The organism is Acinetobacter wuhouensis, assembly GCF_001696605.3.
Lineage (GTDB): Bacteria > Pseudomonadota > Gammaproteobacteria > Pseudomonadales > Moraxellaceae > Acinetobacter > Acinetobacter wuhouensis.
In genome coordinates, this window is sequence record NZ_CP031716.1 from 865,072 (window position 1) to 922,742 (window position 57,671).

The following is a 57,671-nucleotide window of genomic DNA, read 5'->3' on the forward strand; positions in this document are numbered from 1 at the left end:
AAATCTTGGGCAATAGATACTTTCCATTTGGTCAAAGCTATTTGTTATGGAGTCAAAATAGGTTGGACGATATTCTTTTATAAAATTTATATGGGCTTTAGATTTAGAAAAATACGGCTCTAATTTTTTGCTCATGTTTACCCACTCACTAAATAGTATCTATTTACAACATGCTATAAATTCCATATAGTTTTTACAGCACGTTGAAGAAGCATACTACACAAAGTACATTGAGTATGGGCGGTCATGGTGCTTTGACTTTGGCTTGGAAATATCCCAATTTATTTAAATCTGTTTCAGCATTTGCCCCGATTTGTGCGCCAAGTGATTGTCCATGGGGAGAAAAAGCGTTCTCAAATTACCTTGGAAATGATCAGTCTGAATGGGCACAACATGATGCAACACAATTGCTTTTATCCAAAGGACAGTTGTTTGATGAGGTATTGATTGATCAAGGGATTCAAGATCAATTTTATAGCCAATTGCATCCTGAAAAGTATCAACAAGCTTGTGATCAAGTGGGGCAAAAATTAACCTTGCGATTCCATGAAGGTTATGATCATGGTTACTATTTTATTCAGAGCTTTATTGATGACCATTTGCAATTTCATGCTTTGCAACTCACCAAATAATTGATTCATTTTTAGAAAATAAATAAATGAGCAAAAAACAAATTCAGTTTGCTTTTTGCTCTATTTCTTTCAATATAAAAAAACGATAAACTGACTGAGTTAATTTTTAATATATCACTTTAATTTGAATCAAATAATTGAATAAAGAGAATAAAATGCAAGATCAGATTCCACCACCTTTTCCAGATCAGCCGAATACTACGCCGATTACACCGCCAGAAAGTCCAATAGCATCATTACACCAACCAATTGTTCGTCGTTTTAGATTTCATGGCGATGCGATGGAATATTTTGGCATTTGGATTGTCAATATCCTGCTGACGATTATTACCTTAAGTCTTTATGCCCCATGGGCAAAAGTACGTCGCTTACGTTATTTTTATGGTAATACAGAATTTTCTCGTAGACGCTTCGATTTTACAGGAATACCCACTAAGATTTTGGTTGGGCGCCTGATTGCACTTGGGATTTATGCTGCTTTCTCTGTGTCATCACAGTATTCAATGGTCGCAACGGTTGTTGGTTTTATCGTTTTATATGCGGCTGTGCCGTGGTTGATCCGTGCAACTTTACGTTTTACCGCAAGAAATAGTAAGTTTGGTAATAGTCGTTTTTATTTTGGCGGAACAACCAAAGAGTCTTATAAGATTTTTATTTTAAGTATTCTGCTCTATATTTTTACCTTGGGTATATTTACACCTGTCGCGATTTGGATGTATAAAAAATACTATCTCAATCATCTCTATGCGGGACAATTAGAATTTAAATTACATGCAGATTGGTCTGCGTATATGGCAGCTGTATATGTCCCTATTTTTATGGCGATTGGAATTCTCATTGCCTTTTCAATTGTATTTTTTGGCATCATCGGTTCGATCGTTGGGTTTTCGCCAAACTTCTTTATGTTCGGTTTCTTTGGTGCGTACATAATCATTGGATTGTTTGTCTATCCTTTAATCTCTGCACGTATTTTTATTACCACTTGGAACAATACCACTGTTGGTAATAGCCAATTTAAAACAGACTGTAATCAATGGCGCTATGCTTGGATTGTGGCTACAAATTGGATTGCTAAAATATTTACCATTGGCTTAATGTCGGCATGGGCGGCGGTTCGTATTCATCGTTATCAAATTGAATCAATGAGCTTAACGTTGTATGACGATCCAGATCAAATGATGAATTTAGCGCAACAAGAGCAAAGTGCACTTGCCGAAGAAATTAGTGACATTTTCGATATTGATGTGTCTTTATAAAAGAATGAGTTAAATCATGATGTCGCGATCAATTGATGTAATTTTTTATGATGGTGTGGTGTCAAAACCACATCATGCGCAACTTTCAGCACAATCTGAAACAGAGGTTGTGCTGCGTTATGGTGAGCGTTTAGAGCTCCAGAAGCGCTATGCATATAACGATATGACCTTGATCGGCGCTTTGGGGAAGCTCAATCCCATTATCGAACTGAATGATGATGCCCGTATCGAGTTTCAAGGTGAGTTACCTGAATGGTTTAATTTAGGTGCGAAGAATGTTCACCATTCCATTTGGAAATTAGAACGCTCTCCCTCGTTAATTATATTCAGTGTTATTTTTGTCATCGCTTTTGTCATTGGATTGGTTAAGTGGGGTGTTCCTACCGCATCGCATTATGTGGCATTTCAATTGCCTGAAAATAGCATGAAGAAGTTAGGTGATGAGGCGGAAGAATATGTCCTCAACAATTGGACAGCACCAAGTACTTTAGCAAAAGGTCAAAAGGATCTAATTACTCAGCAGTATCTAACGACCATAGCCGAGGGTAAGCCTGCAAAACTGGTTTTTCGTGAAGGTAGCCATTTAGGTGCAAATGCTGTTGCATTGCCAAACAATACCATTATTGTGACAGATGAATTGATTGCAATGGCACATAGTGATCAAGAAATTCTCGGTGTTTTGGCACATGAGCAAGGGCATTTGATTCAACGACACAGCCTACAACAGGGCTTAACCAGCTTAGGATTGAGTGTGTTGTATATCGCGATGACAGGGGATAGTTCAGATTTATTCACCTCTTTACCGATGGCAATGGTCGGTGCTAACTATTCACGCAAGTTTGAGTCAGAAGCAGATATGTATGCTTTAAAATTAATGGATCGTAAGGGGATCGAAGTTTCTCATTTCGCTAATTTTTTACAGCGCTTAAGTGATGAAACTGAAGCGGCTGAGAAATCGGATGGAAAAGATAAAGCGAATAAAGCCGATCAAAAATCTGCTACAAGTACACCATCTGCGCAGAATGAAACTGATGAAAAACATTCTTCTTTAGAGATTTTTGAAGCTTTATCGTCACATCCTGCGACTGCTGAACGGATTCAGATGGTACGTGATTTTGAAAAACAGCAAAAAAAGTAACCTGATTTTAAAGGTTATTTTTGATTCCAAAGGATAACATCAAGCGAAGTCTTAAGCTTGATGTTGCCACTCCACCGTGAATTCTTGCTGTGCCATTCGATTTAAATGTTCAATAATCACATGCTGTAAATGAGCATCATCTTCTTGTGAGGTCTCTAATTCGACAATAAGACGATCTATGTGTGGACGTAAAATCACAGTCGCATCGGGCATGAAAATACTGAATTTTTCATCTGTTTCAGCCACTTCAAATTTGTGTTTCCAATGATTCAATAAACGTTTGGCAACGCGTTTTGCATCATCAGTTTGAATAGTAGTATTGCTTTTCATTCTCATTTACTCCTGAGCCCACTTAAAACTAGCAAAAAAACATGGCTCAGGCTGTTATTTAAATAGAACGCTTCGTTGCATTATTGCAATGCCAATCATGGCTTGGACGATTTATCGCAGGCTTTCAGCAAAGTTCAGCCAGAAATTTGCTATAATTGAGAAAACCCATATTTCAAGCCAGGTTGATCCATGTCCAAGCCATTTTTAATTGCACCCTCTATTTTATCTGCTGATTTTGCTCGTTTGGGTGAAGAAGTTGACAATGTATTAGCTTCAGGCGCAGATGTTGTGCATTTTGATGTGATGGATAATCACTATGTACCGAACTTAACTTTTGGTGCTGGTATATGTAAAGCTTTGAAAAAATATGGCATTCAAGCGCCAATTGATGTGCATCTTATGGTTTCACCTGTAGATCGTATGATCGGTGACTTCCTAGAAGCAGGTGCGGATATTATTACTTTCCATCCTGAAGCAACACATCATATCGATCGTTCTTTGCAATTGATCAAAGATGGTGGTGCGAAAGCAGGTTTAGTATTTAACCCTGCAACACCTTTGCATTACCTAGACTATGTTTTAGATAAAGTTGATCAAGTACTGTTGATGAGTGTGAACCCTGGTTTTGGTGGGCAAAAATTCATTCCTGGTACTTTGGATAAATTACGTCAGGCACGTAAAATCATTGATACCTCAGGTCGTGATATTCGTTTGGAAGTCGATGGTGGCGTAACACCGGCCAATATCCGTGAAATTGCAGAAGCGGGTGCAGATATGTTTGTGGCAGGTTCAGCGATTTTTGGTAAGCCTGATTATAAAGCGGTGATTGATGAGATGCGTGCTGAATTGGCATTGGCAGGTTCACAGAAGGCTTAGACTTTTACACAATAATATGGATAAAATTGTGGATAAGTTTGATGATAACTATATGGATAACTGTGTAGATAAGCTTGCTGATAAACTGTTTATAGTTTAAGCAAAATAAGATCAATTGCTTATGACTTATACAAAATAAGTTTAAAAAGAGTCCAAACGGGCTCTTTTTTGATTTAAATACCAAGAAAATTTCTGTTTTATTTTTAATCTGTATTTTACAAACATGCTGTTTGATTATTAGGCACTAAATACAGATAGGAAAAGGGCTTGATGATTTTTCATTGGCATAATTTACTTTATACATGATTTCGTATTGATACGGTTTTAGACTTCAAATATGTATTGAATGTCATTGCGCGATTTGCCACTCCTCAAATTATTGGGTATGCTAAAACGAGTTAATTCTCACTTGATTGATGGATAATGTTCACACAACTCTGCAAACAGGCTTGGTTTGTTTGTCTTATGGTTTTTGCCATAGGGTGGAGTGGTGTGTCTGTAGCTTCTGTAAAAACCATGCAGATCAGTATGCAGATGCAACATGAGCAGATACAGAATCAAACTGGTGTTGATCATGCAACCATGATGCAGCACATGTCAGTACAGGATATGAAACAGCATTGTACAGATCTGGAAGCACAGAATCAGCAGAACGATGGCTCTGCACTGAGTCTAACAGATTGTCATAATCAACTGATTCAATCCAAACACATGCAGCATGCGGATTGTCAAAACTGTGCTTTATTTTCCTGTCAGTCTTCAATTGTCTGGTTCAATACCGATATTCCAAAATTGACTGTTCCTCAAGACAATTCTGAACAGAACTCCCCAAAAATTCATTACCAGGCTCAGCATCTCGCAGGGCATTGGCAGGAAATTCTACGACCTCCTAAAGCTTAATCTGATTTTCCGAAGCATTATTTTTTTAAATAAATTCAGAAATTAAGGTTGAGTTATGTCTATTCAATTTTCAAAAAGCATCGTCGTCGCTGTTGCTTTATTCTCGTCTACCTGGGGCTTTGCAGCAGTCAAGGAATATCATCTGACCATTGATGAAGGAATGGTCAATGTCACAGGTAAATCTCTAAAACGTATCACCGTAAATGGTCAGTTCCCTGCGCCTTTGCTCGAATTTGAGGAAGGTGATGATGCGGTGATTCATGTACATAATAATTTAAAAAATCAGGATTCTTCGATTCATTGGCACGGCTTGTTATTGCCAGGTTTGATGGATGGTGTACCAGGCTTTAACGGTTTTAATGGCATTAAACCAAAAGGCGATTTTGTCTATAAATTCAAAGTGCGTCAAAGCGGAACTTACTGGTATCACGCGCATTCCAAAGGTCAGGAACAGGACGGTTTATACGGTGCTTTGGTGATTTATCCAAAGGACAAGAAACCACTTGCTGAGCATGAAAAAACTGAGCGTGACTATGTGGTGATGCTTTCGGATTTCCATGAAAAAACCAGCGACCAGATTCAAAAAGACCTGAAAATTTCCGCTGAATATTATCAGGATCAGCGCGAAACTTTGGGTGATGTATGGAAACAGGTGAAACGTGATGGCTTAAAAGCCACGTGGTCTGATCGCAAAATGTGGAATCAGATGCGTATGTTAAAAACTGACATGTCTGATGTTACGGGTTATACCTACTTGATCAATGGTAAAACGCCTGAGCAGAACTGGACTGGCATGTTTAAGCCGAATGAAAAAGTGCGTCTGCGTTTTATCAATGCCTCTGCGATGTCGTTCTTTGATGTGCGCATTCCGAACCTGAAAATGACAGTGGTCGGTGCAGATGGTCAACCTGTGAAACCTGTACCTGTGGATGAGTTCCGTATTGGTACAGCAGAAACCTACGATGTCGTGGTTGAGCCAAAGACAGGACATTATCAGATCGAAGCAGAGTCGATTGACCGTTCAGGTTTTGCGATTGGCACATTGCACAATGAATTGACACCGCAATCGCATGGTATTCACATGCCACAAGCACGCCCTCGTGCCATTTTAACCATGGATGATATGGGGCATGGTGGTGAGCATGCAGGTATGGATCATTCAAAGATGAATCATGGTGCGATGCAAGGCATGGATCACTCAAAGATGAATCATGGTGCAATGCAAACTATGGATCATTCGACTATGCATCAAGAAGCAGGCAATCATGCGAATACGCAAACTGCTGATTACGCCACAATGGATCATTCACAACATCAAATGCCTGCAGCAAAAACAGCACAAAAATCTGATGCAGTTGTAGAGGGTTGGGCAAATGCTGCAACGCCACAAGGTGATAAAGCCCTGCAATACAGTGATTTAAAATCGTTAACGCCACAACCTGATACCCGTGAAGCGACAAGTGAATTGGTTGTTCGTTTGGGCGGTACGATGGAGCGCTATATCTGGACAATTAATGGTAAAAAATTCAGCGATGCAGAGCCATTAAAAGTGAAATATGGCGAGCGCATCCGAATTAAATTTATCAATGACAGTATGATGGCGCATCCGATGCATTTACATGGCATGTTTATGCAACTGGAAAATGGTCAGCCTGCGGTGGATATGCCGAACAAACACACCATCGTTGTACCACCTGCAAAAACAGTGACGGCATTACTCACTGCGGATGAATTGGGTGAATGGGCGATTCACTGTCATCTACTGTATCACATGAGCGCAGGCATGATGAATAAATTGATCGTTGCCAATGTTTCAGAGGGTGAAACGACCACGACACCAATTCAAAAAAATGCTTCAAATAGCCAAACAAGCAATGTAAATAAAAACAGCAATGCAGCACAGCAAGGAGATCAACATGCACATCACTAAGTTATTTTCAAAAGCTGTATTGCTAAGTTCGTTATTTTTAATCAGTGCTTGGACGATAGCGCATGAAGGACATGCACATGGTATGCAACAGCAACATGCTGAACATCATCAAATGCCACAAGGTCATGTGATGAGTCATGCAACCATGTCAGACGCAGAATGTACACAACATCGTCAGGGTGAGCATGCGCATATGAGCAATGCTGAATATGCAACACATTGCAAAACAGCTCAACCTAAAAATCAAGCGGATCAAAAAGGCTCAACTGATACGAAAAGCCAAGACTTAAAAGGAGATAATCATGCACATCATTAAGTTATTTCCAAAAACAGTATTGGCAAGTTCGTTATTTTTAGTCAGTGCTTGGGCTGTGGCACATGAAGGGCATCATTCAGATACATCGACTGAAACCCAAACGACAGCGATGCCTGCAATGGATCATTCTAAAATGAACCATTCACAGATGAATCATGAAAATATGAATCACGCATCTATGAATCATGGCGCAATGGATCATTCACAACATCAGCAAAAAGCAGTTTCTGCTCCCGAGGATCACACTGCCCATCAAGGGCATGATCACCGCAAAGAACATGGCGCGCAGATCTATGCGATAACCACCGTGGACAATAAATGGTTGCTGAATGAAGATGGTGAGGGTGCTTTAAAATCTGAAATTGAAACCCGCATCGGGACAGATGAAAACAAGATTTTCCTGAAAGCACATATTGATAAGCATGAATCACACGATGCTGAATATGACTTTAAAATGCTCTACAGTCGCATGATCTCTGATTTTTGGGATGCACAGATTGGTGCACGCTATCGTGTGGAAAAAGTTGAACGTGATCAGAGAGGTACTGATACAGAAGAAAAACTGGATGGTGTGATTGGCTTGCATGGTATGGCACCGTATTTTTTTGAAACCGATGCTTATCTCTATGTAGGTGAGGACAATTATTCAGGCTTTAGTCTGGAAACTGAACGTGATTTATTGCTGACGCAGAAGTTGATTTTTCAACCGTATTTGAATGTCGATGTGGTATTTTCAGATGATTCTAAATATGCCAAAAAATCAGGTCTGAGTGGTGTGATAGCAGGTATTGAAACCCGTTATGAGATCAGTAAAAAAGTCATGCCGTATATTGATATTGCTTATGAATATTCAAAAGGTAATGATGCAACGCCGTGGCAAGTGGAAAGCGATTCTGAAAAGGGTTGGCTTTATGGTGCAGGGGTCAGGTTTAAGTTTTAAACCTGAACTTTGATGTTTTAAATAATTGATGTTACGAACTTTAAAAACAATTCACCTTTCAAACTGTTTTAGAGCACACTTAGCGGAGTCATACATCTAAAGTTTTAATTTCAGGATTAGCCTTCAGCTGGACCTACTTTTTTTTCGGAAAAAGTAGGCAAAACCATTGTCATCCGCAAAACTCGTCAACTACCATCTTTTGATTGATATATCGCAGAAACATTAGCTTATAAATGTAGTCCTGCCTCAAACACGTTGCGGATGACGTTATCGCGTATCCAATTTTATTGAGAAAAAATGTTTTGATGTTACTGTGTATTATTGGTTGAATAGTGAATTGTTTTAGGGCTTTTATAATTAAAGCCCTAATTTTTATAGGTGTATTTTGGGTCAAGTTTTGTAAATCATGCCCAAATATGTCGCAAAATAAGTTAGTATTTAATCATTCAGCGGAGGAACGACCTCCCTTAGTGCTTTATTTCTAAAAACTGCACCAAGAAAAATCGTCAGGACGACCTGACTCTAATTAAAATTTGGAGGTCGTCATGGCTTGGATCGTTCTTATTTTTGCAGGTGTCTTTGAAATCGTTTGGGCATATACCATGAAAATGTCCGAGGGTTTCACTAAGCTCACACCGAGCGTTGTCACAATATTTTTCATGATCTTAAGCTTTGGTCTTTTGGCGTATGCGATGAAAACATTGCCGTTGGGGACTGCCTATACCATCTGGACAGGAATCGGTGCGATTGGTTCATTTCTGGTCGGAATCTTTGTTTTAGGTGAGCCAACCTCTGCCATGCGTATGCTTGCTGCGGTTCTGATCATTTCAGGTTTGGTATTGATGAAACTCTCATCTTCATAAGTTTCTAAATTTAAATCAATTTTCGAACAGTAAGGTTGAATTATTCACCTTACTGTTTTTCTGATGTGAGGAATAAATTATGGCTTGGGCATTATTGATTGTTGCAGGTTTGTTGGAAGTGGTTTGGGCATACTGTATGAAAGTGTCTGACGGTTTCAGCAAACTGACACCAAGTATTTTGACCATTGTTTTTATGATCGCAAGTTTTGCATTATTGTCCTATGCCATGAAAACATTGCCACTCGGCACAGCATATACCGTATGGACAGGCATTGGTGCGATTGGGTCATTTGCAGTCGGGATATTTTTCTTAGGTGAGCCTGCATCGGCTATGCGTATGTTGGCTGCGGTTTTAATCATTTCTGGGTTAATATTGATGAAACTCTCATCATCTTAATGTGAATTTATTTAAGGAGAAGTTGATGAAACTGTCTTTTATGGAAATGGCTTCTCCTGTTGGTCAGCTTAAACTTGTGGCGACTGAAACTGCTTTAGTCGCTGTGCTTTGGGAAAATGAAAACCCCAATCGTGTTCGTTTGGCGGAATTGATTGAAAATACACAACATCCGATTTTGCTCGAAACGCAAAAGCAGTTGAATGAATACTTTGCAGGGCAACGTCAGGTTTTTGATTTGCCTTTAGATTTTGAGGGCACTGAGTTTCAACAGAAAGTCTGGCAGGCTTTGTTGACCATTCCTTTTGGTGAAACCCGTAGTTATAAACAGATTGCAGAACAGATTGGCAATGTTAAAGCTGTTCGTGCTGTGGGCGCTGCTAATGGTAAAAATCCAATTTCGATTATTGCGCCGTGTCATCGAGTCGTTGGAGCAAATGGGAAACTGGTGGGTTTTGCAGGTGGGTTGGAGAATAAGGGTATTCTTTTAAAAATTGAGAAATTACAATAAACTAGACTTAATTATTGATAATATTAAAATTTTAAATGAATACATCACAAATGTTAGCACCACTTTTTTCGCAACTGTGGTGGATGATTCCATTATTCCTGATTGTTGGGGCAATCAAAGCATTTAAGCCTTTTTTAAAAGGGAAAATAGGAGAATTTGCTGTCAGTGCGCATGTAAAATTGTATCTGGATAAAGAGAAATACACGTTGCTGAATGATTGTACTTTACCTGATGAACAGAACCAAACCACACAAATAGATCATATTTTATTGAGTCCGTATGGCATTTTTGTGGTTGAAACCAAGAATTACAAAGGGTGGATTTTTGGAGGAGAACTTCAGAAAACATGGACACAGAAGATTTATAAAAACTCTTATAAATTTCAAAATCCATTGCATCAAAACTATAAACACCAAAAGGTTTTAGAAAACATTTTGGCTGATATTGTTGATCCTGCGTTGATTCATTCAGTCGTAGTTTTTATGCCTGATTGTGAGTTTAAAACACAAATGCCGAGTAATGTTTTTCGTGGTGCAGCTTGGACAGATTATGTCAAAGGCTTTCAAGAAGAAGTGATTCCATCGACAAAACTCAAACGTATTCAGCTCAGAATTGAAAAAGAAGTGCTGGAAAAGTCATGGAAAACCAATCGTCAGCATGTACAGAATTTGAAAGACAGTCATGCAGACAAAACCGTTTGATTAAAACTAGCTTAGTGACTAAGTAAGATACTTATCTCAATCAAGTAAATATCTTACTTTATCCAAAGAGGTTGTCTTTTGTTTTTTCAACTCTTTATCTGCAAACTCATAAATACTTTTTTCATGATTCAGCACATATTCAAAAAACATCTGAGTATCCTGATCTGCATGTTTGCATAAGCGTTCAAAGGCTTGCATAAAAGGTTGTGAAAAACATCGCCAATTTCCACGGCATTTTAGCCAATGCAAAACCTGTGGCATTACCTTGTGCTTTGATATGCAAACGAGATGTGGCTTTTAAGTTATTCTGTTTTAAAAATGCCTGAAAGCGCTCAAGGGTTTGAGTTTCTAAAGCTGCCAAAGCCAACCATTTTTGTTTATGTTCTTCTGATTTAGCGTGTTTAGCAGCAGTAAGAAAAACAGCTTCACCAAAGATTTCAGACTCTAATAGTTTATTCAGATCATCTTGATATTGTGGGTAATTCATCAGTCATTCCTTTTCAATTATTTTGTTCTTAACCTTATATTTACAACTGTTTATTCGCTGTGATCAGCTTTGAATCGTGGATAAAAATATTTTAGAGCAATTACTCTAATTTTAAAAGTATTATGAGATAAAAAGCGAAAGATGAGGGGGCTTTGATTTTTGTATTTGTATAAGTGATTGAAAAATTAATAACTGATGTTACGCACATTCAAATGTAAAGCATCATATTAAACTGTTTTGAAGTTTACTTGACGGAGTCTTGCATCAAAAGTTTTGATTTAGGGATTAGCCTTCGGCTCGACCTACTTTTTTTTCGGAAAAAGTAGGCAAAACCATTGTCATCCGCAAAACTCGTCGGTGACCATCTTTTGATTGATATATCGCAGAAACGTTAACTTACAGATGTAGTCCTGCCTCAAACACGTTGCGGATGACGTTATCGCGTATCTACTTTTATCGAGGTGTAATTTTCAATTTTGATATTACTACGTAACATCAGTTAATAATGAAAGCTCCTTCTCCCTTTGGGAGAAGGTTGGGATGAGGGATTAAAAGCAATTCAACTCAAAACCGCTTTGGAATTTTCTGACCACCTTCAACAGGTGTTTCCGCATTTTTCAATACGCCAAATAACCATGCTTCTGCATGATTTACAGCAACTGGTAATGAATCGCCCAAAGCTAATCGACCTGCAATAAAACTTGCAAGCGAACAGCCTGAACCGTGATATTCACCGTCTAAACGCGGGCATTTGGTTTCGGAAACCATTTCACCATTCACATAAAGCGCATTGCGGATATAGTCAGGGGTATCTTCATGTCCGCCTTTAACTAAAACTGCTTTTGCACCCATTTCAAACAGTTTTGCTGTGGCTTTATCGAGGTCTTGCTCACCTGTTAAAGCTCGAAGCTCCACTGTATTTGGCGTGAGTACGGTTGCTAAAGGAATCAATTCGACAAAGGCTTTAACTAAGGTTTCCTGATTGCCCAATGAACCGCCACTATTGGCAACTAATACAGGGTCAAGGACATAGAGATAATCCGAATGTTCACGTAAAAACTTTGCTAAGGCTGCGATATTATCCGTAGTCCCTAACATGCCTGACTTAACAGCTTTAATTGGTAGATCTTTCACTACGGCATTGGCTTGAGCGAGTAATAATTCTTTAGAAGTCGCTTCAAAACCAAAGACCTGCTGAGAGTTCTGAACTGTCAGTGCGGTACAGGCGATGGCTGCATGTGCACCACTTTGCCCAATAGCTTCAATATCTGCTTGCAAACCTGCGCCACCTGATGGATCAAGACCTGAAAAACACAATACAGTAGGGCGCACGATGATGTCCTTAAATTCACAAATTTGAGTTAGTATAGGCAACTTTAGCAAAACTCTCGACTGTAATTTTGCATCGCTTGAATTTAGTAAAAGGTAAATCTGTGCTTAAAAATATTTTGATTGATTTAGACGGAACTTTGACCGATCCAAAAGAGGGGATTACCACTTCTGCACGTTATGGACTGAATAAAGTGGGACATCCAATTCCTGACAGTGAAAATATTGACTGGATTATTGGTCCTCCATTAAAAGCGTCTTTGGCAAAATTATTGAATGTCGATGTGAATGATGATTTGGCAGAACAAGCTTTGCTTGGTTATCGTGAGCGTTTTGCAGTGACAGGCTTGTATGAAAACCATGTGTTTGATGATGTCGCTTCGACATTGGAAGCATTGAAAAATAAAGGTTATCGTCTATTTTTAGCCACGGCTAAACCCGAAATCTATGCACGTCAAATTTTGGATCATTTTGATTTACTCAAATACTTCGACTATCCCTACGGCAGTGAACTTACAGGTGAGCGTACCAATAAGGGCGAATTGATCGCTTATATTTTAGAGAAAGAGCAGTTAAACCCTGATGAGTGTTTGATGGTCGGTGACCGTGAGCATGACATTTTTGGTGCACGTAAAAATGGCATTGAAACCATTGCTGTAGAATATGGTTATGGTTCAAAAGAAGAATTGGATGAAGCAAAGCCAAAGGCGAGAATTGGAAAGTTTTCTGCTTTGTTGAGTTTGGTTTAAATTAGAAAGTTATGAATGCATAATCAGCTAGAGGATATTCCTAGCTGATTTTTTAATCGCGTTTCTGATACACTGCTGATAATCCTTAGAACATTAATAACAATGAAAAAAAAACTGATAAAAATCTTGATTATATGTGCGCTCTGTCTTTGGATCATTATTTTTGCCACTATAAAGTGGTTAAGTGCAGATGAGCCGTTGTCAAAAGAATCTCAAGTATTGCTTGATCAAGTGCAAATGTATGATCCTGATTTACAAGAGCATCCTTATTTTTTTGAATTGGGTTTTGATGCAAGGAATGATGCAGACCAAATTTTATTAGGGCAATTACAATATCATTCGGATTGGTCGAATTTTATTCAGCATCAGTTGGGTGAAGAGGGTAAAAATAACAATCAGGATTTAGAAAAGTTTAGAGGGCAATTTTTTAGTCAAAAAAGCATAGACATGTTCAAGGCTATGCAAGCTGTAGCGAAAGAGCAAGGCTTGAGTTATCAGTTATATTCACAAAATCGCGCAGAATTACAACGTTTGTATGCTTCGCAAGGAATGTTGAATGCAAGATTTCAACGTTTATTAAATGCGCCGCAATCGGATAAAGTTTTATTATTGACGGCACAAGCAAAAATCCCTGATTTTATACTGATCATTCGAATGCATCATTTGTATCTTTCTCATTTAGCATTTAAGAACGATATATCGGGTATTGTTAAATATATTGAAAAATTGGAGTAAATGAATACGCATGTTCCCTTGATTGATAAAATGATTCAACTAAGTATGCTCTCTGATAGTTTGAATATTTTAAATGACTTAAACCGTAAAACTCCAAAAGTCCAATTTCAAATTCCACGACTGACACCACCACAGTTATCAGTGAGGTATAATTTTGCTGATGAAATAGCACGAACTGAATCGATACTGGTTAAATTCAATGATGACCAAGTTTTTGCAAAAAATATTGATCATATCTTTGAAAATAAAAATTCATCATCGATCAAGTTATGGCTATATTATTCATTCGTCCATTTATTTTTCTTAAAGAACACATCATTAAATAGCTATGCCGAACCAATTTCTTCCTTTGTTTCATTATCAGAAATGGAAAATAACCAATTTAAGCAGGCTATTCAAAAGGATTTAAATATCCAACAGAATAGAGCGCCATTTAAAAATTATTTAGGTTATAAAATTGTCGATGTTGCCATGCCAGCTTGGAAATCTTATGTTGTTAGCCCGAGATTTGTGAATCAAAAAATTCAAATTCTAAATGTGCTGGTTCAAAATCGTCAGTTTGATTTAAAACAATTGAATCAGAATAAAGAGGGTTATGAATATTACCAAACTGCGACGGAGTTGTGTATTAAAAGTCCAGATCCGCAAACAAAAGAAGAGGATTGGAAGCGGTATAAAAGTTGCTTGAAAATTTAATTTACATCTAAATACAAACTTTCCTTAATCTCCTCCATCACAATATAACTATGTGATGATGCAGAAGATGGTAGTTTCTTGAGCAAATCACCCAATAAGCGACGATAAGCCGTCATTTCTTTCAGTCGTGCTTTGACCAAATAATCGAAATCACCTGAGATCAAATGACATTCTTGAACCTCTGGAATTTCCATTAAATCTTTGGCAACTTGCTCAAAAACATCACCAGACTTTGCTGATAAACTAATTTCTAGAAAAACCAATAGATTACGATCCAAATGTTTCGGATTGAGCCGTGCATGGTAGCCCATAATTACACCATCACGTTCCAGCCGTTTTACACGTTCTGAGCAAGGTGTCGTTGATAAACTGACCCGAGCAGCCAATTCGCTGATGGCGATGCGACCTTCATTTTGTAGAATTTCTAAAATCATTCGATCTGTACGGTCTAATTTGCGCATCAACTATTTCCTTTTTTTAGTCAATTTTCACGACAAAAAATTAAAACACCTAAATTATAGCGATAAAAACAGTGAAATAAACTATTAAACTGAAAATATACTAGCAAAATAAACTAGTAAATGCGTAAAGGATAAGAAATGCGTGTAATCGTATTGGGTAGTGGTGTGATTGGTGTCGCAAGTGCATATTACCTCGCACAGCAGGGAGCTGAAGTTACAGTTTTAGACCGTCAAACAGGTCCAGCAGAAGAAACAAGCTTTGGTAATGCAGGGCAAATTTCACCTGGATACTCGACACCGTGGGCTGCACCAGGTATTCCATTCAAAGCTGTGAAATGGATGTTTCAGCATCATGCACCGCTGGCAATCAATATTGATGGCAGTATGTGGCAACTCCAGTGGATGGCGCAAATGCTGAAAAACTGCAATGCAGAAAGCTATGCCATCAACAAAGAACGTATGACCCGTGTGGCAGAGTACAGCCGTGATTGTTTACGTGAGCTTAGAAAAGATACAGGCATCAGTTACGAAAACCGTTCAAAAGGAACGCTACAAGTTTTCCGTAATGAAGCACAGCTTGAAATGGTGCAACGTGATATTGCAGTACTTCAAGAGTGTGGTGTTCCACATGAATTATTACTCAAAGATGATTTAGCCAAAGTTGAACCGGCTTTAGCGCATGCAAAAGATAAACTGGTTGGTGGTTTACATTTACCCAATGATGAAACAGGTGACTGCTACTTATTTACCAATGCCTTGGCAAACTTGGCTAAAGATTTAGGCGTTGAGTTTAAATTCAACCAAAATGTAGAAAAACTGGTGGTTGAAGGTGATGAAATTAAAGGTGTCGTGGTCAATGGTGAAGTATTGACAGCAGACCGTTATGTACTGGCTTTTGGTAGTTATTCACGTGACTTCTTAAAACCACTTGAATTGAACTTACCTGTTTATCCAGTCAAAGGCTATTCACTGACGATTCCTATCGTCGATGCAAACTATGCACCACAATCAACTGTATTAGATGAAACCTACAAAATTGCGATTACTCGATTTGATCAGCGTATCCGTGTTGGTGGTATGGCTGAACTGAGTGGTTTTAATCACGGCTTAAATACAGATCGTCGCGGTACACTTGAAATGGTCACACAGGATTTATTCCCAGGTGGTGATTTGGCTCAGGCTTCATTCTGGACAGGTTTACGTCCAATGACTCCTGACAGTACGCCAATTATCGGTGCGACACGCTTTAAAAATCTGTTCCTCAATACAGGTCATGGCACGCTCGGCTGGACGATGGCATGTGGTTCAGGAAAACTGATCAGTGATTTAGTCCTGAATCATAAAACCGACATCAGTACGGAAGGCTTATCAATCAAACGCTATCCGCACGCTGCTTAATTGATATTCACGACCATCTTCAACTTATTCAGGGACGAATAAAATGCCTAGACCGATTTGTGCAGTCATTCATCAAAGTGCACTGCAACACAATCTAAATATTGCCAGGCAATATGCACCACAAAGCAAAGTATTCGCTGTGGTGAAAGCCAATGCCTATGGGCATGGTGTTGAACGTGTTTATGATGCATTTAAATCAGCTGATGGTTTTGCATTACTGGATTTGGATGAAGCCAAAAGACTTCGACAACTGGGTTGGACAGGTGAAATTCTGCTTTTGGAAGGTATTTTTTCAGCGCAGGATTTACAGGTCTGTCTGGATTTGAATCTCAGTTTTACCATTCACAGTACACATCAGATTGAGTGGTTGGCTGAATTTTCACTGCCTGCACAGTTTGATGTGTATTTGAAAATGAACAGTGGGATGAACCGTTTAGGCTTTCCACCTGAACAATATCGTGCTGCTTGGGAAAAGTTGAATCAACTTAACAATATCAAATCCATTACCCACATGATGCATTTTTCAGATGCAGATGGTGAGCGTCTTGGACAGTCAGGTATTGATTATCAATATGGCGTGTTTGAAGAAACCATTCGTGATCTTCCTGGTGATCGTACCGTATCCAACAGCGCAGCCATTTTAAGACATTCTCAACAGCTTTTATCCAATACTGTGCGTAGTGGCATCATGCTCTATGGTAGTTCGCCAGATTTCCCAACTCATTCCATTCATGACTGGAATCTCAAACCGACCATGAGCTTACGCAGTGAAATTCTTGCGATTCAGGAGATTCAGGCGGAACAAACCGTTGGCTATGGCTCTAAATTCACTGCAACGGAAACGATGAAGATTGGCATTGTGGCATGTGGTTATGCAGATGGTTATCAGCGTATTTCCATGGATGCCCCGATTCTAGTCAATGATGTTCTGACTAAAACCATAGGTCGCGTCAGCATGGATATGCTGGCTGTAGATTTAACCCATATCCCTACAGCCGAAGTTGGCAGTGAAGTGGTGTTGTGGGGCAAATCTTCAAATGGCGTAATGTTGCCTATTGATGATGTAGCAGCAAGTTCAGGCACAGTCGGTTATGAACTGATGTGTGGTGTGACTGCTCGTGTCCCATTCATGATTGAAAATTAAAATTAAAAAATACGCATTGAGAATGCATTTTTTTAGTAAATCATTAATTGAAAAAAGGAAGTCACAATGACTCAGCATAGCGATATACAAAAGATCAACAGCACAGAAGTGATGAGTTCTGTGACAATATTCAATAAAGTTGTGTATTTATCAGGACAGGTTCCTAAAAATACCGATGCCGATATTACAGGGCAGACTTTGGATATTTTAGCAACGATTGATGAGTTGCTTGCGGCTGCAGGTACAGATAAGTCTCGCTTATTGTCTGCACATGTATATATTAAGAACCTTTCTGATTTCCAGACCTTTAATACTGTCTGGATCGATTGGTTAAAAGGTTGTGTAACCCCTGCGCGTGCAACGATTCAAGCAGACTTAGTCAATCCAGACTGGTTGATTGAAATTGCGGTCACAGCTGCGCAGGCTTAATTTTTTGTAAATGTAATTCGACTGAGCACTATGTCACCCATAGTGCTCAGTCGGTCTGGATCAAACACTAGAACGAGGATGTTCTGACGCCAAAAGCGGGTTTGATCTGAAAGAAATGTCAAAAAGGATATTTTTATGACAACTTCAAGCCATCCAGATGACGCACAATCGTCGCCACATGAGCTACAACGGAAACTCTCCAACCGTCATTTGCAGTTGATTGCGATTGGTGGTGCGATTGGTACAGGTTTATTTATGGGATCTGGTAAAACTATTTCCCTCGCTGGTCCATCTATTCTGATCATTTACATGATCATTGGTGCAATGTTCTTTTTCCTGATGCGCGCATTGGGTGAAATTCTACTTTCAAATCTCCATTACAAGTCTTTTATTGATATGGCACATGACCTGATCGGTCCTGCTGCTGGTTATTATATTGGTTGGTCATACTGGCTCGGCTGGATTCTGGTCGGGATTGCTGACCTTGCCGCCATTATTAATTATCTGAATTTTTGGCTACCCGAGGGAACGGCATTTACCCCCATGGGACAAGCCATGATCAGCGCAGGCTGTGTTTTACTGGTTCTGGGTATTAACTTACTGACTGTGAAACTGTTCGGTGAAATTGAGTTCTGGTTTGCCTTGATCAAGATTCTCGCCATTATTGGTTTGATTTTGATTGGTGGCTTTATGGTGTTCAGCCATTTCCAAGCGCCAAGCGGTTCAGTGGCAAGTTTCAGCAATGTCTGGTCGCATGGCGGTATGTTCCCGCAAGGTGGCAGTGGTTTCCTCGCAGGTTTCCAGATCGCTTTATTCGCCTTTGTTGGGGTTGAACTGATCGGGACTATGGCAGCTGAAACCAAAGATCCTGAGAAAAACCTACCGAAAGCAGTCAATGCGATCCCTACTCGAATCATTTTGTTCTATGTATTAGCATTATTCATTGTGATGTCAGTGACGCCGTGGAATCAGATTCCTGCTGATCAAAGTCCATTCGTGACGCTGTTTATGCATGCAGGTATTGCTTCTGCTGCGATTATCATGAATCTGGTGGTATTGTCTTCGGTCATGTCGTCAATGAACAGCGGTGTGTTCTCGACCAGTCGTATGCTTTTCGGTCTGGCAAAAGAAGGTCAGGCACCTGAAAAATTAGCAGAACTATCTAAACGTGCTGTTCCTGCAAAAGGTTTATTGTTCTCCTGTAGTTTCATCATGGCAGGCGCGGCATTGCAGTATTTTGTGCCAAATACACTTGAAGCATTCACTTTGGCAACCTCATTGTGCGTGATTTTATTTATCAGTATCTGGAGCATTATCATGGTGTGTTATATTCGCTATCGTAAATTGCGTCCTGAACTACATGAAAAATCAAACTTTAAAATGCCAGGTGGCGTATGGATGTCGTATGTGGTACTGATTTTCCTTGCATTCACTTTAGTGATTCTGAGTTTAGAGCCTGATACTTTAAGAGCACTGATGATCAGTCCGCTCTGGGTGATTATCCTCGCAGTGACTTATCAGCTACTGTATAAACCACGGATGAAAAAGCGTAATAAACTTCAGTAAATCATTATTTTTATACAATATCAGGAGATACCGAAATGTTATCTCCTGAACATTTCCTCACAATTTGAATTGCAAAGCCTTCACAAATTATTATCAATCACTAAAAAAATCTATTTTAATACTCGCAGTTAAAACGAATACGAGCATTATGCGAAATTATAAAATAGATATATTGCGTGGCATTTCCATACTTCTGGTGTTGATTCACCATTTCAATATTCCATATAAATTGCACGATACCTTTTTAGGGATACAGTTTTTTGGTGAAAGCCTGAGTACGCTGATCGCTCGAAATGGTAATTATGGTGTCACCATGTTCTTTGTGATCTCGGGTTTTTTGATCACGCAACATACTTTGCAGCGTAGTTCTTCTTTAGCACAGATCAATCTCAAAGATTTCTATATACGTCGTATTGCGCGGATTATACCGTGTCTGGTTTTACTGGTGGCAATGGTCACAGTGCTAGGCAGTTTCGGTTTAAAGCCATTTATGAACCAGGCGCCGAATGATATTGAAGTGTCTTATGCTTTAACGGTTTTTTCAGCATTTACCTTTTGGATGAATATCCTGATCATTGAAAATGGCTGGGTCAATTATGCACTGGGTGTGCTGTGGTCACTGTCTGTGGAAGAAGTCTTCTATGTGGTTTTTCCGATTTTGTGTGTACTTTTAGGTCGTGGAAAAGGTTTCATTCTCTTTCCGCTTGCAGTGATTTGTTATGCACCGTATTTCCGTTCTTTGCATTTTGGTGAAGAAAGTGGGGCATATCTCTATCATTATTTTTCAAGTTTTGATGGTGTTGCGATTGGCTGTATAACGGCATTAATCGTTCAAAAGTATTCAGGTGTATTGCCCCATAAAAATCTGATCATTGGCATTGTTTCAGCCTTAATGATCGCCTTGTATTTCTATGCGCCAATCAAAGAAGTCAGTACATGGGGCATCAGTGCATTTGCACTGTTATCGGCTGTTTTAATGTTCTGTTTTGCGCAGAATTCAAAGGCTCATGCACAATCCTTCTTTGCAAAAATAATGGTATGGATTGGTCAGCGCAGTTATGAAATGTATCTGTTTCATCTGATTATTCTTGGGCTATTTAAAGTGTTTTATTTCCCCAAAGAAACCTTGGCTGCTGAAAAATTGATGTTATTGCCTGTTTATTTTATTTTGGTCTTTATCTTAAGTTGGGCGATTGAAAAGTATTATTCGACGCCGTTGAATGCGAAGATTAGGAAAAAATTAATCAAAATAAAGGAATAAAAATGGAGTTACATCAGCTGATTGAGAAAATCAAAACTGAGCAAAATTGTGAAGTTTTTCCTGCATTGGAAAATATTGATCTACCTTCTCGGACACCTGATGATCTTCGTCAATTCTATCGCCTTTGTAATGGAATACAACTGTTTAAAGATTCAGATTATGCAATAGAAATTGTGGGTGTAGATTTGTTTATTCCGATCAATCGCTATTTGTATCCGCTTGAATCAATAGATTGGAATGCAGATACAGATGAAGTCAGCAATCATTGGTATTTAATCGCGAAAGACACTATGCAGAGTCAATATATCAGTCTTGATTTGACCCAGGAACGATATGGTCAATGTTATGATAGTTTTATTGAAACCCATTCTTTAATGGGGAGTTCACCTATTATTGCCCGTAATTTTACAGAATTTTGGCAACAAATTTATACTGGTAAAGGGCAGTATTGGTATTGGTTACAGGATGATTTTAAATCTTTAGGTGATGCTTATGATCCACCTATTTTATAGACCATAAAAAACCTCCACATGGAGGTTTTAAATTTTGGTATGGGTATTTTAAAAAGTCGGTTTAACCACCACTAAAATAATCACAGCAACTAAAATCAAGGTCGGCATTTCATTGAAAAAGCGCCAGAATTTATGTGATTTGTAGTGTGCATTACCAATCAATTTTTTACGATAATAACCACAAACAAAATGGTAAATCACTAATAAACCCACCAGTCCGACTTTGAGATAAAACCAAACGGCTTCGTGATAATGACGACTTGCATCACCCCAATCGACAAGGAAATGAGCTGTGATGAGTGTTGCGACCATCGCAGGCCACATGATGCCACGATACAACTTACGTTCCATGACTTCAAAGCGTTGATGGCTGACAGCATCATCACTCATGGCATGGTAGACATATAGGCGGGGGAGATAGAACAATGCAGCAAACCAACAGACTACTGCGATAATATGAAGTGCTTTGACCCAAAGGAAAGCTTCTGAAGGAGCATCCATCAATTTACCCTTTAAAGGGCAGTGTGGAAGAAGTTGATCATTCACTGTTCAAACAGCGAATGATCAAAATTTCTTAAATTAGCCTTCCCATTTTTTGAAAATGAGGCAAGCATTAACACCGCCAAAACCGAAACTGTTACTCATCACAGTATTCAATTTTGCGTCACGTTTTTCAAGTACAACATCATAAGCTTTTGCACCTTCATCAAGTTCAGTCACGTTGATGTTTGGCGCGATAAAGTCATTTTGCATCATCAATACAGAATAAATCGCTTCTTGTACACCCGCAGCACCCAAGCTATGACCTGTCATTGATTTAGTAGAACTCAAAGCAGGAACATTGCCTTCACCGAATGCGCGACCCATTGCATGAAGTTCTGTAATATCACCAGCAGGTGTAGATGTACCATGTGTATTTACATAGTCAATTTTTTCTACGCCATGTTGTTTTGCTTCTTCAAGTGCCATCAAGATACAACGTGTTGCGCCTTCACCAGATGGAGCAACCATATCCGCACCGTCAGAGTTAGCCGCATAAGCTACAACTTCAGCAAGAATGTTCGCACCACGTGCTTGAGCATGCTCAAGTGATTCAAGTACCACGAAACCACCACCACCTGCGATCACGAAACCGTCACGATCCGCAGAATATGGACGTGAAGCTGATTCAGGTGTTTCATTGTATTTAGAACACAATGCGCCCATCGCATCAAACAATAAGCTTTGTGACCAGTGATCTTCTTCACCACCGCCCGCAAGCATTAAATCTTGTTTACCCAATTGAATCAGGTTGTAGGCATAACCAATCGCATCGGCAGATGTTGCGCAAGCACTGGTAATCGAGTGTGCTACACCTTGTAATTTAAATGCCACACCGACGTTTGCGGTAATGGTATTTGACATATTACGTGGTACGAAGAAAGGACCAATTTTACGTGCGCCTTTTTCTTCAAGTAACTTAATCATTTCAGCAACAGAAGCAGTTGAGTTACCACCTGAACCGCCTGCGATCCCGTAACGTGGATTACCGCCAAGTTGCTCAGGTGTTAAGCCTGCATGCTCAACTGCTGCCAATGCAGAGTTATAGGCATACATTGCACACACGCCCATGAAACGTTTGAGTTTACGGTCGATGCCATCAAAATCTTGTTCAGCAGCAGCACTGACATGGCTTTTGAAATTTAATTCTTCATAAGTTGGATTGTGGCGAGTACCAGAAATACCATTTTGTAAAGAATGTGTTACATCTGCTAGGGTATTCCCAATACAAGAATTAATACCCATACCCGTAATTACAACGCGACGGTTCATGCAAAGTCCTTTATTTATAAATAGGGATAGAATGGAGCCCATTTAAACGGTTTTGCTTTTCAATCGCAATGGCGAAAGATATTGATTCATCAATAACGTTTAAATAGGCTTCAGTTGATCTTAAAAATGTTGTAATGCATGGTAGTACTTAGTGTTATGACAGGTTTTGATGAACTTTTGATGTGATGAGATTCCATGAAAAGTTAGGCAAAAACATCCATTGGATAATGTGCTTAAAGTGAGTAAATGACGAATATCTTATAGATATATACATCACAGCATTTGATTTGAAAAATGATTTGGGTTTAGTCCAAAGGTTCTTCATAGTCGATTTGTTCGAGTTTCCCAGTTACTGGATTGCGCGCAAAAGCACTTTGTGGTGGTGCATCGAGTAGGGTGATAATTTCAGGACAATAATTGGCAATCGTATTTACATCGTAAACACCATGATGATTTGCATCGTCCATATAGTCTTGGGATTCTTCTCCACTCGTAAAAAGCCAACCACTGTCTTCTGGATGATCAGGATGTGGAAACTCTCTGACCATATAGCCCACAGATTTACCCTCTACAGTAATCATATCTGTTGCAATACAAGCGCCATAACCTGTAGCGAGTGGGCGAATCTGAGTTTTATCTAGGTGAAATTTCTTAGTCATTATTGTATTACCTTTTGGTTGTATTATGATCTGGATGAAATCATATAGAGAACTGAATTTTTTATATGATCGTATGTTCTAATATAGAGTAATTATATGTGATGGTAATGATCATATTTAAAAATAAAATCAAGATTTTGGCTTTTTAACAGAATCGAAACCGATTAAAGTAAAAGATCTATGTCATTATGATGATTAAGTTTAAAAATATAAGTGGGTGAGCAGAAATATGTCTGATTCAAAGAATAAACAACAGCGCAGTTTAATTTCGAATGCTTTAAATGTTGCAAAAAAAATGACAACAACCGGCTTTGATGTATTGAATCATGTTGCGCCAGGCACAGTGAGTAAATTGACTCAAAGCCCACAACAGGACTCAGTGATTCTGGGTTCTGCAAAAGAAAAAAATAACCTTGAACGCAAAAAATATGAAAATCCTCAACAAATGATGCGTGAACATTTACCAACAGTGACAGGAAAGTTATTGGGTAAGCATTATAAAAAAATTAATCATGTCGCTTCATTTATCTCACCTGACCTTAATGACAAATTGTCAGATTTTATCTTTGATAAGCTCAATGATTTTGTATCCGAGTTAACTTCTGTTGAGGCATTACTGAAAGAGGTGGGTGCGAAAGATTTATCAGAATTGGCAAAAGATCCTGAGCGTTCTTTGCGGATCAGTACGGCATTGGCAAATCAAAATAAACTGATTGCTGTGATTCAAGGGGCATTATCTGGTGCTGTAGGAGGTGTGGGAGCGATTATTGATGTTCCAACATCTTTAGCACTGGCACTACGTAGTATTTACCATACAGGTCGTGCTTATGGTTTCGAGCTGAATATCAAAGATCAAGCCATTGTCGAATATATTTTTAAAGAAATTGATTTGGCAACTGTTGCTGAAAAACAAGCGTTGTTGGCGGCAATTCGTACTTTTGTTGGGGTATTAGAAACACATAATGTCAGTCAGTTACAGCAGTTACTGGGTTCTGGAAATGACATTGATGTTTTAAAGCGTTGGGTTGCCAATGACGATGGTTCATTCAAGCTTTCGTGGATGAATAATCTGCCTCATTTTACTTTACTCTCGCGCTTAACACCTTTAGCGACGATGGGCGTAAGTGCAGTATATAGTTGGAAATTGGTGGATGATGCAACAGATAAAGCTGAAATTATTTTTTCAGGTGCTCGACAATACTTATTGGCACATCCTGATGAAAATATAGATGCTTTAGAAGCATACGAAAAGTCAAAGCAAAGTATTTCTGAAACAGCGCCATTATTGTTAAAAGAGATTGAAGCTGAACCACAGTCTGAAACTAAATCGTCTGTAGACGTTGAAGATAAGTCTCAGGTGACAAAGCTCGTTGAAGAAACAGTTCAACCAGTTGAAAGTAAAGCTCAGCCTAAAACTCCTGTAAAGGTTAAAAAGGAAGTTGTACAACCTACTGAAAATTCTTCTGAAAATAATGCTCAATCTAAGACCGCGCCAAAAGCCAAAACTACGACTACAAGAGCAAGACGTACGACTCAAAAAGTTGAACCGAAAGCTGAAGGTGCAGATAAAACGGTTTCAGTGGCTAAAACTTCAACAAGCGCAAAAACTGTAACAAAAAAGCGCACTCCTGCAAAAGCCAAAGAAAACCTAGGAAATACAGCAAAAACTTCTGATAAATCATTGGAAAACACGGAAAATAAAGCTGAATAAATAGAATCAGATTTATTCTGTAAGGTTGGAATGGTCGATATTTGACAGTACGTTGAATATTGACCATTTTTACGTCTTGGCTTACAATTGCATGCCCTCAAAAAGTGGTATTTTTTTGAGGCTTTTTATTAACGGGAGAATTGCCATATGGCAACAACAAATCAGTTGATCCGTAAGGGTCGTACAACTTTAGTTGAAAAATCTAAAGTTCCTGCGTTGAAGGCTTGTCCACAACGTCGTGGTGTTTGTACACGTGTTTATACAACTACACCTAAAAAACCTAACTCAGCAATGCGTAAAGTTTGCCGTGTTCGCTTAACTTCAGGTTTCGAAGTTTCTAGCTATATCGGTGGTGAAGGTCATAACCTACAAGAGCACAGTGTTGTTCTTATCCGTGGTGGTCGTGTTAAAGACTTACCAGGTGTACGTTACCATACCGTTCGTGGTTCTTTGGACTGTGCTGGTGTTAAAGATCGTAACCAGTCTCGTTCAAAATACGGTACTAAACGTCCTAAGAAATAATTCGTTAAGAATTAAAGCTTAAGATTATAGAACCGCAATCCTTTATCGTCTCGCTTGTCTGATTTCTGCATTTATTTTGTGAAATTCAAGCGACGTGTAGTAAGGCCAGCGAATAGTACATGACACTTTGTACTCATGCTGGATAAACCTGAAGTGTCATATTTATAGGTAGTTTAAAATGCCAAGACGTCGCGTAGTCGCTGCTCGTGAAATCCTTCCGGATCCTAAGTTCAGTAGCCAAACAATCGCTAAATTCATGAACCACGTAATGCAAGATGGTAAAAAATCTATTGCTGAAAGTATCGTTTACGGTGCTTTAGATCGCGTTCAAGAAAAAAACAAAGTAGACCCAGTTGAATTTTTCGAGACTACTCTTGAAAAAGTTCGCCCTATGGTCGAAGTAAAAGCACGCCGTGTTGGTGGTGCTACATACCAAGTACCTATGGAAGTACGCCCATCCCGTCGTACTGCCTTGGCTATGCGTTGGTTAGTAGATGCTGCTGCTAAGCGTTCTGAAAAAACTATGGCGTTACGTCTTGCTGGTGAGTTGCTTGATGCAGCTGAAGGCAAAGGCGCAGCGATCAAAAAACGTGAAGATGTGCACCGTATGGCTGAAGCTAACAAAGCCTTCTCTCACTACCGCTTCTAAGCGGCTAAAACAGTCCCTTATCAGGAGAATACTCATGCGGACAGCAGCTCGATTTAACATCGCCCTCTACCAAAGTGGGGGATTTGCGGGTATTTGAGTTGCCCCAAAACGTATTGAGTATCCGTACGCATCAATAATTTTATTGATGCGTCCTGTTTTAAACAACAAAATTTAGGAATGCAAGAAATCATGGCTCGTCAAACCCCAATTTCTCGTTATCGTAACATTGGTATCTCTGCACACATTGATGCTGGTAAAACAACGACTTCAGAACGTATTTTGTTCTATACAGGTCAAAGCCACAAACTTGGTGAAACTCACGAAGGTTCTGCGACTACTGACTGGATGGAACAAGAACAAGAACGTGGTATTACTATTACTTCAGCAGCTGTAACATGCTTCTGGTCAGGTATGGGCAACCAGTTCGACCAACACCGTATTAACGTTATTGACACACCGGGACACGTTGACTTCACAATCGAAGTAGAACGTTCTATGCGTGTTCTTGACGGTGCGTGCATGGTTTACTGTGCTGTAGGTGGTGTACAACCTCAGTCTGAAACAGTATGGCGTCAAGCAAACAAATATAAAGTGCCACGTATTGCGTTCGTTAACAAAATGGACCGTACTGGTGCGAACTTCTTCCGTGCTGTTGAGCAAATGAAAACTCGTTTAGGTGCAAATCCAGTGCCTATCGTTGTTCCAATTGGTGCAGAAGAAAACTTCCAAGGTGTTGTTGACCTTATCGAAATGAAAGCGATTATCTGGGATGAAGAATCTCAAGGTATGAAGTTTGAATACGGTGAGATCCCAGCTGAATTGGTTGAATTAGCGCAAGAATGGCGTACTAACATGGTTGAAGCTGCTGCTGAAGCATCAGAAGAACTCATGGATAAATACCTAGAAGAAGGCGAACTAACTAAAGAAGAGATTGTTGGCGGTCTACGTACACGTACTTTGGCGAATGAAATTCAGCCAATGATGTGTGGTTCTGCATTCAAAAACAAAGGTGTTCAACGTATGTTGGATGCTGTAATTGAATTCTTACCTGCACCAACTGACGTTGAAGCGATCAAAGGTATTCTTGACGACAAAGACGAAACTGAAGGTTCTCGTGAAGCGTCTGATGAAGCACCGTTCTCTGCGTTAGCGTTCAAAATCATGAACGACAAATTCGTAGGTAACTTAACGTTCGTACGTGTTTACTCTGGTGTTCTTCAAGCAGGTAGCCCTGTTTACAACCCAGTGAAAATGAAACGTGAGCGTATTGGTCGTATCGTACAGATGCATGCTAACGATCGTCACGACATCGAAGAAATTCGTGCAGGTGATATCGCAGCGTGTGTAGGTCTTAAAGATACAACGACTGGTGATACATTGTGTGATGAAAATCACGTAATTACACTAGAGCGTATGGAATTCCCAGAGCCAGTAATTGCACTTGCAGTTGAACCTAAAACTAAAGCTGACCAAGAAAAAATGTCAGTTGCTTTAGGTCGTTTGGCGAAAGAAGATCCATCGTTCCGTGTACGTACAGACGAAGAATCTGGTCAAACAATTATTGCAGGTATGGGTGAGCTTCACCTTGACATCATTGTTGACCGTATGAAACGTGAATTCGGCGTTGAAGCAAACATTGGTAAACCAATGGTTTCTTACCGTGAAACGATCAAAAAATCGGTTGAACAAGAAGGTAAATTCGTTCGTCAAACTGGTGGTAAAGGTAAGTTTGGTCACGTATACGTACGTCTTGAACCACTTGCTGAAGATGCTGGTAAAGATTACGAATTCGCTGAAGAAGTTGTTGGTGGTGTAGTACCTAAAGAATTCTTTGGTGCGGTAGACAAAGGTATTCAAGAACGTATGAAGAATGGTGTCTTGGCTGGTTACCCTGTTGTGGGTATTAAAGCGACATTATTTGATGGTTCTTACCATGATGTCGACTCTGACGAATTATCGTTCAAAATGGCAGGTTCTTATGCCTTCCGTGATGGTTTCATGAAAGCGGATCCTATCCTCCTTGAACCTATCATGAAAGTTGAAGTAGAAACTCCAGAAGATTACATGGGCGATATCATGGGTGACTTAAACCGTCGTCGTGGTATGGTTCAAGGTATGGACGATTTACCTGGTGGTACTAAAGCAATTCGTGCTGAAGTTCCACTTGCTGAGATGTTTGGTTACGCGACTCAAATGCGTTCTATGTCTCAAGGTCGTGCGACATACTCTATGGAATTTGCTAAATATGCTGAAACTCCACGTAACGTGGCTGAAGGCATCATTTCTAAATTCCAAAATGGTGGTAAAAAAGGTGACGACGAGTAATCTTTCGATTACTATAAGCCCAAACTAATTCATAGTTAAAAACCAAATGCTCATGTAGCGACCCTACATGAGTAGCTTAAAAAGGAAGAACTCATGGCTAAGGCTAAGTTTGAACGTAATAAACCACACGTAAACGTGGGTACAATTGGTCACGTCGACCATGGTAAAACAACTTTAACAGCTGCGATTGCAACTGTATGTGCAAAAACTTTTGGTGGCGAAGCGAAAGACTACGCTGCAATTGACTCTGCACCTGAAGAAAAAGCACGTGGTATTACAATTAATACTTCTCACGTAGAATACGATTCTCCAATCCGTCACTACGCTCACGTAGACTGCCCAGGACACGCCGATTATGTTAAAAACATGATCACTGGTGCTGCTCAGATGGACGGTGCGATCCTTGTTTGTTCAGCGACTGATGGTCCTATGCCACAAACTCGTGAACACATCCTTCTTTCTCGCCAAGTAGGTGTTCCTTACATTCTTGTTTTCTTAAACAAATGTGACATCGTTGATGACGAAGAGTTAATCGAATTAGTAGAAATGGAAGTTCGTGAACTTCTTTCTACTTATAACTTCCCTGGTGATGACACTCCAGTTATCCGTGGTTCAGCTCTTGCTGCACTTAACGGTGAAGACAACCAGTACGGTGTTCCAGCTGTTCTTGCTCTTGTTGAAGCGCTTGATACTTACATCCCAGAACCAGAACGTGCGATCGATAAAGCATTCTTGATGCCAATCGAAGATGTATTCTCTATCTCTGGTCGTGGTACAGTTGTAACAGGCCGTGTTGAAGCTGGTATCGTAAAAGTTGGTGAAGAAGTTGAAATCGTTGGTATTAAAGATACAGTTAAAACAACTGTAACTGGCGTAGAAATGTTCCGTAAACTTCTTGACGAAGGTCGTGCGGGCGAGAACTGTGGTGTTCTTCTACGTGGTACTAAACGTGAAGACGTTCAACGTGGTCAAGTACTTGCTAAACCAGGTACAATCAAGCCACACACTAAATTCGACGCAGAAGTATACGTACTTTCTAAAGAAGAAGGTGGTCGTCATACTCCATTCCTTAACGGTTACCGTCCACAGTTCTACTTCCGTACAACTGACGTAACTGGCGCTATCGCTCTTCAAGACGGCGTAGAAATGGTTATGCCTGGTGACAACGTAGAGATGTCAGTAGAATTAATCCACCCAATCGCAATGGACCCAGGTCTACGTTTTGCGATCCGTGAAGGTGGTCGTACAGTTGGTGCTGGTGTAGTTGCTAAAGTAACTGCATAATCATCTGATTGTGTGAAAAAAGCGTCCCTTTGGGACGCTTTTTTTATGACTGAATTTTGTTCTGTAGTCTTCTCTAAAATTTATTCATCATGATTGTCAGACAATCTAGCACAAACGTGTCCTTAAGTGATATTTGCATGACCTCATCTGCAATTATCGAGCATTCATAAACTTGTAATATAAGAATAGAGAAAAACAAACATAAAAAATAAGTGTTTATTCACTTAATAGGAGTAATCGCAATGAATGCAAAAGTCAATATTTCAAACCGTGCAGGTGCTTCATTTCCAGTACGTCGTATGGATTTTAATTTCGACAATGTACCTGAGTATTGGGCAAGTGAGTCTGCTGGTATCACACATTTTATGACAGCATTGTCTGCTTTATTCCCAGATGGTGAGAAGCTATTTATTGATTCGGTACGTGCGGTACGTTATCACCCTGCAATTAAAGACAATGAGGCGCTACAAAAAGAAATCAGTGCTTTTATTGGTCAAGAAGCCATGCATACCAAAGAGCATGAAAACTTTAATGCATCAGCAAAACGTTTTGGTCATGATGTAGATAAATATGAGCGTGAAACTGGGCGTTTGATTCAAGGTGCACGTAAATGGTTTGCACGTGCGGTGAAACCTTTTGGTATGACTCAGGAAATGGTTGATTTGACTGCCACAACGGCTTTAGAGCATTTTACAGCGACGATTGCATCGCAATTATTAGTCAATGAACACATTCAAAAATTAATGACTGATCCAACCATGTCTTATATGTGGTACTGGCATGCAGTTGAGGAAAATGAACATAAAGCCGTGGCTTATGATGTTTATGAAGCTGTATTTGGTAAAGGCATTAAAGCCTATGGTCTACGTACCACAGCTCTCGTTATTGCGATGGTATTGATCTTTATGGCGCAATCATCTTTTGTAGTTCGCCTACTGAAAGAGGATGGTAAATTAAATTTAAAAGAATTAGGTACAATTTATAAATATGCCTATAGTCCTTCGAAAGGCATTATTGCAGGCATGACCAAAGAAATGTTGGCTTATTTTAGACCGAATTTTCATCCGAATGACTTAGACACCGTAAGTCTACTTGAAACTTGGAAGGCAAAACTTGGTTTATAAATATTCAGCTTATAATTTCTCAATTTGAGTATTTATATGAAAGGGCACAATGGTGCTCTTCTTAGGGACTGTTGATATTTCATAAATGGCTTGCGTTGTCGGCTAAAATAGAGCGAACGAGGCATGAAATGAAAAGAATGGTGGTTCCATTTTTAAATTTCATAACGAAGTTTGTGATAATTTTAGCCACAACCCTTCGGGACTGGTGTATTTTTTGCTGCTACTTCGTTATGAACTACTCACTTAGAATGACTAAGTTTCGTATTTCACGCCTAGTATCAGCTAAAAAATACACAAAGTCGCAAACATAGAAGAATTGTCAACAGACCCTATTCGACATATTGTTTTTTTTTCTTATAATTCACTTTTTATATTGAGTTGATGGACGAAGATGATTCGTTTAATGCAAGCTTCAGACTTACAAACTGTATCTGAAATTGAAAATCTAGTACAAAGTCATCCGTGGACTCAAAAACAATTTGAAGAATCAATTGCGGGTTATTTGAGTACTGTGATTGAGCAGAATCATCAGGTGGTGGGTTTTTGTATCCTACAACCTGTTTTGGACGAAGCCAATTTATTATTGATGGCGATTCACCCAAGTCAGCAGGGCAAAGGGCTCGGTTATCAACTTTTAGATGAATCAATTGCCTTACTAAAAAATAATCCTGTACAGATTTTTCTCGAAGTCCGTGAATCCAATCAGGCAGCTATTGCTTTATATGAAAAGTCAGATTTTCATCAAATTGATTTAAGAAAGAATTATTATCCAAATAAAGATGGTAGTCGTGAACATGCCATTATTATGGTTAAAGCATGTAGTGATGATTTTTCTAAATTATTCAAATAAATATCGGCAGATACCAATCAGATAAAAAATAAAACCGATTATTTGATAATCGGCTCGTTCCATTCTGAGGGTAATGTGGTCATGAGCATATCACCCAATTCTTTAATTTCTTTGGCTTCTAAGTGACGGTTGATCCGTCGCCATTGACCATCCAATAATAATTCAAAAGGGGCATATTGGGATTTGTAATTCATTTTACCAGCATGTGGAACCCAATAGCCTAAGTAAACATAATCTAAATTGAGCGAGTTTACATATTCAATTTGTTTAAGAATTGCGAAAACACCTAAAGAGCGTTTGCTTTCATCGGGATCAAAAAAAGTGTAAACCGCGGAAACACCATCATCCAATTGGTCACAGGTTGAAACGCTGATTAAGCGATCATCTTTCCAAAGCTCTAGGAAAAAACTATCGGTACAACTATGGATCAAAAACTTTTCAAATTGATCATAGCTTGGTGGGAACATGTCGCCATCAGCATGTCTTTCAATAATATAGCGTTCATAGAGTTGGTAATGAACTTGCGTGGCTTGCTGAGTCGGAATGATTTTTACGGTTAAATCTTGATTACGCTTCCATGCTTTTTTCTGTGAACTGTTCATTTTAAATTCTGAAACAGGCACGCGGCAAGATAAGCATTGACGGCAAAGGTGGCATTCTGGACGGTAAACAAAATCCCCACTGCGTCTAAATCCAACACGCGAAAGCTCAGATAGTGTCACCACATCGATACGATGGACAGGATCTAGAAATACCATACGTGCAGATTTATTTTCTAAGTAGCTGCAATCATGTGGTGGAGTAATATAGTACTGTAAGTCATTTAACAGGGACTTAGGATGATAAGAATTCATAAATCATGTCCCTCCATTATTGTCATTCCATTAAGCGCGATAAGTTCGCTATTGTTTTACTTGAAAATACACGCTCTTGATAACTTTTCCAATCTATAGCAGGCTGTTTTATTACATCTTGTAACGATTTAATATACGCTTGGCGAGAAAGTGTGCAAGCCCCTAAGCTGATTAAGTGATCATTTTCAAGTTGGCAGTCGATCCACGGTAAGTGATTTTCACGTCCAATCAACATGAGTGTATAAAAAGCCATTTTGGAAACATCAGTTTGGGTGCTGAACATCGACTCACCAAAGCAACCATGACCAATAGTGACACCGTATAATCCACCTACGATTTGTTCTTGATCCCAAACTTCTACACTATAACCATAACCTGCTTCAAACATTTGACAGTAACCTTGGATAATGTCTTCTGAAATCCATGTTTCATCTGCATAGCTACGAGGTAGAGAGCATGAACGAATGACTTGTTCAAAAGCTTGATTAATCGTAATTTTATAATCAAATTTTTTCATATTACGAATTAATGATTTACTCGGATGGTAATCATTTGGAACAATAATACAGCGTGGCTCAGGGCTCCACCAGCAAATCGGCTCATCTTCCGAAAACCATGGAAACAGCCCATGTGTATAAGCTTCATAGAGGGTAGAAGGGGTGAGGTCTGCACCGATACAAATAAATCCTTGTCCTTCTGGATCAGACTCAATAGGGTTGGGAAAAATAAATTGTGAAGGTGGAAGTTGTTTCACTTGGATTCATCAACTAAAAAGATCAGCTTTATCTTAGCTGATCTTGTTCAAAAGTGTTAAATGAGATGTTATGCAAAAAGTTTCAATTGTTTAGCAATTTCAAATTTATCACTATCAATAAAATCTTGTGCTTTTTCTTTCAAAATTTTTAGGCTTTGATCACGATCAGAAACACTCTGACCATCTTTATCGAGAACTAGCCATCCAAGCTCAGTCAGTATATTTTGAATATATTCAGCCAATTGTTCAGCCGTTTTCAGTCCTTCTTTAAAATAGGCACGATAATATAATTGAGAGAATTGATCAGCGAGGATCCCAATTCCGGTAATCGGTGAAGCCAAGACTTGATAGTTTTGATGATAACTCGCCTGCTCAAGTAAATATTGATTGAATTCATGTGAGTAGCGTAGTACATCAGCTGAAGGTTCAGTCTCTAAGCAGGGTTGCACGAGATTTAAATGACAGAGAATCGTAAGCGCATTTAAAATTTGAGCATAATTCAATTCAGGAATGGCTTGTTCTAGTTCTGCAATCGTCTGTGGCTTGTAATGTTGCTTTTTAAAATAGGTGCCAATAGCCCCATAGATATCTTGACGTAAGTTAAACTCACCTAAGTAGCCTTGTATGGTTTTAGGTAGTTTTTCAGGAGCGGTCAATAGTATGAATCCTGTATTTCTTAGGCGTTGTTTGGTCTGCAATGGTGTTAAGTTATTTTTACCACGAATAAATAAATCTTTTCTAAATTGGGTATTGGCAAAATAATCACGGCATTGTTCTTTAAAAATAGGGTGTTCTATTTTATTTAAAAAATTCTGATGTTCATCTGTAAAGTTAATATTATTTAAATGAGTATTTAAATCTGTAGAACCTGCATATGTTAACTTTATCTCCTCCATTATGCGGACAACTTGTTGAAATGAAAAACATTGCCAATCTTGATTGAGATATTCATGAATTAAGTAGTTGGGATTCTGTTTTTTTAGATCTTGAACTTTTTGTAGCGCATTTGGATTACGTTTTGCGAAATTGGGGTTCTGTTGCAACAAGGCTTCACTAAAATCCAATGAGTCTTTTACTTTCTGTAGTGGGTTGGTACTGGTACTATTAAATTTAAAATGGCTATGGAATAGCTCACGAATTGGCATATTGGCAGCCCAGCCTGTGACGCAGTTATAACTGATATAAACAATTCCATTTGGTTTTAAAAACTTACGAATAAATTTTAAAATAATATGTTGATTTTCATGACTAATCCAACTCCAAATACCATGAAGACTAATCGAGTCAAACATTGGTAAGTCTTTATCTAACAGCTCTTCAAAGCTCGCATCATAAAAATGATGAGGAACGTGACATTGATCGGCTAAATTATTGGCATGACCTGCATGTGCAGGATTGAAATCTGTGCCGTAGAAAGTCGTAGCCATGTTGGATACAGCATGGATATTTAAGCTGACACCTTGTCCAAAGCCAAGTTCACAATGGTGATGCTCTTGGTTTGAACTTGTACAATCAACACCATTTAAAAGTAAGCAAAATTTTTGATAATTGGGGCTTAAATCTTTGTAATAACCGTAGGTGTAATTTACTTCAGTTTGATAGCCATCTGTCCAAGCAGTTGTCATTGATTATCCTTTATCAAGTTTATTAGAAGTAATATTTTTCTAATGTCTAAATGTATGAATAATAAAACCTTCATTGATGGATGAAAGTTATAAGGGATAAATAAAAAAACCGCCATATAGGCGGTTCATTTTTTTACAAAAAATACTTTGAAATTATTCTAAACCATCTAAGTAACGATCAGCATCAAGTGCAGCCATACAGCCTGAACCTGCTGAAGTAATTGCTTGACGATAAACATCATCAGCGACGTCACCTGCAGCAAATACACCGGCAACTGAAGTTGCTGTTGCATTACCCGCAGTACCACTACGCACTTGGATATAACCGTTACGAAGTTCTAACTGACCTTCGAACATTGCTGTATTTGGTTTGTGACCAATCGCAACGAACATGCCTGAAACTTCAACGTCTTGAGTTGAGTCATCTTGAGTTGATTTTAAACGAACAGAGGTTACACCTGAGTTGCTATCGCCCAGTACTTCTTCAACTTGGTGATTCCAAACGATTGAAATTTTACCTTCTTTGACTTTTTCATTGATATGATCTTGAAGGATTTTTTCAGAACGTAATTTGTCACGACGGTGAACAAGCGTGACATGAGATGCAATATTTGAAAGGTAGAGCGCTTCTTCAACAGCTGTGTTACCACCACCAACAACCATGACTTTTTGGTTTTTATAGAAGAAACCATCACAAGTTGCACATGCGCTGACGCCTTGACCCATATACGCAGCTTCTGACTCTAAACCAAGGTATTGTGCAGTTGCACCCGTCGCAATAATCAAAGCATCACAAGTGTATTCATCCATGTCGCCTTTAAGTACAAATGGACGAACATTCAAATCAACTTCATTGATGTGGTCATACAGCATTTCTGTACCGAAACGTTCAGCATGCGCTTGCATACGCTCCATCAATGCAGGACCTGTTAAGCCTTCAGCATCACCAGGCCAGTTTTCGACATCAGTCGTTGTCGTAAGCTGACCACCCAATTGCATACCTGCAATCAGAGTAGGTTTTAAGTTAGCGCGAGCCGCATATACAGCTGCACTATAACCCGCAGGACCAGAACCTAAGATAATTAACCGAGAGTGACGAGCGCTCATGAGTCATCCTTTTTATAGAGAATATAGAAATTGAATTTGTACGGATTATACGTGAAACTTGATCAAAGTTGTGTGGCTTGAATGTGGATAATATTGATCATCTAAATCGAAATGCGCTATATAGAAATAGTGTAGAATAAAATTAACAACTTTGATGAAAATAAATCATCAAATTCTCTACAATGCTTACAACACACGTAAATAATGGTGCATCTTTTTTTAACGAACAGGTGCATAATATAAAGATTTCTACTCTTAAGAAAGTTTAAATGCTTCGAAAAAAGAGTAATTTGAATAATTGGTTACAGGATAGTATATGACTGCGGTGTCAAACGTTTATGCACAGCGCTTTTTAACAACAATATTCTTGATTTCATTTGGGATATATCTGTTCCTAGCAACAGTGACTTATACGCCATTTGATCCAGGGTGGATGCATATTTCGAGTGATACGCAGCAGGTTTCAAATGCTAGCGGTGTTGCAGGAGCTTGGATTGCAGATTTATTGTTTGGTTTTTTAGGCTGGGCGAGTTTACTGATCCCTGTATTCCTCTTTATTGAAGCTGTACAAGTATGGTGGCCAAGAAGTTTTGTCAGCCGTCCGTTTCGCTATGCGGCGCAATTTTTTATCTTGTTGGCAACAGCATGTTTATTCTATTTAATTTGGAATGTACCTGCAGATACTTTAACTAATGCGTCAGGTGGTATTATTGGTTATGAATTGGGTGAAAGCCTCTCTCAACTTATTACCATCTATGGTGCAGTTGCATTTACCTTACTCCTATTAATCGTACTCTTTACTTTAGCGTTTGGTATCCAGTGGAATAAAACGTGGGCGACATTAAAAGCAACGCCTGCTTATTTACAAGATTTATTCTATAAAAATGTTCCTGAAAGCGAATCAGCCTATGATTTGACCGCACCAACAAAGACACCCAATAAAAAGTTAGATTCAAAACATAAAGCTCAAGCAGAGCAGGTGACACCTCAAGCTGAATTTACAGAAGTAGATGAGCCAGAGATTGTCAAAGAACATTTGGTTGTAAAAAATGATAAGCATTCACAAACAGCAGAGCGTTTGTTCGATGATATGGTTGCAAAAGAGCAAAACGCTCAATATGACCCCGATGATATTGATGATGTAGAGCTTGAACGTACTTTAGAAAAAGCGCATCGCTTAGAACAAGACAGTCAACGTACAGTGGCTTCTGGTGAAGTATGGAAAGCACTCAATCCAGAACAAGACCATAATCGTGATATTGATGCATTATTACGTGCTTCAGAAGATCATACTGCTCAAAATAAAGATGGTTTATTACATACGCATCAACATGGTTTAAATCAGCAAACTCAGGAAAAATCAGCTTTAGATTGGGATGATGATCAAGTTTTTGATGAGTTGTTATCTGTTGTTCCGAATGGACAAACTGCAACAGATGTTCATGCACCATTTAATGCAGATGTCGCACAGCCTGCGTCAATTCATAGTGCAACATCAGCGATTGCTACAGGCGCTGTAACGCAGAGTTTGGCAAATGAATTAGATGAATTGGCATCATTATCCAATGCTGAATTTCATGGAAATGATTTTGAAAAGCAAAACTTCGGCGAGAATGACTTTAAAACAGCTGAGTTTAAAGATGTTGAATTTAAAGACGCTGAATTTAAAAATCATGATGAGTCTCAACTTCAACATTCACATGATTCGATAACACCGACTGTAGAAGTACGAACAACCAGTAGCTATGCGCAATCAACACCATTTACACGTGCCAATATTCAAACTAATTTGCATGGTTCTTCTTTAGTGAGTGAAGAAGAAAAATCTTTAATTTCATCAGATAAAGATGCTTTTAGAGATGCTTGGCAAGAAACAGCGGGTAAGCCTCAAGATGAAGATTTACTCATTGACAGTGATTTGGAAGATGATTTTGATCTAGATGCGCCATTAACTGATGCTTTCGGTCGTCCAATGTCGCGTGCAATGCAAGTTGCAAATAAACGTCGTGATTTACCAACACTGCCAGGTTTTGAATTACTGGATAAAGTTGATCCAAATAAAAAGGTAAATTTCACAGCAGAACAACTTTCACGTTTATCTGAGCTTTTGGAAATTAAGCTACAAGAGTTTAATGTCAAAGCCAAAGTGATTGAAGCACAGCCTGGTCCAGTCGTGACTCGTTTTGAGTTGGACTTAGCGCCAGGGGTAAAAGCATCGAAAGTGACCAATATTTCACGTGATTTAGCACGTTCTATGTCGATGGCTTCTGTACGTGTAGTTGAGGTTATTCCAGGTAAACCATACATTGGAATTGAAGTTCCAAACAGTAGCCGTGAAATGGTACGTTTGATTGAACTTTTGGAAACACCAGCGTTTAAAGACCCTAATGCTTTACTGTCGATGGCGATGGGTAAAGATATTTCAGGTAATCCTGTGATTACTGAAATGGGTAAAACACCACATATGTTGGTTGCGGGTACAACAGGTTCAGGTAAATCGGTTGCTGTAAACTCAATGATTTTATCGATGTTACTCAAATATACTCCTGAGCAATTGCGTTTGATTCTGATCGATCCAAAGCAATTAGAATTGGCGAACTATAATGATATTCCTCACTTATTAACTCCAGTGGTGACTGACATGAAAGATGCAGTCAGTGCTTTAAACTGGTGTGTTAATGAAATGGAGCGTCGTTATAAACTGATGTCTTTCTTGAAAATTCGTAAATTAGCAGACTATAACCGCAAAGTTGAAGAAGCCATTGCCAATGGTGAAGATCTGATTGATCCGACGTGGAAGCCTGGAGATTCTGCAACCCAAGAACGTGCACCACGGTTACAGCCTTTACCTTCTATTGTGATTGTTGCCGATGAATTTGCAGATATGATCATGCAAGTCGGTAAAAAAGCAGAAGAAATGATTACCCGTTTAGCACAAAAGTCACGTGCGGCAGGGATTCATTTATTACTTGCAACACAACGTCCATCAGTCGATGTTATTACAGGTTTGATCAAAGCCAATATCCCAACACGTGTGGCATTACGTGTGAACAGTAAAATTGACTCACGTACTATTCTTGATGGTGGTGGGGCAGAAGATCTATTGGGTCATGGTGATATGTTATTCCTCGGGCCTGGTAAAATTGATCCAGAGCGTGTGCATGGCGCATTTATTTCAGATGATGAAGTTAACCGTATTTGTGATGCATGGCGTGAGCGTGGTGATCCAGACTATGTTGATGAGATTTTGACACCTTATGATGAAGAACCGACAAGTCGTGGCTTTGAAGATGGGGATGGTGATCCAAATCGTGATGCTTTATATGACCAATGCGTTTCTTTTGTACTCGAAACTCGTAAAGTCTCAGTTTCTTCTTTACAGCGTAAATTTAGCTTAGGTTATAACCGTGCTGCTCGTATTGTTGATCAGATGCAAGAGCAGGGTATTGTGAGTGAGCAAGGTGCGAATGGTAAGCGAGATATTCTCGTTTAAGTTGTCGTAGTTGTTTTAATTATTTTAAATGCCTCTTTAATGAGGCATTTTTATATTAATTAGCGTGAGTTCGATAAGTTATTTTATAAATTAAATAGAATAAGGCAAGTTGTGATGTTCATTGTGACGGAGTCTTATCGGTTTTGTTCAAATATAAAGATTAACCTTCGGTTGGAGTTACTTTTGATAAGGCAAAAGTAACCAAAACCATTGTCCTTCGCAGAACTCGTCAAATACCGAAATTTATCAAAATACTCGCAAAAACATTAACCTGTAGATTTAGTCCTGCCTCAAACAACTGCGAAGGACGATTCCGCGTACCGAATGTTGGTGAAAAGGCACATCGAACTCAGGTTAATTAAATTCAGTCATCGTCATACTTTCCACCCCTCGACATAAAAAACCTGCATGATGCAGGTTTTTTATTGGCTCAGAAATTACTGTAATTTCTTCGTTAACTTATAGTGTTCCGCAATTGGGCTTTCAATTTTTTCACCTGTTTCAATATCACGTGACTCTAGGAAATTTTCACCGACAAAGTATTTTCGACCCTCTGCATTTTTATCTAAAGTGATGAGTAGACCTAACGAATCAAAACTAAAAGTGCCTTGTCTCTTAAATTGTTGGCCATCGCCTTTGCCCTCATATTCTTCACTAAGTTCATAACGATGGTCAGGTTTAAGTGTCAATATGGTTTTAATCCCGGAGCAATCTGCACAGGGCAATAAACCTGTGTATTCACCAGCCCAGTCCAAACTATTTTGAGCGTTATGTTCTGAGTCTATTGTTGGCGTTGCAGCGTCATGTGATTGGGCAATTTGAGTCTGGGGCGTTGCTTGGATGTCTTGTGACGCATCATGTGTAGGTTTGGAACATGCTGTTAATATCAAACCGAAAACTGGAACAATCAAAAGAATTTTTTTCATGATAATACCCATAAATTGGTTTTCATTGGTTGATGAAGATTTGGATTAACTTGATTCATTCATTTGCAGTTCAGCATATATTTTTTTCAATGTAATAAATAGACAATTCATGTAATGAAAAAGGTTTCACATGTGATGGTTTTTTGAATTTTGCGACGATTGTAGAATGTGCTTTGAGCATTGTTCATTCTATTTTAAGCGAATACTTGCAATAAAATGATAATCTCAGTCGTGAAATGTTATGGATTGCGTATATTAATGCTTTAGATAATTAATATATGCGATTTAACCGCAAAGTTTATTAAATACTCGAAAGATAACGACAAGTTTGAGTCAAATAATAATTTATACATTTATATATTAATTGAATATTATTTATCCAATTCGCGTTTTTATCTATGCTTAGGATTGCTACAATCCACACAAATTTTAATAGACTGGTGTGCTAGGTGTTCGAGAAATTCGCTGAACAAAGTTTGGAGTTAATGGGGTGGCAAATCGACAACCATTGGGATTTAAATATTGACCAATGTGTCATGATTGCAGCACCACACACCAGCAATTGGGATGCACTCTATGCCAGATTGGCACTAAAAGCCTTGGGTGTGAATGTTCGTATTACCATTAAAGATAGTTATATGAAGTTTCCATTTGGACCCTTTGTCCGTGCGATGGGCGGGATTGGAATTGACCGTCGTCCTAAAGCGGAAGGTGAAGAACGCCCAAGCATGGTGCAGTTGATGACGGACTTATTTAAGACACATCCAAAATTGGTGATGTTAGTGACTCCAGAAGGCACACGTTCAAAACAAGAAAAGTGGAAAACGGGTTTTTATCATGTTGCGATCAATGCGGGCGTGCCGATCGCACTTGCTTATATGGACTATGAAAAGAAAAAAACAGGTATCGGGAAAATTATCTATCCTACAGGTGATTATCAAAAAGATATGGCTGAAATTATGGAATTTTATGGACAAATTAATCCGAAATATCCTGAGCTTTTCAGCGTGGATACTCGTTTTACTCATTCTTAATCGGCAGTCAAACTAGCATAATTTCAAGCAAAGCCTTTTCATTCATCTCGAAAGGGCTTTTTATGGTTCATTCGTTTTAACAGTCGGGCTTTGTACACCACCTAAAGACTCACATGCTGTTGTATAAATTTCATATTGTTGTTGGACAACTTCATCTAATGGGATTTTAAATAACGCTTGCCCCAATTTATAACTTTCAACATATTGAACCGCTTTCTGCTTACTGGTAGAAAGAGCATGCTCATGGTAAATATTGATCGCGCTATGGGCTAACTCATTGGTTTCAATATTATTACATTGAAATTGATTGAGGAGTTTTTCGGCTGTTTTAATTTCACGAGATGTGCCAAGGGAACATCCTGTTAAGACAATAATGATGCTTAACAAAAATGAGGTTTTCATCACATAGATAAAGTAAAAATGAGTAATGAAATTGTAGGATTAATTACGCATGAAAAATAGAGTATATCTGCTGAGATAGTTCTTTTTTTGATTTAAATGATGAATAAATAGACATTCAAAATGAACATTTTTATCAAGTCTATTATTGCAGTAAAGATGTGAATAATAAAAAACAACCTGATGCGAAAAGTAAACTGAGCACTAGATATTTAAATTGCTTTTCTGAAATTTTATAAAAAAGTTGGGCACCAATCAGAGCAGGGACACTGACTGTAAGAATAATGAGTCCGAAGTAGGGCAAATGTGTTTTCTCAATATTGCCATGCCAAAGATAAATCAAAATTGTGAAAAGCTGAATCGCGAAATTGAAATGCCTTAATATATAACGTTGTTGCGCTTTGGGTAAATTTTTGAGCATGAGCCAAGCCGAAGGTGCAGCACCACAAAAACCACCTAACCCACCAAGAATCCCGCCTATAAATCCAATTCCACTGTCCGCGACTTTTCCAAGTTTTTGAATACGCGAAAATTCAGGTGCAAAGAACATAATGGGGCACCAAATGATAAGGAAAAGTCCGAGGATAATTTTAAACGTATGCCCATCGATCAAATTAAGCAGATAGGTACCGAGTGGAACACCAATCAATCCAGCAATGATATATGGAAGCGCAAGAGAAAAGGGGAGTTGTAGTTTTTGTTCCTTGCTCAGTGAAATGATATGGCTCCACAGTGAAGCAAATACGACCAAAGGTGCGGCAAGTTGAGGGGGAAGTACCCAAATCCAGAAAGACATCGCAATCAATGCAAAGGCAAAGCCTGTTAGACCTTGAACGAAGCCTGCGATCATTGCACCGAGAATAAATATAATCCAAGTCATTGCATTCACAGGTTGATTGAGTGGAAGAAGATTGGCATAAAAAACTGCTTCGTAAAATATGATTTAAAATAAGCTGAAGCAATATTTTATAATGTATTGTTTATTAAATTTCATTTTTTTAAATGAGATTGGATTTATTTAAAAAGCCCCTGATTTACAGAGGCTTGAAATTTTATTTCATGATTTGATATTTAGTCATTACTTGGTTTAAGGGGCTGAGTTAAACCATTGATGTCACCACCTTTGATCCCTAACTCATTCATTAAGCTATCAATTAAAGGTGCTTGAGAACGATAACGTAGCGCACTATTGACTACTTGATCAGATAAGGCAACTTGACCTTGCTCACCTGATTCAGTTGTAGCTGTTGAACCTGTAATACCACCTAAACCATTGACTTGTAAAATCTTAATATCATCAATGTTTTCCATTGGTTTAACGCTTTCACGAATGATCTCAGGTAAGTATTTTAATAATGCCAAACGAATTTGCATTTCAACCTGTTCAGAAGAAAGCACGTTGTTTGCTTCATTAACTGCACGTGTACCTTCAGAGTCAACTTTGTATTGTTTCTCTTGTGCTTCCGCGAGCAAGATTTTTGCGTCCGCTTCACCTTTTGCTTTTAAGCGCACTTTCTCAGCTTCCGCTTGAGCAGCAATACGTACTGCTTCAGCATCATCGACAGCTGCTTGTTTTGAAGCTTCAGCAGCTACGGTAATTGCAATCGCATCTGTTTCAGCAACCTGTTTGGCAGCAACCAGTTCAACGGCTTTTAAACGCTCTGCACGCTGAGTTTCACGGACAGTTGTTACTTCTTCTTCCGCTTTTACGGCTTGGGCACGTGCTTGATCCGCTAAAGCTTTAGCTTCAGATTCTGCACGAGACTTTTCTGCAATCGCAATCGCACGGTCTTGCTCAGCGAGTTCAATTGTTTTCTTTTGTTCAACTTGCGCTTTTTGAATTGCTTGCGCTTTGAGAATATTTTCATTTTCAATATCACGATCGGCAGCAATTTTCTTTAATTGAACTTGGCGATCAGCAATAATTTTCGCTTCACCTGCTTCACGTTGTCTTTCAGATTCTTGCGTTGCGATTTCAGCTTGTTGCTCTGCACGACGAATAGACAATTCGCGGATTTGTTCCATCTTTGAATATTCTTCTTCACGTGTAATTTTAAGACGTGCTTGCTCAGTTTCAAGGTTTTTGGTTTTAATCGCAAGATCAGCATCTTGTTCAAGACCATTACGCTTTTTACGACGGTCTTCAATGGTTTCAGTCAGTTTGGTCAGACCTTCAGCATCGAAAATATTTTGTGGATTAAAGAATTTAAAATCAGTTTGATCCAAACCGGTTAAAGATACTGTTTCAAGTTCAAGCCCGTTTTTGAATAATTCTTCTGATACGGCTTGTTGAACTTTTTGCACAAAATCCACACGCTTTTCATGTAGTTCTTCCATTGCCATTTCAGCAGCAACAGAACGTAATGAATCTACGAATTTACCTTCAACCAGTGACTTTAACTCATTCGGTTGCATGGTTTTTTGCCCGAGTGTTTGAGCTGCAGTGGCAATAGACTCTGCGGTTGGCTTTACACGAACATAAAATTCAGCAGCAACATCAACACGCATACGATCTTTGGTAATAAGCGCTTGATCTGCAGTACGTTTAACTTCTAAACGAAGCGTATTCATATTTACAGGAATTACTTCATGTAAAACTGGAAGAACAATTGCACCACCGTTGAGAATCACTTTTTCTCCACCAAAACCTGTGCGGACAAAAGAAACTTCTTTACTCGAACGTTTGTATAAGCGTGCAACAATGACACCGATGACAATCAATGCCACCAGTACAATTCCAGCTAAAATAAGTATTTGATATAAATTAGAATTCAACATTTTATTCACCCTCCATTTATTTTAAAAGTTTAAAATTTGAATTAGTTCTATTTACAGTTCAATCAATTAATTGAAGTTTGTTGCTTGAAAACCATTTTTTGTTCTTTGTGTCAAAATAACATTTTGACCTTGTTGAAATGTTTCATCTGATTCTGGTTCAACAAGAATGTAATGTGTTTGCCCGAATTGATCGATGACTTTAGCTTGAGCAGGATAATGTTGTTTAGCTTCACCTAAAATGACCTGTGCTGTACGTCCAATCAATTCATCACTATGAATGGCTGTTGTTTCATCCTGTGGGATGATTTTGGCAATAATTGCAGCACAGATTCGCACGATCGGCATGCATAAAATAAAGCATGCAGGAGCAATGATCCAAAGTGGAAAATAGGTTTGAGTAAAATTATAAAAAATCGCCTGAACAATAAATCCAAACAGGGCATAAGTGGTCAGAAAAATAATCAACCAAACTAAAACTGGAACACGCCCAAGATAGAGCCAATCTAAAAATTGTACAAAAAAGACGCCATGATCAGCATTGAGTTCGACATCTGGTGGATGTGTTTCTAGTAGCTGGTCGGGGATAAATTGATCTAAGAAACCTTGAGACGTTGAACCAATAATGAGGAGTAAACATTCAACGATCCCCAATAGCAACATTAAGCATAGGCTTACACTAAAAAATAAGTTGGATGAATGCGTAAAAAGTTCCCACATAATTGTTTTGCTCAGCAGGTGATCGGTGCAAATTTTTATAAATAATTTTCTTAAGAATACTTAAATAATGAATTTATCATCAATTAATTCAATTAATAAGAAAAGATTATCGGTTTTGTCTTGAAAATGCAACTAAATATTTCATGAATTTAATCAAAATCAATACTTTATGGTTTTAATAGTTTTTAATCATTAAGATGTTGTTTAAAAAGTAGTGCTTGCATTCTGTACAGCGATTATTTATAAATAACAGAGTTTACAGAAGGAACTGAAGACAAAAAAATACGCAATGATTGGGGTGATCACTGCGTAGAACAACGAATCTGCTTTCACAGTTCGGTTAAGGAGAAATGTTATGAACTTTGGGGATGGTTCATAACTTAAGTAGATAGTAGATGTTCCTAACTGTAAATTCATTGGTATTCACGTAAACAAGTGTTAAATCTCGTAAACGTGATTAAAATGTGAACATCATCAATAAAACGCGCGTTAAATAGCTTTTTGGGGAGAGTTATTTTCTGTCTCATCCTGAAATAGATTGATAGTATTTTCATTTAAAACCGAGTTAAGCAATTAGCTCGGTTTTGTTTTCTCATACATTTGATTTGGAGTTAACATCTCCGAACTCAAATGTGATCTATAACAATTATAAATCTCTATCAATTCAATCATTAATTGATTTAATTCCGCCATTGTATATATGAATTATTTTTGCCCAATGAAAAAATTCAGAGGGCATTTTTTCAGGTACTGAAATATTACTTCTTCAATTTACCAAGCACTTTTTTTAAAGGTAATTTATCTGTGGCAAAGCCATAAATTGCCGCAAAGGGCAGTGCAGTACGTGCCAGATAAGCTACACGCCATAAACCACCATGATTTGCGCCCTCCATCATTAACTCTAATGGATGTTCCATTTGAGTTTCAGGATTCGCTACAGATTTTGGATTTCTGAGATCATGAATCCACAGTGCTGCCATGATTGAATTGGTGGTTTCAGGGCTAAAAGCTTCAACATCAAACAAACTTGCGCCGTTAAAAGCTGCTTTAAGTAAAGGATTCTTTGTCACCGAATGCGTGGTTGTTGATGGTGCAATATTGATGCTGACACGTTGACCTTGATGACGGGCTAAAGTTGCACGCCATTGTTGAACACGTTTTGCCAAAGCATAGTTTGGACCTTGCTCAACGACCAAACAATCCGCGATCCCATAAGATTTTCCATTATCAGAAGTAATTAAATTTTGATCATTATCTTTAAAAAACTGCTTCATCGACAGGGCAGAAATGCCTTTACTTAAAATAATTTCAAGTTTAGAGCGCTGTGAAAACTTATCGGTTGAACCTTGAATGACTTCTTGAGGCACAGCATAAACATCGGTTGGTGTACACATGTACATCAGTGAAGAATCAGGCTTCTGCTCACTGACATGGCTCATGATGCTGTCCATTGCCATAGAGACACGGACGTGTTTTTCACCATCCAAGTAAGCAATCGAAGCCAAGTCTAATTTATGCGGATTTTCACTTAACCATTGGGTAATCTCAGGGATTTGAGTCAGTAAGTTTGCACCAAGTTTGGTTTTTAATTCTTCTAAATTTTGGGTGTCGTCAATTTTTTCTAGGCTAGGTGCATAAAGCGTGGCATTGCCTTTTTGTATAGTATTTAGGATTTTCCCCCATACACGCTCATTAGGAAGATCAATCGCAATAATATTGGCTTTCCATTGAGATAACCATGTGAGCGGCCCTGCTTCAGAGGCAGCACCAAATAACACCATCGTGCGGTCAGACAGATCAAACCATTTAGGATGAGCAACAGCTTCTCGTAAAGCATTGGCATGGCTTTCTTCAATAATTCCTGCATCTAACCAAGTTTGAATTTGATCCAGTAAAGCTTGACCTTGTAGGTCTTTCCCATGATAAGGAACAGACCATTCAGGTTTTGCTTCAGAACGACCTTTCAGCGTAACCGTTTGAATTTGCGTTGTGACAGGAACCGTCATGACATCTTTTAGAGAATAGCGTTGCCCATCTCTAAAAAAGTCAAAACTGTGTTGTGCTTTATGTAAACCTTGTTTGGCAATGGTGATCGCATTATTACTTGAGCGAATACCATTTTCGACCAATGCCTTAAAATAAATTGGATAATGTTTACGCCAGTTCTTTTCTTGCAAAGCGTGTTGTGAATTTTGGTGATCGACCAACGACAGTGCTTCGGCAATAATTTCCTTACCCACTTGAGAACTACTTACTTTATGAGTTTCAGGATCAATTGGAAATTGTAAACCATCATTTGAACTGGACATGCAAAATCTCTCGTTTTATTTCATCATTAATATACAGATGTATACATTATCCATGCAGAGTTTAGCTAAAGGGTGGCATTTCCTAACAATTTTCTGAGTAATTAGTCGTACAGTCTATGTGGAAATAAATTTGTTATATCAAAGGAAATATTGATGATTTTATAAAGAAAAAACCTTCTTTATAGAAGGTTTTAAGTATGAGGAATTGGTTGTTTAAAATTTACTATTCTAGATTAGCAGTTCCCTTTTTTTGCTTGACCTGGCGGACAAAAACGACCATCGCCATGTCTGCGATCATTATAAACCCCATTGGGATCTACAACGATGCTACCCTCATGTGTATGTACAGCACATGCACTTAAAGATAGCATCAGACTGGAACATAGAAATAAAATCATTTTTTTCATTTTTAGATCCTTTATGGTGAGTTAGATTTTCATTTAAAATTTAAGACCTATTGAGCCATTTCAAAAGTACTTTTGTGTAAATGAATGAGCATTTAAAAAATGATTTTTATTGTGAGTTTATGGTTTAAGAATAGTTCTAAAACCAACATGGGTTGTGGCAAGATCTAGCTCTTGTGGATGACGACTACTGGTTCTAAATCTTGCACAGTAATTATTGGCACATAAAAAAGAGCCACCTTTAATTACATAGTTTTGTGCATGGATTTGTTGTTGACGTAGATGGCTATAATCTCCCATGTGTTGATCATGGGCACCTGTATAGGGTGATGTTGTCCATTCCCATACATTTCCAATCAAGTCATAGAGTTGAAATGCATTCGCTGGAAAGCAACCAACAGGTGCAACACCTTCAAATTGATCTTGCTGCAAATTTTGAAAAGGAAAGTTGCCTTGCCAATAATTTGCAATAGGTTGGTGTTGCTGATTTTGTGGTTCATGATGCAATGGTGTGTCATAGGTAGATTTCGCTTTTGCAGCATATTCCCATTGTTCTTCTGAGGGTAAATCTCTCTTAAGCCATAGCGCATAATGTTCAGCATCATTTTTGGTAACGTAGCGTACGGGTTCTGCAGGATTCGGGAGAGCACCGTGTTCACCATAGGGTGTTTTCCAAGTAAAGCCAGATTTGAGTTGCCACCATTGCTGAGGATGCTTTGGATCTGGACTAAATACAGCAACTTGTCGTTGCTTTTCAGCATCTGTAATGTAATGTGTTGCATTTACAAAACTTGCAAATTGAGCAACTGTAACTTCGGTTTGATCAATCCAAAACCCAGAAATTTTACGTTTCTTTTCACCAAAATTGAGCTCATCTGGATAGGCAATATTTGAGCCGAGTTCAAAACTTCCTTCGGGAATCCAAACCATACCCGCATGCTTATCTCTTCCCCAATGATGAGGCAAGCCTGAATATTTCCCACATTTTTGTGGATCACCTAAAATTAATTGTGCTTTTGACTGGTATTGTTCATGCTCGGTATTTGATGAAACATGACAGCCTGCAAGGAGCAAGCTGACACTGATTGCAATGATGTACTTTACGATCATTGTTTAAATTCCAATACACCATTTTGTTGAGTGTATTTGTTATAAACTTCAACGAGTTTAGACACTTGTTCTGGATGACTGTCTGCAAGATTATTTCGTTCGCCACGATCATCTTTGAGATTGTAAAGCTCCCACTTTCCAGTACCAAGATTGCCATTTGCTTGATAAGCAATTTTCCAATCGCCTTGTTTAGCATATTTATTGCCATGTAACTCATCAGCAAAAGCAAATTCAGCAGGGCGAATGCTTGCTGTTTTGTTTTCTAAAGTTGATTTCCACGAAATACCTGATGGATTGTTGATTTGACGACCTTTGTATTGATCTTTTGGTACTGAAACATTGGCATATTCAAGTACAGTTGGAAATACGTCTAATACACTGGCGAAGCCATGGTAGATATTTTCAGCTTTCTTTTGATTTGGAAGTTTGACAATAGCGGGTGCTGTGGTTGCACCTTCACCTGCAGTATCTTTCCATAAATGAAAAGGTGCAGCGCTGACCTCGGCCCAACGTGGCCCAATATAGTGATATGAGTTTGCAGTGCCTACAGCAGCTAATGAAGTATCGAAGCCTGTTTCTGTACCATAAGTGCCACGAACAAAGCCTTCTGCACCATTGTCAGAAACAAAGAAAATCAGGGTATTTTCATACTGTCCATTGGCTTTCAAATATTGAATCAAACGACCAATATTATCATCAAGATTTTCGACCATACCTGCGTAGACTTCCATTTTACGCGCTTCTAAAGCTTTTTGTTCAGAGCTGAGTTCGTTCCATTTTGGATATTTAGGAATTTGAGCGGTTGCTAATGGGTCAGCCGCTTGGAAGTTTGCTGGGAGGATACCCAGTTGCTTTTGTTTCGCAATACGTGCATTACGGATCTGCTCATACCCAACATCATATTGACCTTTGTAGCGATCACTGTATTTTTGCGGCGCTTGGATCGGCCAATGTGGTGCTGTATAGGCGGCATACGCAAAGAATGGTTTTCCAGAGCGTTTCCCACTGTCTAAATATTGAATCAACTTATCTGTATAGTAATCAGTTGAGAAGAAATCATCTGGCAAATCTGAAACAGCAATTTTTTTACCATCTTCAGTATAAGTTGCTAGCCCTGCGCGGTTGTATTGGCTTGGGTTTTGTTTGAAATGAAGATCTAAACCTTGTAATAGCGTAAATGAATGATCGAAACCTTTGGCATGTGCATTGGTTTCAGGTGTTAAACCCAAATGCCATTTACCACTGATGTAAGTACGGTAACCATTGTCACGTAATACTTCAGCAATGGACAAAGAACGATTATTTAAATAGCCCTCATAACCAGGCTGGCCTTTTAGATGTGCTGGCGTGAGTTCCGCCATTGCACCGATTCCTGCTTGATGATGGTCTGTACCAGAAATCAATTGTGAACGAGTAGGGGAGCATGTCGGTGCTGTATGGTAGTCGGTCAGAATTCGCCCTTCTTGGGTTAGGGCATCTAAGTTAGGCGTATGAATTTCACCACCAAATGCTCCGAGATCAGAATAGCCTAAGTCATCTGCCATGATGAATAAAACATTGGGCTTTGGTTTTTGGGATATAGTTTGATTGGAATCGTGATCATCATTACAACCCGCCAGATAGAAGGTAAATAAAGCGATTGAGATTGAACTTACAAGTTTTAGTTTTTGCATGGCAATGATGACGTTTTATATAAATTTATAATGAAGCTTAGCGAAAGAAGAAATGAGCTAAAAATATTAAAAAATGCTTTTTAAAGCAGAATAATTCTTGAGAAAAATTTATGCTGAACAAATCTAATATTTTGAAAAGCTATTGAAATACTTAAATTCATTAAAAAAATACAATGAAAACAGACAAAAAAATAAAATAAGCATGTTTTTAAATTTAATTCCGACAATTTTAGTTGATTTTTATTCATTCAGCCTCATCTTCAGTTAAAATACCGACTTCAGCTTGAGGATAGAGTTATGTCGACTGAGAACACCAATGCTGCAGTTGCAGAAGAAATTCCAAACTTATTGATTACTCCAAATGCACAGGAGTATTTAAAAGATCTATTGGAGAAACAAAATACTCCTGGAATCGGCGTTCGTGTATTTGTTGAAAATGCGGGAACTCCACGCGCTGAATGCTGCATGGCGTATAGTGCGCCTGAAGAAATTGCGCCAACAGATTACAGACAAGATTATCCAGATTTTCCTGCATTTATTGATACACCATCTATTCCGTATCTCAAAGATGCTGTGATTGATTACAACAAAGATCGTTTTGGCGGTCAGTTGACTTTCCGCGCGCCAAACTCGAAAGTGCCACGTGTAGGGCCAGATGCGTCTATTGAAGAGCGTATTACTTATGTACTTCAAGCAGAAATTAATCCAGGTTTAGCAGGGCATGGTGGTAACTGTGCGTTGGTTGAAGTGCTTGAAGATGAAGAGCATGGTTTAACTGCAGTATTGAAATTTGGCGGTGGTTGCCAAGGTTGTTCTGCAATTGACGTAACTTTAAAGCAAGGTGTAGAAACGACACTGAAAGAACATATACCTGAACTTGGACGCGTGGTCGATCAAACTGATCATAGCCAAGCGGATGGTGCTTATTTCAAATAATGATCTATATTGTTTGAATATGATTGTTTAAAAACCTCCTTTATGGAGGTTTTTTTATTTCAGTAATAAATTAATGGAAAATATTTGAATATTTAAGTTTCTTAAATGAATCTTAAATAGTCTTTATTTTTGATTGAGTTTTAGTCAAACAGTTATTAATAATAAGAATAATTATCAATATTAATTGTAATAGTGTTCTATTTTGTTAAGCTGTGGGGCGAAATTTACATGGTTTATCCATAAATTAGCCTCTTTGGAATACTTATATGTCTAATCGTATCATCCAATCTGTGTTATCTCTCTCTATTGTTGGCATCATGATGGGGGCTGCGCATGCAGCAGATTCACAAAAAATTTCTAATGAAACTGATTCACAAGCTCAGGAATCAGTAAAGTTACAAACGATTGTTGTGACAGCATCTGGTTCGGAACAAGATGTGGCTGATGCTCCTGCATCAATTTCAGTCATTACAGCGGAAGAGCTACAAAAGAAATCTTATACAGATGTGATCGACGCGGTTAAAAATATTCCAGGTGTTTCAGTACAAGGTGGAGGAAACAATAAAGAAATTACCATTCGTGGTATGGGGGCAAATTATACCAAATATCTCATTGATGGACGTCCGATCAGTGCAGGAAGAGTCGTGAATGGGAATGGTACAGATGGTGGGAAGATCGGTGCCTATTTACCACCTATCGATATGATAGAGCGAATTGAAGTTGTTCGTGGACCAATGTCATCATTACATGGCTCTGATGCCATGGGTGGTGTAATTAATATCATTACTAAAAAAGCATCATCTACGTCGTGGCAAGGCAGTATCTCTCCAGAATATACCAAGTCAAATAATGATTATGCCAATGATAGTTATGGTGTCAGCTTATACGCCACAGGCCCATTAATTAAAGATAAGTTATCATTAAGCTTAGATGGTAACTTTCAAGGTACTGATGAAAGTGACTATATTGGCGGCGAAGGTCAAAAATCAGCATCGAGTGAATCTGAAAAGAAAATTAGAAAAATTGGAACAGGCTTGCTTTGGAGTGTCGATGAACAGAATGATATTGGTTTAAGATATGATTTTACACGACAAGAATATACGACAACTTTAGGTAAAAGTGTGGGGGTAGCGAGTCAGGCTTCAACCAATGAAAATGAAAAAGATGTTTGGACTTTAAGTCATAAAGGGAACTATGATCTGTTTTCAATTGATAGTTACTATCAAGATGAAACGACAAAAAAAGTATATAGTGGCGCAGTCGCAGATCAAAAGCAGGAAGAATTAAAATTATTTAATACCCAAGCGTCTTTCAATATAGGCAATCATGCTTTGATCACTGGTGGTCAATATCAGCAGGAAAAAATTAAAGATACAACCAATGGCCTAGCAAGTGTTACGGGTGTAACCTCACTTGATCGCTGGTTATTTGCATTATTTGTCGAAGATCAGTGGAGTCTTACTGACGATTTCGCTTTAACAATTGGCGCTCGATATAATAAAGATGAATATTTTGGTGACGAAATTACACCAAGAATTTATGGTGTTTATCACATAACTGATGCTTTCACTTTAAAAGGTGGTGTAAGTACAGGGTATAAACAACCGACGATTAGTCAAATATCAGAAGGTTTTGGAAGTCGTACAGGAAAAGGGAGTGCTGTAATTATTGGTAACCCTGATTTGTCACCAGAAAAAAGTACCAGTTATGAATTTGGCTTTAATTACATCGCGCCTGAAATTGGTTTATCGACAAGTTTAATGGTCTTTAAATCTGATTTTAAAGACAAAATTGTTGAAGATCGTTTATGTGATACGCCAGGGACAACAAATAGTTCTCCTGTGTCAGAGTGGAAATGTTCTGCAAATGGGCAACCTTATCGCTTTGTGAGTCAAATGAAAAACGTTTCTGATGCAGAAATGAAAGGTGTCGAGTTCTCTTTTAATTATGATTTACTTGATAATTTACAGGCAAATACCAACTATACCTATACTAAATCTGAGCAAAAAAGTGGTGAATTTAAAGGACAGCCTTTAAATAAAATGCCAAAGCACATGTTAAATATTGGGTTGAACTATGATGTGTCAGATGACTGGAACACTTGGATAGACTATAACTATCGCGGCAAAACCAGTGATTATTTAAGTCGTACAACGATGGAGGCAGGTACTCCTGCTTATGGTACTTTTGATGCAGGTGTCGTTTTTAAAGCAAAACAAAAATTAAGTTTAAGTGCTGGTATTTATAATATTGCCAATAAAGAAATTACCAATAGTGAATATGACGTGGTTCTTGATGGTCGACGCTATACAGTGGGCATGAACATCCGATTCTAATCAGTCATGGAAAAAAGCCTCCGTTTACGGAGGCTTTTTACTGTACGTCATAGAGTATTTGCAGTCAAATGACAGATTCAATATTCAAAATCTTTAACGTTTCATCAGAATAATAGAACTTTTCCAAATAGATTCGAGCACGTGATTTTAAATGCTCAGAAGAAATCATGCTTTGAATCACAGGTTCAAGCAAAGCTTGTAATTCATTTTGAATCAAGGCTTCGTCGATATTAATATCATTCAAAATCAAGTCAAAAGGGCGTTCTTCATTACGGACATACCATGTGAGGATTCCGTCGTGGACTTGTTTTTTTAAATAATCAGTTTGACGGATATGATCCCAAATCTCATGCCCCATACCCACCGTATTGGGAAGATCATTTACTTCAACATAATTACGTAACACACCAATAGGTATCTTCTTAATCTTATGCCATAAATTAGCTTGGAAATGATAAAGCTTATTGTCATCAAACTGATGGTTGATGACTTGCTCACTCAATTGGCTAATTTTAATAATATTTTTTTGAAGATAATGTTTAACCGTATCATCTAAATTGGTATCAGTGACAGACTCTAAAACAGATTTCCCCATCTTCATAAAGCGACCAACACCTGGTACTTTTTTATTCATCACAGAATTATCAATATAATCTTGGATCGAGTGATGAATCAGCTGAGTCAGCATGCTTGAAAATGATGGATTATTCACAATACGTTTAATCAGCGCTTGGCGATGACTCGATTTACTTGCTACATATTGTGCAATTTTATCTATGGTTGCAACTGGAATAATATCTTCAATCAAGGTGTTATCATTAACTGGGTGGATTAAAGCAAAACGGATATGATCAGTAATTTGCTCAATCAAAAAACTGCTTGCAGCTGTATCTAATACTTGTTTTTGTAAAAGAGCATTAATTTGATCAAACGACCAGAGTTGTTTAAGCGGTTGCTTTCTAAACCAAAGATAAAACTCATTAAATTCAGTTTTAATGGCTCCAGACTGAGTAAACTCTTGATCTAAAAATGAGAGTTGAGCATCGATTAATTGTTCAACGAGGGGATGTTTCATTTTTTAGACTCAAATTGTTCGTGTTTTTGATCAGAGAATGGATTTTGCAAAGGCTGAACTTTATTTAAAAAACTTAGATAATTTTCAGCAACACGTTCTGGTGCTTCAAGCAAAGGCATGTGTCCGACGCGTTGTAAAATAATTGGATTTTCTGGTCGTTTTAAAACGGATTTTAGCTCATTGGCTACATCAACATTAACGATTTGATCTTGCGCACCCCATAAGATTATCGTGGGTGCTTCAATATTCTTGAGCATCGTGGTAAATGTCATCGGCGTATATAGACGATTGAGCGCATCAATTTGGTTAATGATCTTTGCAGTATCAGCTGATTTTGCAATAAACAATTTCTCTTGTTCATTTTTAATAATACTGGCAGTAAAAGGCTGATGAAACATGACTTTATTCATCACGAAATCTAAGTCACCTTTTTGCGTAATTAAAAGCTGTTTGAGGTAAATCGGATTTCTCAGGTAGTTGGTATTGGTCGATTTAAAGATACCACCCGTACTCATTAAAAATAAGCTTTTGGTATCAAATGGATATTGCGATGCATAAAACATGGCAATCGTACCACCTAAAGAATGACCTGCAATATTTAAATTGTCTTGAATATGTGCTGCTTCAATAAAACGGCGCAGTTGTTCTGTTACATTAGGAACAGAAAGGTCAAAATTTGCAGGAACTTGCGTTGCACCAGCAGAGGGTAAGTCTGGAATAATGACATGATAATAAGGTGTAAGGGATTTAGCGACACTATTCCAAGTATCTCGACTACTGGCTAAACCATGGATCAATAAAATGGTGGGTTTATTTTTAGGACCGCCTTCACTATAAGACCAAACGACATCTCCTACACGTAGTGTTTTAGAGTTCAAGCCTGCCCAAGATCTTTCCTCTTGTACAACCTTTAAATAGTCGATATTTTCAGCGACATTACTTGCAGCATTAGCTTGATGACTCAAAGTAACTACACCTAGAGTGCTCAGACTTAACAATAAGCTATTTAAAAAATGCAGAATTTTCTTATTGGGCAGTTCAGACATGCATAGGGTTCCTAACAAATGACTTGGCATTATATAAAGTAATAATATTATTCATGATGATATTTTTTTCAGCATTCGCTGAAAATGGACTATTTGTAAGTTTTTTGCCAAAACAAAAATTTAGAATAAAGCTAATTTGCAGCATATTCTGTGATTTTATTAGATGAAATGAATCTAATTGTGAATTTTGCCTACATATTTTTAAAATAATTATAAGATCATGCTACATCACAAAAATTGTAACAGAGTTTATTTTTAGTCAGTGACTTTCACTTTTGACAGCATTAAAATGACCTAATCTCCACACAATGGAATAAAACACAAATGCTAACTGCTCAAGAAGCTTTAGAACGTCTAAAACAGGGTAATGAACGCTTTGCCCATGGTGAAACAAATCATAATAAATTTTTGACACACCAACAGCGAACGGAGATGGTTGGGAGTCAGGAACCTTTTGCCATCATTTTAGGTTGTTCGGATTCTCGTGTTCCTGCTGAGATGGTATTCGACCAAGGTTTTGGTGATTTATTTGTGATCCGAGTGGCGGGAAATATCGTTGCACCATCGCAAGTGGGTAGTGTGGAATTTGCAGCAGATAGTTTTGG

General features: G+C 38.4%; 55 protein-coding genes and 1 pseudogene (2 of these 56 only partly in view). 33 read left to right on the forward strand and 23 right to left on the reverse strand.

The features are described from left to right. Window positions 1–135 carry the 5' end (the start) of a hypothetical protein gene (locus tag BEN71_RS04750; protein ID WP_068974880.1) on the reverse strand. The gene continues 1,029 nt to the left of window position 1, outside the view, so 135 of the gene's 1,164 nt are visible here — the first part of the coding sequence; it begins with the start codon at window positions 133–135; the stop codon falls past the left edge of the window. A 98-nt stretch (window positions 136–233) separates the two neighbouring features. Between BEN71_RS04750 and BEN71_RS04755 the strand changes: the two are divergent. From BEN71_RS04755 to BEN71_RS04765, 3 genes and pseudogenes are all read left to right on the forward strand, one after another. After that, window positions 234–632 (forward strand): annotated as a pseudogene (locus BEN71_RS04755) (alpha/beta hydrolase-fold protein); the annotation flags it as partial. A 155-nt stretch (window positions 633–787) separates the two neighbouring features. Next, window positions 788–1,888, forward strand: coding sequence for a YjgN family protein (locus BEN71_RS04760; protein ID WP_068974879.1), 1,101 nt, complete (start codon window positions 788–790; stop codon window positions 1,886–1,888). Between the two features lie 19 nt (window positions 1,889–1,907). Continuing rightward, complete coding sequence (locus tag BEN71_RS04765) at window positions 1,908–3,026, forward strand: M48 family metallopeptidase (protein ID WP_068974883.1); 1,119 nt, start codon at window positions 1,908–1,910, stop codon at window positions 3,024–3,026. A gap of 51 nt (window positions 3,027–3,077) precedes the next feature. On the opposite strand, the gene BEN71_RS04770 is transcribed toward BEN71_RS04765, so the two are convergent. Then, window positions 3,078–3,356, reverse strand: coding sequence for a DUF2218 domain-containing protein (locus tag BEN71_RS04770; RefSeq protein WP_068974878.1), 279 nt, complete (start codon window positions 3,354–3,356; stop codon window positions 3,078–3,080). A 189-nt stretch (window positions 3,357–3,545) separates the two neighbouring features. Here BEN71_RS04770 and rpe point away from each other — a divergent pair, with 189 nt between their 5' ends. From rpe to BEN71_RS04815, 9 genes are all read left to right on the forward strand, one after another. Then, a complete protein-coding gene (rpe, locus tag BEN71_RS04775) occupies window positions 3,546–4,232 on the forward strand; it encodes a ribulose-phosphate 3-epimerase (RefSeq protein ID WP_068974877.1) in 687 nt (228 codons plus the stop codon). 423 nt (window positions 4,233–4,655) lie between these two features. After that, window positions 4,656–5,132 carry a hypothetical protein gene (locus BEN71_RS04780; RefSeq protein ID WP_227542654.1) on the forward strand — a complete coding sequence of 159 codons (477 nt, stop codon included), beginning with the start codon at window positions 4,656–4,658 and terminating at the stop codon, window positions 5,130–5,132. 55 nt (window positions 5,133–5,187) lie between these two features. Next, complete coding sequence (locus BEN71_RS04785) at window positions 5,188–7,062, forward strand: copper resistance system multicopper oxidase (RefSeq protein WP_068974876.1); 1,875 nt, start codon at window positions 5,188–5,190, stop codon at window positions 7,060–7,062. Next, window positions 7,049–7,378 (forward strand): hypothetical protein, encoded by a 330-nt coding sequence (locus BEN71_RS04790; RefSeq protein ID WP_068974875.1) that lies wholly within the window; start codon window positions 7,049–7,051, stop codon window positions 7,376–7,378. The genes BEN71_RS04785 and BEN71_RS04790 overlap by 14 nt, the downstream gene beginning before the upstream one ends. Next, complete coding sequence (locus tag BEN71_RS04795; RefSeq protein WP_068974874.1) at window positions 7,365–8,318, forward strand: copper resistance protein B; 954 nt, start codon at window positions 7,365–7,367, stop codon at window positions 8,316–8,318. The genes BEN71_RS04790 and BEN71_RS04795 overlap by 14 nt, the downstream gene beginning before the upstream one ends. 545 nt (window positions 8,319–8,863) lie before the next feature. Then, the gene (locus tag BEN71_RS04800) at window positions 8,864–9,181 is read left to right on the forward strand and encodes a DMT family transporter (protein ID WP_068974873.1); all 318 of its coding nucleotides are present in this window, start codon (window positions 8,864–8,866) and stop codon (window positions 9,179–9,181) included. 79 nt (window positions 9,182–9,260) lie between these two features. Continuing rightward, window positions 9,261–9,578: a quaternary ammonium compound efflux SMR transporter SugE gene (sugE, locus tag BEN71_RS04805; protein WP_068974872.1), complete on the forward strand. Its 318-nt coding sequence runs from the start codon at window positions 9,261–9,263 to the stop codon at window positions 9,576–9,578. Window positions 9,579–9,603: 25 nt separating this feature from the next. Beyond that, the gene (locus BEN71_RS04810) at window positions 9,604–10,086 is read left to right on the forward strand and encodes a methylated-DNA--[protein]-cysteine S-methyltransferase (RefSeq protein ID WP_068974871.1); all 483 of its coding nucleotides are present in this window, start codon (window positions 9,604–9,606) and stop codon (window positions 10,084–10,086) included. A 35-nt stretch (window positions 10,087–10,121) separates the two neighbouring features. Further along, complete coding sequence (locus BEN71_RS04815; RefSeq protein WP_068974870.1) at window positions 10,122–10,787, forward strand: nuclease-related domain-containing protein; 666 nt, start codon at window positions 10,122–10,124, stop codon at window positions 10,785–10,787. 184 nt (window positions 10,788–10,971) lie between these two features. Here BEN71_RS04815 and BEN71_RS04820 read toward each other — a convergent pair whose 3' ends face one another. Then, a complete protein-coding gene (locus tag BEN71_RS04820; RefSeq protein WP_406565263.1) occupies window positions 10,972–11,274 on the reverse strand; it encodes a ferritin family protein in 303 nt (100 codons plus the stop codon). A gap of 564 nt (window positions 11,275–11,838) precedes the next feature. Then, complete coding sequence (locus BEN71_RS04825; protein WP_068974869.1) at window positions 11,839–12,606, reverse strand: hydroxymethylpyrimidine/phosphomethylpyrimidine kinase; 768 nt, start codon at window positions 12,604–12,606, stop codon at window positions 11,839–11,841. 101 nt (window positions 12,607–12,707) lie between these two features. On the opposite strand from BEN71_RS04825, the gene BEN71_RS04830 reads away from it, so the two are divergent. The 3 genes from BEN71_RS04830 (at window position 12,708) to BEN71_RS04840 (ending at window position 14,783) form a co-directional block, all read left to right on the forward strand. Then, window positions 12,708–13,352, forward strand: a complete 645-nt coding sequence (locus tag BEN71_RS04830) for an HAD-IA family hydrolase (RefSeq protein ID WP_068974868.1) — start codon at window positions 12,708–12,710, stop codon at window positions 13,350–13,352. Window positions 13,353–13,550: 198 nt separating this feature from the next. Then, window positions 13,551–14,087 carry a hypothetical protein gene (locus BEN71_RS04835; protein WP_152033030.1) on the forward strand — a complete coding sequence of 179 codons (537 nt, stop codon included), beginning with the start codon at window positions 13,551–13,553 and terminating at the stop codon, window positions 14,085–14,087. Continuing rightward, on the forward strand, window positions 14,088–14,783 hold the full coding sequence (locus BEN71_RS04840) for a hypothetical protein (protein ID WP_068974866.1): 696 nt from the start codon (window positions 14,088–14,090) through the stop codon (window positions 14,781–14,783). It begins immediately after the preceding gene. On the opposite strand, the gene BEN71_RS04845 is transcribed toward BEN71_RS04840, so the two are convergent. Next, entirely contained in the window at window positions 14,780–15,244 is a 465-nt protein-coding gene (locus tag BEN71_RS04845; protein WP_068974865.1) for an Lrp/AsnC ligand binding domain-containing protein, read from the reverse strand. The two genes, BEN71_RS04840 and BEN71_RS04845, sit on opposite strands and share 4 nt — an antisense overlap. A gap of 138 nt (window positions 15,245–15,382) precedes the next feature. Between BEN71_RS04845 and BEN71_RS04850 the strand changes: the two genes are divergently transcribed. From BEN71_RS04850 to BEN71_RS04875, 6 genes are all read left to right on the forward strand, one after another. After that, window positions 15,383–16,642 carry a D-amino acid dehydrogenase gene (locus tag BEN71_RS04850; protein WP_068974864.1) on the forward strand — a complete coding sequence of 420 codons (1,260 nt, stop codon included), beginning with the start codon at window positions 15,383–15,385 and terminating at the stop codon, window positions 16,640–16,642. A gap of 43 nt (window positions 16,643–16,685) precedes the next feature. Continuing rightward, window positions 16,686–17,786, forward strand: a complete 1,101-nt coding sequence (alr, locus tag BEN71_RS04855) for an alanine racemase (protein WP_068974863.1) — start codon at window positions 16,686–16,688, stop codon at window positions 17,784–17,786. 66 nt (window positions 17,787–17,852) lie between these two features. Further along, window positions 17,853–18,215 carry a RidA family protein gene (locus BEN71_RS04860; RefSeq protein ID WP_068974862.1) on the forward strand — a complete coding sequence of 121 codons (363 nt, stop codon included), beginning with the start codon at window positions 17,853–17,855 and terminating at the stop codon, window positions 18,213–18,215. 135 nt (window positions 18,216–18,350) lie between these two features. After that, window positions 18,351–19,781 (forward strand): amino acid permease, encoded by a 1,431-nt coding sequence (locus BEN71_RS04865; protein ID WP_068974861.1) that lies wholly within the window; start codon window positions 18,351–18,353, stop codon window positions 19,779–19,781. 148 nt (window positions 19,782–19,929) lie between these two features. Further along, window positions 19,930–21,042, forward strand: a complete 1,113-nt coding sequence (locus BEN71_RS04870; protein WP_068974860.1) for an acyltransferase family protein — start codon at window positions 19,930–19,932, stop codon at window positions 21,040–21,042. Window positions 21,043–21,044: 2 nt separating this feature from the next. After that, a complete protein-coding gene (locus BEN71_RS04875) occupies window positions 21,045–21,554 on the forward strand; it encodes an SMI1/KNR4 family protein (protein ID WP_068974859.1) in 510 nt (169 codons plus the stop codon). Between the two features lie 48 nt (window positions 21,555–21,602). On the opposite strand, the gene hemJ is transcribed toward BEN71_RS04875, so the two are convergent. The 3 genes from hemJ to BEN71_RS04890 all read right to left on the reverse strand — a co-directional run bounded on the left by hemJ (window position 21,603) and on the right by BEN71_RS04890 (window position 24,025). Further along, window positions 21,603–22,055 carry a protoporphyrinogen oxidase HemJ gene (gene hemJ / locus BEN71_RS04880; RefSeq protein WP_068974858.1) on the reverse strand — a complete coding sequence of 151 codons (453 nt, stop codon included), beginning with the start codon at window positions 22,053–22,055 and terminating at the stop codon, window positions 21,603–21,605. 78 nt (window positions 22,056–22,133) lie between these two features. Then, window positions 22,134–23,366: a beta-ketoacyl synthase N-terminal-like domain-containing protein gene (locus BEN71_RS04885; protein WP_068974857.1), complete on the reverse strand. Its 1,233-nt coding sequence runs from the start codon at window positions 23,364–23,366 to the stop codon at window positions 22,134–22,136. Between the two features lie 305 nt (window positions 23,367–23,671). Beyond that, window positions 23,672–24,025, reverse strand: a complete 354-nt coding sequence (locus tag BEN71_RS04890) for a DUF2185 domain-containing protein (protein ID WP_068974856.1) — start codon at window positions 24,023–24,025, stop codon at window positions 23,672–23,674. Between the two features lie 229 nt (window positions 24,026–24,254). On the opposite strand from BEN71_RS04890, the gene BEN71_RS04895 reads away from it, so the two are divergent. The 7 genes from BEN71_RS04895 (at window position 24,255) to rimI (ending at window position 32,490) form a co-directional block, all read left to right on the forward strand. Beyond that, window positions 24,255–25,736: an EcsC family protein gene (locus BEN71_RS04895; RefSeq protein WP_068974855.1), complete on the forward strand. Its 1,482-nt coding sequence runs from the start codon at window positions 24,255–24,257 to the stop codon at window positions 25,734–25,736. 147 nt (window positions 25,737–25,883) lie between these two features. Further along, window positions 25,884–26,258, forward strand: a complete 375-nt coding sequence (gene rpsL / locus BEN71_RS04900) for a 30S ribosomal protein S12 (protein ID WP_002050319.1) — start codon at window positions 25,884–25,886, stop codon at window positions 26,256–26,258. Between the two features lie 178 nt (window positions 26,259–26,436). After that, the gene (rpsG, locus tag BEN71_RS04905; protein WP_004655203.1) at window positions 26,437–26,907 is read left to right on the forward strand and encodes a 30S ribosomal protein S7; all 471 of its coding nucleotides are present in this window, start codon (window positions 26,437–26,439) and stop codon (window positions 26,905–26,907) included. Between the two features lie 189 nt (window positions 26,908–27,096). Then, a complete protein-coding gene (fusA, locus tag BEN71_RS04915; protein ID WP_068974881.1) occupies window positions 27,097–29,232 on the forward strand; it encodes an elongation factor G in 2,136 nt (711 codons plus the stop codon). Between the two features lie 93 nt (window positions 29,233–29,325). After that, window positions 29,326–30,516, forward strand: coding sequence for an elongation factor Tu (gene tuf / locus BEN71_RS04920; RefSeq protein WP_068972734.1), 1,191 nt, complete (start codon window positions 29,326–29,328; stop codon window positions 30,514–30,516). A 242-nt stretch (window positions 30,517–30,758) separates the two neighbouring features. Next, window positions 30,759–31,640: a metal-dependent hydrolase gene (locus BEN71_RS04925; protein ID WP_068973479.1), complete on the forward strand. Its 882-nt coding sequence runs from the start codon at window positions 30,759–30,761 to the stop codon at window positions 31,638–31,640. 391 nt (window positions 31,641–32,031) lie between these two features. Beyond that, entirely contained in the window at window positions 32,032–32,490 is a 459-nt protein-coding gene (gene rimI / locus BEN71_RS04930) for a ribosomal protein S18-alanine N-acetyltransferase (RefSeq protein WP_068973478.1), read from the forward strand. A 38-nt stretch (window positions 32,491–32,528) separates the two neighbouring features. Here rimI and BEN71_RS04935 read toward each other — a convergent pair whose 3' ends face one another. The 4 genes from BEN71_RS04935 to trxB form a co-directional block, all read right to left on the reverse strand. Then, window positions 32,529–33,344: an arginyltransferase gene (locus tag BEN71_RS04935; protein WP_068973477.1), complete on the reverse strand. Its 816-nt coding sequence runs from the start codon at window positions 33,342–33,344 to the stop codon at window positions 32,529–32,531. A gap of 22 nt (window positions 33,345–33,366) precedes the next feature. After that, the gene (aat, locus tag BEN71_RS04940) at window positions 33,367–34,098 is read right to left on the reverse strand and encodes a leucyl/phenylalanyl-tRNA--protein transferase (protein WP_068973476.1); all 732 of its coding nucleotides are present in this window, start codon (window positions 34,096–34,098) and stop codon (window positions 33,367–33,369) included. A gap of 68 nt (window positions 34,099–34,166) precedes the next feature. Further along, window positions 34,167–35,723, reverse strand: a complete 1,557-nt coding sequence (locus BEN71_RS04945) for a class I SAM-dependent methyltransferase (RefSeq protein ID WP_068973475.1) — start codon at window positions 35,721–35,723, stop codon at window positions 34,167–34,169. A 153-nt stretch (window positions 35,724–35,876) separates the two neighbouring features. Beyond that, window positions 35,877–36,830 carry a thioredoxin-disulfide reductase gene (gene trxB, locus BEN71_RS04950; protein WP_068973474.1) on the reverse strand — a complete coding sequence of 318 codons (954 nt, stop codon included), beginning with the start codon at window positions 36,828–36,830 and terminating at the stop codon, window positions 35,877–35,879. A 316-nt stretch (window positions 36,831–37,146) separates the two neighbouring features. On the opposite strand from trxB, the gene BEN71_RS04955 reads away from it, so the two are divergent. Further along, the gene (locus BEN71_RS04955; protein ID WP_068973473.1) at window positions 37,147–40,323 is read left to right on the forward strand and encodes a DNA translocase FtsK; all 3,177 of its coding nucleotides are present in this window, start codon (window positions 37,147–37,149) and stop codon (window positions 40,321–40,323) included. A 437-nt stretch (window positions 40,324–40,760) separates the two neighbouring features. Here BEN71_RS04955 and BEN71_RS04960 read toward each other — a convergent pair whose 3' ends face one another. After that, window positions 40,761–41,249 carry a copper resistance protein NlpE gene (locus BEN71_RS04960; RefSeq protein WP_068973482.1) on the reverse strand — a complete coding sequence of 163 codons (489 nt, stop codon included), beginning with the start codon at window positions 41,247–41,249 and terminating at the stop codon, window positions 40,761–40,763. Window positions 41,250–41,734: 485 nt separating this feature from the next. Between BEN71_RS04960 and BEN71_RS04965 the strand changes: the two genes are divergently transcribed. Beyond that, on the forward strand, window positions 41,735–42,283 hold the full coding sequence (locus tag BEN71_RS04965; protein ID WP_406565273.1) for a 1-acyl-sn-glycerol-3-phosphate acyltransferase: 549 nt from the start codon (window positions 41,735–41,737) through the stop codon (window positions 42,281–42,283). 60 nt (window positions 42,284–42,343) lie between these two features. On the opposite strand, the gene BEN71_RS04970 is transcribed toward BEN71_RS04965, so the two are convergent. The 8 genes from BEN71_RS04970 to BEN71_RS05000 all read right to left on the reverse strand — a co-directional run bounded on the left by BEN71_RS04970 (window position 42,344) and on the right by BEN71_RS05000 (window position 51,673). Then, entirely contained in the window at window positions 42,344–42,685 is a 342-nt protein-coding gene (locus BEN71_RS04970) for a hypothetical protein (protein ID WP_068973471.1), read from the reverse strand. Between the two features lie 142 nt (window positions 42,686–42,827). Then, the gene (locus BEN71_RS04975; RefSeq protein ID WP_068973470.1) at window positions 42,828–43,562 is read right to left on the reverse strand and encodes a sulfite exporter TauE/SafE family protein; all 735 of its coding nucleotides are present in this window, start codon (window positions 43,560–43,562) and stop codon (window positions 42,828–42,830) included. A 191-nt stretch (window positions 43,563–43,753) separates the two neighbouring features. Next, window positions 43,754–45,460, reverse strand: a complete 1,707-nt coding sequence (locus BEN71_RS04980; RefSeq protein WP_068973469.1) for a flotillin family protein — start codon at window positions 45,458–45,460, stop codon at window positions 43,754–43,756. A 66-nt stretch (window positions 45,461–45,526) separates the two neighbouring features. Then, a complete protein-coding gene (locus BEN71_RS04985) occupies window positions 45,527–46,177 on the reverse strand; it encodes a YqiJ family protein (protein WP_068973468.1) in 651 nt (216 codons plus the stop codon). Window positions 46,178–46,935: 758 nt separating this feature from the next. After that, window positions 46,936–48,486 (reverse strand): hypothetical protein, encoded by a 1,551-nt coding sequence (locus BEN71_RS04990; protein ID WP_068973467.1) that lies wholly within the window; start codon window positions 48,484–48,486, stop codon window positions 46,936–46,938. Between the two features lie 233 nt (window positions 48,487–48,719). Then, a complete protein-coding gene (locus tag BEN71_RS19180; RefSeq protein ID WP_086322751.1) occupies window positions 48,720–48,893 on the reverse strand; it encodes a hypothetical protein in 174 nt (57 codons plus the stop codon). Between the two features lie 117 nt (window positions 48,894–49,010). Beyond that, the gene (locus BEN71_RS04995; protein WP_068973466.1) at window positions 49,011–50,000 is read right to left on the reverse strand and encodes an SUMF1/EgtB/PvdO family nonheme iron enzyme; all 990 of its coding nucleotides are present in this window, start codon (window positions 49,998–50,000) and stop codon (window positions 49,011–49,013) included. After that, a complete protein-coding gene (locus BEN71_RS05000; protein WP_068973465.1) occupies window positions 49,997–51,673 on the reverse strand; it encodes an arylsulfatase in 1,677 nt (558 codons plus the stop codon). The genes BEN71_RS04995 and BEN71_RS05000 overlap by 4 nt, the downstream gene beginning before the upstream one ends. A gap of 297 nt (window positions 51,674–51,970) precedes the next feature. Between BEN71_RS05000 and nfuA the strand changes: the two genes are divergently transcribed. Beyond that, window positions 51,971–52,609 carry a Fe-S biogenesis protein NfuA gene (nfuA, locus tag BEN71_RS05005; protein ID WP_068973464.1) on the forward strand — a complete coding sequence of 213 codons (639 nt, stop codon included), beginning with the start codon at window positions 51,971–51,973 and terminating at the stop codon, window positions 52,607–52,609. A 266-nt stretch (window positions 52,610–52,875) separates the two neighbouring features. Continuing rightward, window positions 52,876–54,945: a TonB-dependent receptor domain-containing protein gene (locus BEN71_RS05010; RefSeq protein ID WP_068973463.1), complete on the forward strand. Its 2,070-nt coding sequence runs from the start codon at window positions 52,876–52,878 to the stop codon at window positions 54,943–54,945. A gap of 64 nt (window positions 54,946–55,009) precedes the next feature. On the opposite strand, the gene BEN71_RS05015 is transcribed toward BEN71_RS05010, so the two are convergent. Both BEN71_RS05015 and BEN71_RS05020 read right to left on the reverse strand, forming a co-directional pair. Then, on the reverse strand, window positions 55,010–56,020 hold the full coding sequence (locus BEN71_RS05015) for a hypothetical protein (protein WP_068973462.1): 1,011 nt from the start codon (window positions 56,018–56,020) through the stop codon (window positions 55,010–55,012). Then, window positions 56,017–57,066, reverse strand: coding sequence for an alpha/beta fold hydrolase (locus tag BEN71_RS05020; protein ID WP_068973461.1), 1,050 nt, complete (start codon window positions 57,064–57,066; stop codon window positions 56,017–56,019). Before BEN71_RS05020 ends, BEN71_RS05015 begins: the two co-directional genes overlap by 4 nt. A gap of 324 nt (window positions 57,067–57,390) precedes the next feature. Here BEN71_RS05020 and BEN71_RS05025 point away from each other — a divergent pair, with 324 nt between their 5' ends. Beyond that, on the forward strand, window positions 57,391–57,671 hold the 5' portion of the coding sequence (locus BEN71_RS05025) for a carbonic anhydrase (protein ID WP_068973460.1). Its footprint extends 334 nt past the window's final position; the window shows 281 of its 615 coding nt (coding positions 1–281); it begins with the start codon at window positions 57,391–57,393; the stop codon falls past the right edge of the window.

Bases quoted from the DNA above. Each gene is read 5' to 3' on its own strand.
- nfuA (WP_068973464.1), top strand. From the start codon at position 51,971: ATGTCGACTGAGAACACCAATGCTGCAGTTGCAGAAGAAATTCCAAAC.
- BEN71_RS04770 (WP_068974878.1), bottom strand. From the start codon at position 3,356: ATGAAAAGCAATACTACTATTCAAACTGATGATGCAAAACGCGTTGCC.
- BEN71_RS04990 (WP_068973467.1), bottom strand. From the start codon at position 48,486: ATGTCCAGTTCAAATGATGGTTTACAATTTCCAATTGATCCTGAAACT.
- BEN71_RS04975 (WP_068973470.1), bottom strand. From the start codon at position 43,562: ATGACTTGGATTATATTTATTCTCGGTGCAATGATCGCAGGCTTCGTT.
- BEN71_RS04945 (WP_068973475.1), bottom strand. From the start codon at position 35,723: ATGACAACTGCTTGGACAGATGGCTATCAAACTGAAGTAAATTACACC.
- rpsG (WP_004655203.1), top strand. From the start codon at position 26,437: ATGCCAAGACGTCGCGTAGTCGCTGCTCGTGAAATCCTTCCGGATCCT.
- BEN71_RS04925 (WP_068973479.1), top strand. From the start codon at position 30,759: ATGAATGCAAAAGTCAATATTTCAAACCGTGCAGGTGCTTCATTTCCA.
- BEN71_RS04845 (WP_068974865.1), bottom strand. From the start codon at position 15,244: ATGCGCAAATTAGACCGTACAGATCGAATGATTTTAGAAATTCTACAA.
- rpsL (WP_002050319.1), top strand. From the start codon at position 25,884: ATGGCAACAACAAATCAGTTGATCCGTAAGGGTCGTACAACTTTAGTT.
- BEN71_RS05000 (WP_068973465.1), bottom strand. From the start codon at position 51,673: ATGCAAAAACTAAAACTTGTAAGTTCAATCTCAATCGCTTTATTTACC.
- BEN71_RS04890 (WP_068974856.1), bottom strand. From the start codon at position 24,025: ATGACTAAGAAATTTCACCTAGATAAAACTCAGATTCGCCCACTCGCT.
- BEN71_RS05015 (WP_068973462.1), bottom strand. From the start codon at position 56,020: ATGAAACATCCCCTCGTTGAACAATTAATCGATGCTCAACTCTCATTT.
- fusA (WP_068974881.1), top strand. From the start codon at position 27,097: ATGGCTCGTCAAACCCCAATTTCTCGTTATCGTAACATTGGTATCTCT.
- BEN71_RS04820 (WP_406565263.1), bottom strand. From the start codon at position 11,274: ATGAATTACCCACAATATCAAGATGATCTGAATAAACTATTAGAGTCT.
- sugE (WP_068974872.1), top strand. From the start codon at position 9,261: ATGGCTTGGGCATTATTGATTGTTGCAGGTTTGTTGGAAGTGGTTTGG.
- BEN71_RS05010 (WP_068973463.1), top strand. From the start codon at position 52,876: ATGTCTAATCGTATCATCCAATCTGTGTTATCTCTCTCTATTGTTGGC.
- BEN71_RS19180 (WP_086322751.1), bottom strand. From the start codon at position 48,893: ATGAAAAAAATGATTTTATTTCTATGTTCCAGTCTGATGCTATCTTTA.
- BEN71_RS04865 (WP_068974861.1), top strand. From the start codon at position 18,351: ATGACAACTTCAAGCCATCCAGATGACGCACAATCGTCGCCACATGAG.
- trxB (WP_068973474.1), bottom strand. From the start codon at position 36,830: ATGAGCGCTCGTCACTCTCGGTTAATTATCTTAGGTTCTGGTCCTGCG.
- BEN71_RS04815 (WP_068974870.1), top strand. From the start codon at position 10,122: ATGAATACATCACAAATGTTAGCACCACTTTTTTCGCAACTGTGGTGG.
- rpe (WP_068974877.1), top strand. From the start codon at position 3,546: ATGTCCAAGCCATTTTTAATTGCACCCTCTATTTTATCTGCTGATTTT.
- alr (WP_068974863.1), top strand. From the start codon at position 16,686: ATGCCTAGACCGATTTGTGCAGTCATTCATCAAAGTGCACTGCAACAC.
- BEN71_RS04840 (WP_068974866.1), top strand. From the start codon at position 14,088: ATGAATACGCATGTTCCCTTGATTGATAAAATGATTCAACTAAGTATG.
- BEN71_RS04790 (WP_068974875.1), top strand. From the start codon at position 7,049: ATGCACATCACTAAGTTATTTTCAAAAGCTGTATTGCTAAGTTCGTTA.
- BEN71_RS04960 (WP_068973482.1), bottom strand. From the start codon at position 41,249: ATGAAAAAAATTCTTTTGATTGTTCCAGTTTTCGGTTTGATATTAACA.
- BEN71_RS04800 (WP_068974873.1), top strand. From the start codon at position 8,864: ATGGCTTGGATCGTTCTTATTTTTGCAGGTGTCTTTGAAATCGTTTGG.
- BEN71_RS04850 (WP_068974864.1), top strand. From the start codon at position 15,383: ATGCGTGTAATCGTATTGGGTAGTGGTGTGATTGGTGTCGCAAGTGCA.
- BEN71_RS04785 (WP_068974876.1), top strand. From the start codon at position 5,188: ATGTCTATTCAATTTTCAAAAAGCATCGTCGTCGCTGTTGCTTTATTC.
- BEN71_RS04765 (WP_068974883.1), top strand. From the start codon at position 1,908: ATGTCGCGATCAATTGATGTAATTTTTTATGATGGTGTGGTGTCAAAA.
- BEN71_RS04980 (WP_068973469.1), bottom strand. From the start codon at position 45,460: ATGTTGAATTCTAATTTATATCAAATACTTATTTTAGCTGGAATTGTA.
- BEN71_RS05020 (WP_068973461.1), bottom strand. From the start codon at position 57,066: ATGTCTGAACTGCCCAATAAGAAAATTCTGCATTTTTTAAATAGCTTA.
- rimI (WP_068973478.1), top strand. From the start codon at position 32,032: ATGATTCGTTTAATGCAAGCTTCAGACTTACAAACTGTATCTGAAATT.
- tuf (WP_068972734.1), top strand. From the start codon at position 29,326: ATGGCTAAGGCTAAGTTTGAACGTAATAAACCACACGTAAACGTGGGT.
- BEN71_RS04870 (WP_068974860.1), top strand. From the start codon at position 19,930: ATGCGAAATTATAAAATAGATATATTGCGTGGCATTTCCATACTTCTG.
- BEN71_RS04995 (WP_068973466.1), bottom strand. From the start codon at position 50,000: ATGATCGTAAAGTACATCATTGCAATCAGTGTCAGCTTGCTCCTTGCA.
- BEN71_RS04895 (WP_068974855.1), top strand. From the start codon at position 24,255: ATGTCTGATTCAAAGAATAAACAACAGCGCAGTTTAATTTCGAATGCT.
- BEN71_RS04955 (WP_068973473.1), top strand. From the start codon at position 37,147: ATGACTGCGGTGTCAAACGTTTATGCACAGCGCTTTTTAACAACAATA.
- BEN71_RS04985 (WP_068973468.1), bottom strand. From the start codon at position 46,177: ATGTGGGAACTTTTTACGCATTCATCCAACTTATTTTTTAGTGTAAGC.
- BEN71_RS04965 (WP_406565273.1), top strand. From the start codon at position 41,735: ATGGGGTGGCAAATCGACAACCATTGGGATTTAAATATTGACCAATGT.
- BEN71_RS04760 (WP_068974879.1), top strand. From the start codon at position 788: ATGCAAGATCAGATTCCACCACCTTTTCCAGATCAGCCGAATACTACG.
- BEN71_RS04795 (WP_068974874.1), top strand. From the start codon at position 7,365: ATGCACATCATTAAGTTATTTCCAAAAACAGTATTGGCAAGTTCGTTA.
- BEN71_RS04780 (WP_227542654.1), top strand. From the start codon at position 4,656: ATGTTCACACAACTCTGCAAACAGGCTTGGTTTGTTTGTCTTATGGTT.
- hemJ (WP_068974858.1), bottom strand. From the start codon at position 22,055: ATGGATGCTCCTTCAGAAGCTTTCCTTTGGGTCAAAGCACTTCATATT.
- BEN71_RS04970 (WP_068973471.1), bottom strand. From the start codon at position 42,685: ATGAAAACCTCATTTTTGTTAAGCATCATTATTGTCTTAACAGGATGT.
- BEN71_RS04875 (WP_068974859.1), top strand. From the start codon at position 21,045: ATGGAGTTACATCAGCTGATTGAGAAAATCAAAACTGAGCAAAATTGT.
- BEN71_RS04860 (WP_068974862.1), top strand. From the start codon at position 17,853: ATGACTCAGCATAGCGATATACAAAAGATCAACAGCACAGAAGTGATG.
- BEN71_RS04885 (WP_068974857.1), bottom strand. From the start codon at position 23,366: ATGAACCGTCGCGTTGTAATTACGGGTATGGGTATTAATTCTTGTATT.
- BEN71_RS04810 (WP_068974871.1), top strand. From the start codon at position 9,604: ATGAAACTGTCTTTTATGGAAATGGCTTCTCCTGTTGGTCAGCTTAAA.
- BEN71_RS04935 (WP_068973477.1), bottom strand. From the start codon at position 33,344: ATGAATTCTTATCATCCTAAGTCCCTGTTAAATGACTTACAGTACTAT.